Here is a 56560-nt window from a genome sequence, read left to right as displayed (position 1 = left end):
CGACACGGTGTGGCTGTTCCAGACGCTGCTGCTCGTCATGCACCTGGAGCTGGACGGCGCCCTCGGCCTGCTGGCCTTCGCCGCGGCCAAGGCGGCGTCGGTGGCCGGTGGCCTGTGGCTGCGCCGCCGCGCGCAGGCGCGCCCACCGCTGCGCCTGCTGCTGCTGCGCGTGTTCGGCCAGCAGCGGCGCAGCGAACGGCTGTTCGACCGCCTGCAGTCGCGCTGGGCCTGGATCGGCCCGATCCGCATGATTGCGGCGCCCGACCTGGCCAGCAGCACCATCGGGCCGGGCGAGCTGGTCGACTTCGTGAGCGGCCGGCTGCGGCGCCATTTCGTGATCGAGCCGGTCGAGCTGCAGCCGCGCCTGGCCGCGTTGCGCCCCGGGCCCGGCCTGGGCGGCCGCTACGGCGTCGACGAGCTCTTTTGCGGCAACGACACCTGGCAGGGTGCGGTGCAGGCCCTCATGCGCGGCAGTGACCTGGTCGTGATGGACCTGCGCGCCTTCAACGCCGAGCGCCTGGGCTGCCAGTACGAGCTGGGTGCGCTGCTGGATGCCGTGCCCGCGCAGCGCATCGTGCTGATCGTGGACGCCAGCACCGACCGCGCACTGCTGGCGCAGACGCTGCACGCCCGCGCCGCCGCGCTGGACGCCAGCTCGCCCAACCTGCCGGGCCCGGCCACGCTGACGCTGCTGGAGGCCGGCCGCGACGACGACGCGACCGTGCGCAGCCTGGTCGCACTCGCCACCCAGCAGCCCTCCGCCTGACCGCGGCCTCTTGCTCCCTCGCCCCCCTGGGGAGAGGGTTGGGGTGAGGGGCTGCGGCCTGGGCACGGCCGCGTGTCGTCCACAGCCGCGCGCCCTCACCCCAGCCCTCTCCCAGGGGGAGAGGGGGCAAGACAGGCAGAGCGCGTGCAAGGGGCGCGTCACTCCCTCGCCCCTCTGGGGAGAGGGCTGGGGTGAGGGGCCAGCGGCCAGCGCAAGGCAAGCCACCCTTCGCAGTCATTGACCGCAACCCCCCACCTGGGTATGGTCCGCCGGCAGCGACGGCACGCCCACGCGCTGCACCCTGGCATCGCCCAGACAGGCCAACGCGCGATGCGCGGCACCAGCCCCCCGCCTCTCACAGGAAACGGAGACACCCATGTGGTTCGGACACAGCCCCGCCAGCGCTCCCGCGCAGCGGGCTCCATCGCAAGCCCTGCACCGCGCAGCCCACCTCGCCGCCGCCGCACTCGCGCTGACGCTCGCCGCCTGTGCCACACCGCCGGGCAGCGCCCCCGGCGAGCACGCGCAGTACCTGGTCGACCCTTACTGGCCCAAGCCCCTGCCCGACCAATGGCAGGTCGGCGCGGTGGCCGGCGTGGCGGTGGACCGGCGTGACCATGTGTGGATCATCCAGCGCCCGAGCAGCCTCACCGACGACGAGAAGGCGGCATCCTTCAGCCCGCCGCGCGCGGCGTGCTGCGTGCCGGCGCCCTCGGTGATCGAGTTCGATGCCGATGGCAAGGTCTTGCGCTCCTGGGGTGCGCCGGGCGCGGGCTACGAGTTTCCCAAGCGCGAGCACGGCATCCATGTGGACGCGCAGGACAACGTCTGGATCGCCGGCAACCACGAGCAGGACCACCAGATCCTCAAGTTCACAGCCGACGGCAAGTTCCTGCTGCAGATCGGCCAGGCCGGCCAGACCGGCGGCAGCAACGACACCAAGCTGCTCGGCAAGCCCGCGCACATGGAGGTGGACACGGCGGCCAACGAGCTGTTCGTGGCCGACGGCTACGGCAACCGCCGCGTGATCGTGTTCGACGCGACGACGGGTGCCTACAAGCGCCACTGGGGCGCCTACGGCAGCAAGCCCGACGACGCCAAGACCACCTACGACCCGGCGGCGCCACCGTCGAAGCAGTTCGGCAGCCCGGTGCACTGCGTGCGGCTCGCGCGCGACGGCCTGGTCTACGTGTGCGACCGGCAGAACAACCGCATCCAGGTGTTCCGCAAGTCCGGCGAGTTCGTGCGCGAGTTCTTCCTGGAAAAGCAGACGCTGCAGATCGGCTCGGTGTGGGACATGGTGCTGTCCACCGACCCGCAGCAAAGCTACCTGTACGTGGCCGACGGCGGCAACAACGTGGTGCACGTGCTGCGCCGCGATACCGGCGCCAAGGTCTCCGCATTCGGCCGCAACGGGCGCATGGCGGGGCAATTCCACTGGGTGCACAACATCGCGATCGATTCGAAAGGGAACCTGTTCACGGCGGAGGTGGATACGGGCAAGCGCGTGCAGAGGTTCGTACCCGGGAAGTGACGCTGGCCGTCATGGGCGGCATCATGTCCACGGGAATCCCGGCCACCGTGCATGTGCCCCATGCCTGACAGCCTACGCTGGGCCGATCAGAGATCGGGCCCCACCCGCGCCGCATGCCGCCCCGCGATGTACCCGAAGGTCATCGCCGGCCCCAGGTTGATGCCGCCCGACGGGTATTGCCCACCCATCACGCTCGCCATGTCCGTGCCCACCGCGTACAGCCCCTCGATCGCCACGCGGTGCGCATCGAGCACACGCGCATGCGCATCCGTCTTCAACCCGGCGAACGTGCCGAAGCTGCCCGGCAGCACCTTCACCGCATAGAACGGCCCGTGCTCGATCGGCGCGACGCACGGGTTGGGCCCGTCGTGCAGCGGGTCGCCCATCTTGCGGTTGTACGGCGTGCTGCCGCGCCCGAACGCCGGGTCTTCGCCGCGCCGCGCGTGCTCGTTGAAGCGGCGCACGGTCTCGGCCAGCGCGGCGGGGTCGATGCCGCAGGCCGTGGCCAGCGCCTCGATCGTCGCGCCGCGCTTGAGGTAGCCGTTGCGCACGAAGCGCCCCGCCGGCACCGGGAACGGGCGCGCATAGCCCAGGCCGTAGCGGCGCTGGAAGCGGTGGTCGCAGATCAGCCACGAACACACCTCTTCGCCCACGGGCGCCTGCGCCACCATGGCGGCGGTGTAGTCGTGGTAGCCGCCGGCCTCGTTCACGAAGCGCCGGCCGTTGGAGAGCACCGCGATCAGGCCCGGCTTGCCGCGTTCGATGATGTGCGGGAAGTGGCCCACCGTGCCGTCGGCATGCGGCACGCGCGAGACCGGCGCCCAGGCCACGGGCGATGCGAGGTCGGTCGCCAGCACGCCGCCGGCCTGCTCGCCCAGGCGGATGCCGTCGCCCGAGCAGCTCTCGGGCGGCAGCGCAAGGTGCTCGCGGCCGGTGGGGGTGCGCGGGAACATGGCCTGCCGGCGCGCCACATCGTTCGGGAAACCGCCGGCCGCCAGCACCACGCCGCGGCGCGCGCGGATCGCGATCTCGCAGCCGGCCGTGGCCACGATGGCGCCGCGCACCGCGCCCTGCTCCACGATGAGGCGCCGCGCGGGCGCCGACTCCATGAGCTGCACCTTCAGATCGTCGGCCGACTTGGCCAGGCGGCCGATCAGCGCCACGCCGTTGACGAGGTGCATGGCACGGCCGTGAAACGCCAGGTCGCGCAGGTGGCGCACGAAGCGCCTGGCCACGTGCAGGAACGACTTGGGTGAGCGCGTCATGCTCAGGAACGCGCCCAGGTCGGCGCCGGCCATGATGGGCATGCCCAGGAACGAGGTCTCGCGCATGGTGGTGCGCAGGCGCTTGTGGAGCGGGCCCAGCGCGCGCGCGTCGTAGGGCGCGGCGATGACCTGGTGGCCCTGCGTGGCGGCGCCGGGCGTGTCGCCGTGCATGTCGGGGATGGCGTTGCCGTCGGCGAATTGCAGGGCCGTGTGCTGCTCGAAGAACGCGACCATCTCGGGCGCGTTGTCGAGCAAGGCGTCGACGCGCGCGGCGTCGTAGCGCGGGCCGAGCTCGTTCTGGAGGTAGGTGCGCGGCTGCTGCGGGTCTTCGACGATGCAGGCCCGCTTCGCCAGCGGGTTGCCGGGCGCCCACATCCAGCCGCCGGACCAGGCCGTGGCGCCGCCGAAGACCGGTTCCTTCTCAACCACCACCACCTGCAGGCCATGCCACGCGGCCGTGACGGCGGCGGCCAGGCCGGATGCGCCGGAGCCCACGACCAGCAGGTCGCAGTCGATGCCGCGCAAGGGGGTCATGCGGCTGCGTCCAGCTGTGCCAACACGCGCTGCGTGGCGGCCAGCGCGCGGCGTGCGCGCTCGGTGGCGCCCACGGTGCGGGCCAGCTGCTGCGTGGGCACTTCGATGCTGAGCGGCGTGTCGCGCGGCACCGCGCGCAGCAGGCCCACGAGGTCCAGCCCGCCCTCGCCGGGGAACAGGCGCTCTGCGCGGGCCTGGGCCAGGATGGCGTCCATGGTGGGCGGCACGGCGGCCGGCGCGTCGCACAGCTGCAGGTAGCGCAGGCGCGCGGGCGGCACGCGGGCGATGTCGGCGACGCGGCTGTGCGAGCGGCTGAGGTGGAACGCGTCGATCAGCACCCCGGCATTGGCCTGCCCGCAGCGCTCGACGATGCGCGCGGCCTGCGTCAGATCCTTGGCGTCGGTCCAGGGCATGAACTCCAGCATGGCGCCCAGCCGGTAGCGCGCGGCCAGCGCGCAGAACTGCGCGAAGGTGTCGATCTGCCGCGCGTCATCGGGGTCGTTGCCCGCCACCAGCAGCTCACGTGCGCCGAGCCGCGCGGCCGTCGCGACAGCGGCCTCGTATTCGGCCACGCGCGTGTCGGGTCGGATGCGGAAGATCTCGGCGTCCAGCACCTGCACGCCAGTGCCCGCGAGCCGGGCCTGGACCTCGCGCAGCAGCGGCGTGTCGCCCACCAGGTCGTACTGCGGCTCGGTGGGCGTGGCGGGCAGCAGGCGGATGCCGATGTGGCTGTAGCCGGCCTGCGCCGCGCAGCTCACCATGTCGGGCGGCGTGAGTTCCAGCACCGTGAGGGCGGCGAGCGAAATCGGGCGGGTCATGGTTTGTCTCCTCTGTCGGGGTGCACTGCAAGGGCGCGATGCGGTGAATTTAAGGAAGACGGTTCGGCACAACAAGCCGCCGAACGTGGTTCTATGATTCACGGATCGTGAACCTCGACTTCCAGCTCGACGACCTGCGCGTGTTCTGCCTCGCGGCGCGCAAGGCCAGCTTCGCCGCGACGGCCACCGAGCTGGGCACCTCGCCCGCCTATGTCAGCAAGCGCATCGCGATCCTGGAGAAGGCGCTGGGCGTGGCGCTGTTCCACCGCGCCGCGCGGCGCGTGACGGTGACCGACGACGGCGAGCGCGTCTACGCATCGGCGCAGCAGATCTTCCAGGGCGTGGACCACCTGGGCGAGACCGTGGCCGGCGGCCGGCTGGCCCCGCGCGGCACGCTGCGCGTGACGACCAGCTTCCGCCTGGGGCGCAAGCACATCGGGCCGGTGCTGTCGCAGCTGGCCGAGCGCTACCCGGCGCTGGACATCACGCTGGACGCCGTGGACCGGCGCGTCGACCTGGTCGGCGAGAACGTGGACCTGGACGTGCGCGTGGGCGAGGTGGACGAGCCGCACCTGGTCGCGCACCGCATCGCCGCCAGCCAGCGCGTGCTGTGCGCCGCGCCCAGCTACCTGCTGCGCCGCGGCGCGCCCGTGGGCGTGGCCGACCTGGCGCGGCACGACTGCCTGGTGCTGCGCGACCGCAACCAGGCCTTCGGCGTCTGGCGGCTGACGGGGCCGGCCGGTGCCGAGAAGGTCAAGGTCACGGGGCGGCTGTCGTCCAACAACGCCGAGATCGTGCGCGGCTGGGGGCTGGACGGCCACGGCATCGTGCTGCAGGCCGGCTGGGACCTGCACGCCGACCTGGCCGCGGGCCGGCTCGTGCGCGTGCTGCCGGCCTGGACGCAGCCTGCCGACATCTGGGCGGCCAGCACCGTGCGGCTCAGCCACTCGGCCAAGGTGCGCGCCTGCGTGCAGTTTCTGCAGGAACAACTGGGGGGCGACGGGCCGTGGGCACTGCGGGCTTGACCCCCGTGCATCTGCGCGCAATTTGCGCCATCATGTACGCCGCTAGCGTCCGATATGCGATCGGGTAACCGGGCCTGAACGGCCCGCCCCGGCCGTCTGGCGGCGCGCGGCATCGGCCGGCCCCGGCCTTCATGGGATTCCACCAAACGAGGAGACAGACACATGAGCAAGAGCATGTTCCGCACCCTGTGCGCCACCGCGTTGATCGCCGGTGTTGCCGGCGGCGCCCTGGCGCAACAGAAACCCGAAGAAGAGCCCGGCTGGGCCAAGGGCCGGCCCAAGACCGACCAGGCCATGCGCATGGCGCCGGTGCCGGCCTTCCCGATCCCGACCGCCGTCGACCAGCTGCCGACGAAGAAATTCAAGCTGCCGCCGGGCTTCAAGGTGGAGACCTGGGCCTCGGGCCTGCTGGACGCGCGCGGCCTGCGCCAGAGCGACAAAGGCACGGTGTTCGTGAGCACGCTGTTCGTGGGCAACAAGGTCTACGCGCTGCCGGCCGACGGCAAGGGCCAGGCCAAGACCATCATCGACCAGACGCCGTTCGCCACCGGCATCGCGTACCACAAGGGTTCGCTGTACCTGGCGACCAACACCAAGATCGTGCGTTACGACAACATCGACGACAAGCTGGACAACCCCGGCACGCCGACCGTGCTGTACGACAAGCTGCCCGGCGGCACCGACCACAGCTGGAAGTTCCTGCGCATCCGCGACGAGAAGCTGTACTTCGCCATTGGCGCGCCGTGCAACATCTGCGACCCGGGCGACTACGCCAAGATCTACCGCATGAACCTGGACGGCACGGGCATGGAGACCGTGGCGGCCGGCGTGCGCAACACCGTGGGCTTCGACTTCAACCCCAAGAACGGCCAGCTCTGGTTCACCGACAACGGCCGCGACTGGATGAGCGAGGACATCCCCAACGACGAGCTCAACGTCGTCACCGGCCCAGGCCAGCACTTCGGCTACCCGTTCTGCCACCAGGGCAACATCTCCGACCCCGAGTTCGGCTGGGGCAAGGACTGCGCGGGCAAGGAGTTCACCAAGCCGGCCGCGCTGCTGGGCGCGCACGCTGGTGCGCTGGGCATGACCTTCTACACGGGCAAGGCCTTCCCGGCCAAGTACCAGGGGGCCATGTTCATCGCGCGGCACGGCCCCTGGAATCGCACGACCAAGTACGCCGACGTGGCCGTGGCCTGGCCTGACGGCAAGGGCGGCGCCAAGGTCGAGCCGTTCATGACGGGCTTCGTCGAGAACAACGCCTACATCGGACGGCCGGCGGACTTCCTGGTCATGAAGGACGGCTCGCTGCTGGTCAGCGACGACCACGCCGGCGCGATCTACCGCATCAGCTACGGCGGCAAATGAAGTTGCGGGCCAGCCTCAAGCCAGCCTGGACTTCGCTGCTGCTGGCCGCGCTGCTGCCGCTCACGGCAGCGGCGCAGCAGCCGCCGGCCGGCAGCGCCGCCTACGCGCAGCGCTTCGCCGCCCTGTGCGCGGCCTGCCACGGCGCCAACGGCCGCAGCGAGCTGCCGCTGACGCCGGCGCTGGCCGGCCAGCATTCGTTCTACGCGATCACGCAGCTGTTCCTGTTCCGCGAGGGCCGGCGCAGCAACGAGGCCATGACGGCGGTCGCCAAGACGCTGACCGACGCCGACCTGCGCGGCTTCTCCGAGTACGTCGCCACCCTGCCCCCGGTGCCCGCGCCGCCCCCGGCTACGCCGCCGGACGCGGCGCGCATGGCCAAGGGCCAGGCGCTGGCGCAGGAGAACAAATGCTTCGCCTGCCACGGCGCCGACCTCTCGGGCGGCCAGCAGGTGCCGCGCATCGCGCAGCAGCGCGAGGACTACCTGCAGATGACGCTGCAGGAGTTCAAGTCGGGCAAGCGCCCGGGCTACACCATGGCCATGGGCGAGGCCGTAGGGCGCATTTCGGTGGAGGACCTGGACACGCTGGCGTACTTCGTGGCGCGGCATGCGCCAGCGGCTGCCAGGAAATAGCGGCCCGGGTGCAGGCGCCCGTGCGCGCCGCGGGCATCACCCTTTGCCGCGGCCCTGGGCGCGCCGCTGCTCGCGCAGCATGAACAGGTACAAGCCCTCGACCTTCTCGCGCGCCCATGGTGTCTTGCGCAGGAACTTCAGGCTGGACGCGATGCTGGGCTCGCTCGTGAAGCAGCGCACGGGGATGCGCTCGCCCAGGCCCGCCCAGCCGTAGTGGTCCGCCAGATCGGTGACCATGCGTTCGAGCGTGATGCCGTGCAGGGGGTTGCGTGGCTGCGTGGCGGGTGGCTGTGCGGGGGCGTTCATCGCGGCCGATGCTGCCACAGTTCGCCACGTCTATGCGGGCGCGCCGCCTGCCCCCGGCAGCACGCCGACGTAGCGCCCGCGCGGGCGGATGACCTGGGCCACGCCCAGTTGCTCCAGGCTGTGCGCGAGCAGCCCCACGCTGCGCGCGGTGGCGAACAGGCCGAAGGCCGCGTCGGCCGGCAGCCGGTGGTGCGCCACCAGCGCGGCCAGCGCCACGTCGATGTTGGGCGCCAGGCCGGTCAGCTGCGTGGCCTTGTCGATGAAGCGCGCAATGACCTCGGGCGGCTCGCACAGCGCCAGCAGCGCGGCCGCGCGCGGGTCGCCGTCGGGGTACAGGAAGTGGCCGAAACCGGCCAGCGGCTGGCCGGTGGACAGGTGGTGGGCCAGCGCCGCGTCTTCGCCCAGCCGCTCGACTTCGCTGAACAGCGCCTGCACGCGGCCCGAGGCATCGCCATGCAGCGGGCCTGACAGCGTGGTGAGGCCGGCCAGCAGGCAGGCAGGCAGCGAGGCGCCGGTCGAGGCCGCGATGCGCGCGGCGAAGGCTGAACTCGTGAGCTCGTGGTCCAGCAGCAGCACCATGGCCGTGCGCAACAGCTCGGCCACCTCAGCCGGCAGCTTCCAGCCCTGGGCGAAGCGCAGATGCAGCGCCTGCGTGCCGGCCTGGGCGCCGAAAGCCGTGGCGAACTGGCCGACCAGGCCCTGCCCCTCCTGGTGCAGCACACGGGTCAGGCGCCCGCGTGTGGAATGCCCCGTGGCCGCCAGCGCGCCCAGCGCCGAGAACGCCGCCACGCGGCCCGGTTTGCCGCCGCGCAGCGCGGCCCTGCACGAGAAATCGGCCGGCTGCTCGGCGTCCCACAGCAGTTGCGCGGCCTCCTCCAGCGTCGCCGAGCGGGCCAGCTCCACGGCATCGTGCCCGCGGTAGTGCGGCCGCCCACGCACGAAGGTGCACAGCGCGGTGGGAATGCTGGGCTCGGCGCCGAACAGCGTGTTGGTGGCCAGCGTCTCGTGCTTGCGGCCGGCCTGCTTGCGCCTGGCCAGGGCCGCCACGTCCTCCGCGCGGTACAGGCTGCGCCGCGTGTCCGCCGGGTCGGGCATGACTTCGAGCTTGCCGCGGCTCACGTAGGCATACACCGTCTGCGCGCGCACGCCGAGCTGGCGGCAGGCTTCGTCCATCGAGATCCAGGAGGCCATGGTGTCTTGACACAAATCTCTATATATTGATTTTATACATCAATATTGACGATTACATCAATGGCTTCATACCATGCACGCACCTGAACCGGAGACCCCATGAAGCCGCATGTCCTGCAACTGAACCCGATCCTGATTCCCGCGATCAATGCCGCGCTGGCAGAGCGCTACACCGTGCACAAGCTGTTCGAAGTGCAGGACCAGCCGGCCTACCTGCGCGAGCACGGCGCGGCCATCCAGGCTGCCATCACGGGTGGCCACACCGGGATCACGCGCGCCATGCTGGAGATGCTGCCCAACCTCAAGGTGGTGGCCGTCAACGGCGTGGGCACCGACGCCGTGCCCCTGCCCTACTGCCGCGAGCGCGGCCTGCCCGTCACCGCCACGCTGGGCGCGCTGACCGAGGACGTGGCCGACCTGGCCATCGGCCTGCTCATCGCCGCCTGCCGCAACCTGTGCGCGGGCGACCGCTTCGTGCGCGACGGCCAGTGGGAGAAGTTCCCCCAGCCCAGCGCCATCCCGCTGGCGCGCCGTTTCAGCGGCATGCGCGTGGGCATCGTGGGCATGGGCCGCGTGGGCCGGGCTGTCGCCACGCGGGCCGCGGCCTTCGGCTGCCCCATCCTCTACACCGACCTGCGCGCCATGGACGACGTGCCGCATCGCTTCGTGGCCGACCTGGTGGCGCTGGCGGGCCAGGTCGATGCGCTGGTGCTGTGCGCCGCGGCCGACAAGGCCGAGGGCATCGTCAACGCCGCCGTGCTCGACGCGCTGGGCCCGCAGGGCTTCCTGGTCAACGTGGCGCGTGGCCGCCTGGTCAACGAGCCGGACCTCACCGAGGCGCTGCGCGCCGGCCGCATCGCCGGCGCCGGCCTGGACGTGTTCGTGGACGAGCCGCGCGTGCCGCAGGCGCTGCGCGACTCCGACCGCACGACGCTGCAGGCGCACCGCGCCAGCGCTACCTGGGAAACGCGCACGGCCATGGCGCAGATGGTGCTCGACAGCGTGGCCCAGGCGCTGGCCGGCGAGCGCCCCGCCATGAGCCTGACGACCTGAACCTCACCACCCTACGGAGACCTATCGTGTTCACCCGCCGCCTCGCCATCGCCCTGGCCTTCGCCGCCATGGCCCCTGCCGCCTTCGCACAGGCCTTCCCCGCGCGCCCCGTCACCCTGATCGTGCCCTTCCCGCCCGGTGGCGGCACCGACACCGGTGCCCGCGTCATCGCCGAGCAGCTCAGCCGGCGCTGGAGCCAGCCCGTCATCGTGGAGAACAAGGGCGGCGCGGCCGGCCAGATCGGTGCCGACTACGTGGCCAAGTCCAAGCCGGACGGCTACACGCTGCTGCTGGGCAACATCGGCACGCAGGCCATCAACCCGCTGCTCTACCCCAAGATGCCCTACGACCCGGACAAGGCTTTCGCGCCGGTCTCGTTGGTGGCCGAGCTGCCGCTGGCCATGATGGTGAACCCGGCCGTGCCCGCCAGGACGGCCGCCGAATTCATCGCCCTGGCCAAGGCCAAGCCCGACCAGATGAGCTACAGCAGCTCGGGCGCAGGCGGCGCGCCGCACCTGGCCACCGAGATGTTCAAGGACCAGACCGGCGCCTTCATCCTGCACGTGCCTTACCGCGGCGGCGGCCCGGCCATTGCCGACCTGCTGGCCGGCCATGTGCAGCTGTCGTTCATGACGGTGCTGGAAGCCTCGGGCCACATCAAGGCCGGCAAGCTGCGCGCACTGGCCGTCAGCGGCGACAAGCGCGTGAGCGCCTTCCCCGACGTGCCCACGCTGGCCGAGGGCACGGTGCCCGGCTTCAACGCGATCTCGTGGATCGGCCTGCTGGCGCCCGCGGGCACGCCGCAGGAGCTGCAGGACAAGATCTCGGCCGACGTGCGCGCCGTGCTGGCGGACGAGGCTGTGAAGGCGCGCTTCGTGGCCCTGGGTGGAGTGCCGCGTGCGACCTCGCCTGCGGAGTTCGCCAAGCTGATCACGGATGACCGGGCGCGCTATGCGCAGATCATCCGGGCGCGCAAGATCACGATCGAATGACGGACTTCGTCATCGCGCCCGCCGCGCCCGTTGCGCTGCAGGTCGCCGGCACGGCGGCGCGCTTCCCGGTGCACCGCGTGTTCTGCATCGGCCGCAATTACCCGTGGAGCGCCGACGAGCCCAGGCCCACCGCGATGCCGGCCTGGTTCATGAAGCCGGCCAGCGCCGTCGTGCCGGCGCACGGTGTGCTGCCCGTGCCACCGGGCACGGAGGACTTCTGCCATGAGATCGAGCTGGTGGTGGCCATCGGCCGTGGCGGGCGCGACATCGACCCGGCGCAGGCCGAGGCGCACGTCTGGGGCTACGCCGCGGGCCTGGACCTCACGCGCCGCGACCTGCAGCAGCAGGCCAAGCGCGTGGGCGGCCCGTGGGAGCCAGCCAAGGCCTTCGACCACTCCGCACCCTGCACGCCACTGGCCAGGGCCTCGCAATGCGGCCACCCGCGCAGCGGCGCCATCTGGCTGGCCGTCAACGGCGTGGACCGCCAGTGTGCCGACCTGGCCGACCTGCTGTGGCCCGTGTCCGCACTCATCGCCATGCTGTCGCGCTCGGTGGCGCTGCAGCCGGGCGACCTGGTCTTCACCGGCACGCCCGCGGGCGTGGGTGCGCTGCGCAGCGGCGACCGCATCACGGCCGGCGTCGCGGGCATTGCCGAACTCGGCATGACCGTGGCCTGACGCCGCCCCACTTCCATCGACTGACAGGAGACTCCCCTTGACCGCCACCTCTTGCACGAAGATCGCCCTCGTCACGGGCGCCGGCAGCGGCATCGGCCGTGCCGCTGCGCTGGGCCTGCTCGCCGACGGCTTCACCGTGGTGCTGGCCGGCCGCCGCGCCGAGCCGCTGCAGGCGCTCGTGGACCAGGCCGCCTCGCGCGGCCAGCGCGCGCTGGCCGTGCCCACCGACGTGACCGATCCGGCCAGCGTGCAGGCGCTGTTCGACACCATCGAGGCCACCTACGGCCGGCTCGACGTCGTCTTCAACAACGCCGGCGTCAATGCCCCGGCCGTGCCCATGGACGAGCTGCCGCTGGAGAAGTGGTTCAGCGTGATCGACACCAACGTGACCGGCGTGTTCCTGTGCGCCCGCGCGGCCTTCGGCCTCATGCGCAGGCAGTCGCCGCAGGGCGGGCGCATCATCAACAACGGCTCGATCTCGGCGCACACGCCGCGCCCGTTCACGGCTCCCTACACGGCCAGCAAGCACGCGGTGAGCGGCATCACCAAGGCCATCGCGCTGGACGGCCGCGCCTTCAACATCGTGGCCAGCCAGATCGACATCGGCAACGCGCTGACCGAGCTGTCCGAGCGCATGACGCGCGGCGTGCTGCAGGCCAACGGCACCACCGCGTCCGAACCCATGATGGACGCGACCCATGTCGCCAACGCCGTGCGCCACATCGCCGCCCTGCCGCTGCAGGCCAACGTGCTGAACATGACCGTCATGGCCAGCCACATGCCCTTCGTCGGCCGCGGCTGATCCACCCGAACCACCACCTGCAACAGGAGACAGACATGCAACGCAAGACCCTCATCAAGACCCTGGCCGCCACGGCCGTCCTGGCACTGGCCCCCACCTGGGCCGCGGCCCAGGCGGCCTACCCCAGCCGCCCGATCAAGATCATCGTGCCGGCCCCGCCCGGCGGCGCGATCGACATCATCGCGCGCGTGGTCGGCGACAAGCTCGCCACTTCGCTGGGCCAGCCCGTGATCGTGGACAACAAGCCCGGCGCGTCGAACAACCTGGGCACCGACGTGCTGGCCAAGTCGCCAGCCGACGGCTACACCATCGGCATCGTGGGCGGCAGCCACAACATCAACAAGTTCCTGTTCAAGAACCTGGGCTGGGACCCGGAGAAGAGCTTCGAGCCCATCGTCTACACGCACGTGGTGCCGCTGGTGTTCGCGATCTACCCGCAGATCCCGGCCAAGACGCTGCCCGAGTTCATCGCCTGGATGAAGGCGCACCCGGACCAGGCCAAGGTCGCGACCTCGGGCCGCGGTAGCGCGCAGGAAATGGCGGCCGAGATGTTCCGCATGGCCTCCGGCACCGAGATGCTGCTGGTGCCCTACAAGGGTTCGGCCGCGGCGCACCCCGACCTGCTGGGCGGGCGCACCGCGCTGTACATCGACACCATCAGCGCCATCTTGCCGCAGGTGAAGGGCAACAACGTGCGCGCCATCGCCGTGTCCACCGCCAAGCGCACGCCGGCCCTGCCGGACGTGCCCACGGCCGAGGAGCAAGGCTTGAAGGGCTATGACGCGAACACGAACGGCGGCTTCCTGGCGCCGGCAGGCACACCCAAGGCCATCGTCGACAAGCTCAACGCCGAGATCAACGTGGCCCTGAAGATGCCCGACGTGCGCACCAAGCTGGAGGCCGCCGGCATCGAGATCCAGGGCGGCACGCCGCAGGAGTACGCGGCGCTGATCAAGTCGGACCTGGCCAAGTGGGCCAAGGTGGTGAAGGCGGCCGGCATCGTGGCGGACTGACCCGCCGTCCAGCCCCGCGCCGCATGGGGCAACTGCCCAGGGCGCGGCAGGGCGATGCGAGAATAGGGTTCCCCCCAATTCTCAAGTTTCAGTGGATCTGTCCTTTCTACGCACCCTGGCCGGGGGCAAGCTGCCCCGCTCCGTTCCGATCGGCCCCGCGTTCCATCTGGTGCTGGCCTACCAGGCGGCAGGCTATGTGGAGCTCAGCGTGCCTGCGCTGATCCGCACGCGCGCGGGCAACACGATCCAGCCCGATGCGATCGTGCTGAGCCTGACGCCGGCCGGCCGCGCCGCCGCGGACGGTACGCTGGTCCACGGCGGCTGAACGCGGGCCCGCTGCACGCGGGCGGCGCTCAATCCGGCTGCACTGTGGAGGAGCCGTCCAGCTGCACGCGGTTGCGCCCCTGGCGCTTGGCCTGGTAGAGCGCCGCATCGGCCGACTGCAGCATCTCGTAGGGCGTCTCGGCCACCGCCGGCACCCAGGCCGCCACGCCCAGGCTCACGGACACCTGGCCCAGCGCCGAGCCCTCGTGCGGGATCTGCTGGTCGATCACGGCCTGGCGCGCGGCCTCGGCCACACGGGCCGCGCCATCCAGCTCGGTCTCCGGCAGCAGCAGCACCATCTCTTCGCCGCCGTAGCGGGCCACGAAATCCTGCGGCCGCCCGGCGGCCGTGCGCAAGGCGTTCGCCACGCGGCGCAGGCACTCGTCGCCCTGCACATGGCCATACAGGTCGTTGTATTTCTTGAACTCGTCGACGTCCACCATCACGACCGCCATGGGCCGCTGGTGGCGCTGCGCCTGGCGGAAGAACTGCATCAACCGGGTGTCCAGGTAACGCCTGTTGGCCAGGCCGGTCAGCCCGTCGTACTGCGCCATGCGCGACAAGCGCGCATTGGCTACGGCCAGCGCATCGCGTGCCTGGCGCAGGCCGGCCTCGGCCTTGTCCTGGCGCTGTGTCAGCAGCCTGATCCAGGTGCCGGCCAGCCCCAGGATCACGCACAGGAACGAGACCCACACGGTCTGGAAGATGGCCGAGGCGCGCCAGTTCGCCAGCACATCGTCTTTGCTGGAGGCGACCGTCACGCGGATCGGGTAGCTGCGCGTGTGGTCGAAGCTGATGATGCGCCAGACTCCGTCCATGGGTGAGCGGGCCTCGGTGCTGCCCGATACCCGGCCCGTGAACAGCTCGCGCACCATGGCCTGCGGGGTCTCCACGCCGATCATCACCTCCCGGTACGGCCGGCGCACGAGGATGCGGTTGGACAGCGTCAGCGTGATCGCGCCGTCACCGCCCAGGTCGAAACGGTCGAGCACGCCGCGCAGGTGCTTGACGCTCATAGTGGCCAGCACCACGCCTGCGAAGTCGCCCGCGCGGTCGTTGAAGCGGCGTGTCACCGAGAACACCCACGCGCCCGAGGACTGGCTCAAGAGCGGGCCCGTGACCAAGGCCTCGGGACCGGGCTGGCGCGCATGGTGCGCCAGATCCGCACGGTCCACAGCCTCGCCGGCCGGCGTCATGGCCGACTGCGAACTCACCAGGGTGCGCCCGCGCGTGTCGACGACGAACAGGCCATCGAGCTGCGCTGCCGCCTGCGCATGCGTGGCCAGCAGCGGCTGCAGGCGCTCCATCACCTGCGGCGAAGTGCCCGAGCGCTCCAGCTCGAACACCACGCCGTTCAGGATGTGCTCCGTGTCCGCGACGGCGCCCTCCACGCGCTCGGCCACCGCGCGTGCCAGGTTCATGTTTGCCATGGCCGCCTCTTGCAGCGTCTGCGTGCGGTCGTTGAACACCAGCCAGGCGTTCGTGCTGACCAGCGCCAGGCAGACCAGCACCACCATCAGGCGGGCCTGCAAAGCGCTGTCGCGGCGCCAGCGGGCAGGCGCGATGGCCTCGGCGGCCCGCTGGACCAGGCGCTGCTGGGCAGCCTCGCCTGTGCCGCGATGGCGCTCGTCCAAAGGCTGAAACTGGGGCACGCGCTCGGACATGGGTGCGTGCTGGGTGGCTGGATGCGCCTGCGACGAACGGCTGGCCTACCCCCGGGGCGGCCTGTCTAGGTCACTGCGGTGCACGCGTGACACAGGCCATGGCGCCGGACTGGCGCTAGCGGCCCAACCGCAGCAGCGAACGCAGCCACGCCCGGGCATGCCGCGCGCCACGCGCCACGCGGGGTTGCAGGATCTGGATGTGCAGTGGGCGGCCGTCACGGCCATGGCCCGTGAGCACGGCACGCTTGGGGCGCGCAGGCAGTTCTTCTTCCCACAGAGCGCTGATCAGGTCGTTGCGCTGCAGGCCCTGGCGGCGCAAGTCGTGGTAACGGTCCACCATGCCGGCGTCGACCTGTTCGTCGACCAGAGTGCCAAAAGCGGATTCGATGCGCAGCGTGATGTGGGGCATGCGCGAATTGTGCGGACCCCCACCGGCCCATTTGTAGGACCAGGCCTATAGCGCGTATCGGCCCCCGTGCCGCGCGGCTGCGGTTGCCCGGCTGGTGATCCGGCGGGCGCCCTGCGGCGTAGACCTGCGCATGGACGCCCGCCCCGCGGCGTAGCGAAAGAACTGCTTGCCTCAACAACCCTGGATCCGCCGCGCCGTGGCGCTGGCCGCATCGCTGACCGTCGTCATCGCGCTGGGCGGCTGCTCGGCCGTCGGCACGCTCAATGCACTGACCGTGCGCGGCAGCCAGAGCGTGCATGCCGGTGTCGCCTATGGCCCGCTGCCGCGCCAGCGGCTGGACATCTACTTGCCTGCGCAGGCGGCACCCGCGGCCGGCTGGCCCGTGGTGGTGTTCTTCTACGGCGGCTCGTGGAACACGGGCGCACGCAGCGACTACCGATTCGTCGGTGAAGCCCTGGCCGCGCGTGGCGTGCTGACCCTGGTCGCCGACTACCGGCTTTACCCGGAGGTGCGCTTTCCGGACTTCCTGCGCGACAGCGCACAGGCCCTGGCCTATGGACTGGAGCACGCAGCCCGCCTGGGCGGCGACCCGCGGCGCGTGTTCGTGATGGGCCACAGCGCGGGCGGCTACAACGCGGCCATGCTGGCGCTCGATGCCCGCTGGCTGCAGGCCGCGGGCCACGCGCCCAGCGAGCTCGCGGGCTGGATCGGCCTGGCCGGGCCTTACGACTTCTTTCCGACCGACAACCCGGATGCGCGGCCGGCGTTCTTCCACCCCGACTATCCGCCGCGCGCGCAGCCGATCGAGTTCGCGCCACCCGATGCGCCACGCAGCTTCCTGGCCGCACCCGTGCACGACAAGTTGGTCAGCCCGGAACGCAGCACGCGGCAGATGGCCGACAAGCTGCAGGCAGCCGGCGTGCCGGTGACGCTCAAGTTCTACGAGGGCGCGAGCCACACCACGCTGATCGGCGCGTTCGCCTGGCCCTTGCGCTGGGTGGCGCCGGTGCTGGCCGATGTGGCGGCCTTCATCGACCAGGCGCCGCCCCGCTAGCCGGCGGCCCGGCCCCTGGTCGGAGCACCCGCGTCGCGCCGACCACACCACATCCACATCGCGATGCCGGCCAGCACCATGGGCACGCACAGCCACTGGCCCATGCTCATGCCCAGCGACAGGATGCCCAGGAAGGCATCGGGCTCGCGGAAGAACTCGGCCACGAAGCGCAGCACGCCATAGCCGATCAGGAACATGGCCGCCACCTGGCCCTCGGCGCGGCGCTTGCGCGCATACAGCCACAGCAGCACGAACAGCAGTAGGCCTTCCAGCAGGAACTGGTAGACCTGAGAGGGATGGCGCGGCAGCATCGAGCCGCTCTGCGGGAACACCATGCCCCAGGGCAGGTCGGGGCTGGCAAAACGTCCCCACAACTCGCCGTTGATGAAGTTGCCCACGCGGCCCGCGGCAAGGCCCGTCGGCACGCAGGGCGCCACGAAATCGGCCACCTGCATCCAGGGCCGCTGGCGCGAGCGCGCGAACCAGACCATGGACGCGATCACGCCCAGCATGCCGCCGTGGAAGGCCATGCCGCCTTGCCACACGTAGAAGATCTCCAGCGGGTGCGTGAGGTAGTAGCCCGGCTTGTAGAACAGGCAGTAGCCGAGCCGGCCACCCACCACCACGCCCAGCACGCCCAGGAACAGGATGTCTTCCACGTCCTTGCGGCTCCAGGCGCCGGGCCCGGTGATGGACGCGAAAGGTTCGTGCCGCAGCCGGCGCGTGCCCAGGAACATGAACAGCGCGAACGCGACGAGGTAGGTGATGCCGTACCAATGGATGGCGACGGGACCGAGCTGCAGGGCGACCGGGTCGATCTGGGGATACATGAGCATCGGGCGATTTTGCCCGCTCGCCACGCATGGCCCGATGCCCTTGCGCCCGGTTCGACAGCGCGGGCCACGCGGCATACAGTGCGCCTCGCCGATTGCGCCCACCCCACCACCCGCCGCCATGCAAGACGTTTTCCCACCCACCGCCGCTCCCAGCCCCGCGCCCATGCCGCGCCGCCCGGCCGACCTGCCCAGCCCGCGCGGCCTGCCGCTGCTGGGCAATCTGCTGCAGCTGCGGCCGGCGCGCATGCACCGGCAGCTCGAAGCCTGAAGCGCGGCCTACGGCCCGTTCTACCAGCTGCGCCTGAGCGGCCGGCGCATGGTGGTCATCGGCGACCACGCGGCCGTGGTGCAGGTGCTGCGCGACCGGCCCGAGGGCTTTCGCCGCACCTCGCGCCTGGAAGGGCTGGCGGCGGAGATGGGCGGCGAGCCGGGCCTGTTCTCGGCCAACGGCGAGGTCTGGAAGCGCCAGCGCCGCATGGTGATGGCCGGCTTCGACCCGGCCCATGTGCGGCGCTACCACCCCAGCCTGCAGCAGGTGGCGAGGCGGCTGGCCGCGCGCTGGACCGGGGCCGCGCGGCGTGGCGCGGCCATCGACCTGCAGGCCGACCTGATGCGCTACACGGTGGACGCCGTGGCCGGCCTGGCCTTCGGCGCCGAGGTCAACACCCTGCAGTCCGATGGCGACGTGATCCAGCAGCACCTGGACAAGGTGTTTCCGGCCCTGTTCACGCGCTTGTTCGCGCCCTTCCCCACCTGGCGCTATGTGCGGCTGCCGGCCGACCGCGCGCTGGAGCGCAGCGTGGCCGCGGTACGCGTGGCGGTGGGCGATTTCATCGCCCAGGCCCGCGCAGCCTGGCGGCCGACCCGGCCCGGCGCCAGCACTCGGCCAACCTGCTGGAGGCCATGGTCGTGGCGGCCGACGAAGACGGCAGCGGCATCGACGACCGGCAGATCGCCGGCAACGTGCTCACTATGCTGCTGGCCGGCGAGGACACCACGGCCAACACGCTGGCCTGGATGGTCGACCTGCTGTGGGGCCACCCGGCCGCGCTGGCCGCGCCACGGAAGAAGTGCGCCGCCTCGTGCCCGATGGCGCGGCGCCCACGGTGGAACAGCTGGCGCGGCTCGACTACGTGGAGGCCTGCGCGCACGAGACCATGCGGCTCAAGCCCGTGGCGCCCTTTATCGGCCTGCAGGCCGAGCGCGACACCGTGCTCGGCGATGTGCTGATCCCGGCCCACACCGTGGTGCTGGCCGTGATGCGGCGCGACAGCGTGAGCGAGGCGCAGCTGCCGCGCGCGACCGCGTTCGAGCCCGGGCGCTGGCTGGCCGACGGCGGCCCCGCCGCACAGGCCAGCGCGGCACGGTTTTCGCCTCCTCCGCCAGAGACAAAATTTAGCGAGCCCTGCCGCCCGTCCAAAAAGCGCCATCTGGGAATGCCAAAGGATGTCGGGCCAGGGATACCACAGATCTGCGAGATGCAGCAAGCACGACGCGAATCCCTAAGGTCGCACCATGTCCACGTGCGCGATGCCGTCTTCCAGGTAGTCCTCGGATACCGGCACGAAGCCCAGGCCACCGTAGAAGGATTTCAGATGAGCCTGCGCGCCGATCTGGATCGGCTGGGCGCCGTACAGCTGCGCGCACATGTCGACGCTGCGCGCCATCAGCAGGCGCCCGAGGCCGGTGCCGCGCCAGCGCGGCGCGGTGACCACCCGGCCGATGCTGACCTGGGGGAATGAGACCCCCGGCGGCAGCAGGCGTGCGCAGGCCGCCAGCTGCGCGCCGTCCCAGGCCGTCAGGTGGTGCGCGAGCAGGTCCTTGCCGTCGACGTCCTGGTAGGCGCATTGCTGCTCGACGACGAAGACGCTGGCGCGCAGCTGCAAGATGGCATAGAGCTCGGCCGTGCTCAGCTGGTCGAACGGCTGGGTGCGCCAGTCCAGCGATGAGGTGGAGGGCGGGGAAGTCGTCATGGGCAGGAAAGTTCTCGGGACATGCCGTGGCGGGACCACGCGGCACATGGCCTGGCCAGGGGCACGTGGTCAAGCCCGCTGATGCCATCGCGAAGCATGGCTTGACACACCTCACACAGGCTGAACCGAATCCGCATACGGTCAGCCGGGCAGTTCGTCACCCGGTTGCGGCAGTTCATCCGGACTGGCACGCAGCCAGTCATCGAAACCGACCGCCTCGCCGCGCGCCATGCGTTCGCGGAAATAGCTTTCCGTCTTGAGCGCGGACACCTTCTCCGCGATCGCGGTGACGAAGAACTGATTCATCGACACCTTTTCCTCCTCGGCGACCTGGCGGGCATATTCGAACAAGGACTCCGGAACACGCAGGGCATAGTTGGCCATCGTCTTTACTCCTTGGCAGTAGGTGGTGCGAGGTGACGCATGTAGAAGGCGCCCGGCGTCAGCAGCGGCAGACCCAAGTGCCGCGCTGGCGCTGCAAAGTCTGCGGTGTTCAATGTGATCAGCGCATCGGCGCGGCCGTTGAGGGCGGTCTCCAGCACCATCTCATCCGCGGCGTCCCGCGTTTGTGGACGCCACAGGTAATGCAGATGGACGGGTTCGACAAGGCTGCACATCGCATCCAGAAAGACATCGGTCATGGTCAAGGTGCGCTGGCCCGGCGATAGATGCTCCGGGCGCTTGAGCACGGATTCGTACTCAAGCATCAGGGGCACCGATGCCAACGCGACGAAGCTCCGCTGTCGCAGCGAATGCAGCACGGCAAACGATGCGCCGCGGCTGCTGCGTGCCGCAGAAACCAGTATGTTGGTGTGAAACACCACTCTCATCATATTGAATATGATATGAATCAAGAGGCCAACCGTCAATCGTCAGAGGCAGGCGCGGCGCCGCCAGGTCTCAGCCCGCGAACCCGCCCGCGTGCAAGAACTCTTCCTCCGCCGCCGTCGTCTCGCGCCCCAGCATGGGATTGCGGTGCGGAAAGCGGCCGAAGCGCGCGACGATGTCCAGATGGTTCTGCGCATGCTCGGTGTACGGCTCGCCCAGCGCGCGGTTCAGCGCCAGGGCACGTTTCTGGTCGGCCATGGACTCGGAATGCGACAGTGGCAGGTAGAAGAACAGCCGCAGCTCTTTGTCGACCTGCTGGTCCAGCCCCGCGTCCAGCGCCTGCCGGGCGAACATGCGGGCCAGCGGGTCGGTGGCGTACATGTGGGCGGTGCCGCGAAAGCTGTTGCGCGGGTACTGGTCCAGCAACAGCATCAGCGCCAACGCGCTCTCGGGCTCGTCGATCCAGGCATCGCACTGCCGCGCGGCGGCGGCGAAGTGCAGGTCGTGGAAGCGCTCGCGCAAGCGCTGGTCGAAGGCCGCGTCTTTCCTGAACCAGGCGGCCGGGCCGGCCTCGCGCCAGAAGGCCACGACCTGCGCGGCAGCGGCGCGCTCAGGATGCGGTAGCTGGCTGGGCATCGGGGCTCTCGTTCTTGCGCAAATGGTTCAGCACCAGGGAGCGGCCTGCGAAGTCGTCGCCAGCCACTTCGAGATCGAAGCGTTCGGCGTCCAGCCGGCGCAGGTCGGCCATCACGGCGTCGGCCTCCTGCGGCGTGGCGCCCGTGGCCAGCACGGCTTCGCGGCCCAGCAGCATGGCGGACTCGAAGGTCTCGCGCACCAGATAGTCCACGTTGCCGGACTTGACCAGCTCCAGCGCATGTTCGCGGTCGAAGGCCCGCACCAGCACGCGCGCATGCGGGCAGGCGTGCTTAGCGTTCTCGGCGATGCGCGTGGCGGCAAGCTTGTCGTCCACGCAGACCAGGATGGCGCTGGCGGTGTGCGCGCCGGCCGCATGCAGCACGTCGGCGCGCGCGCCGTCGCCGTAGTAGACCTTGAAGCCCAGGTAGGACTGTGCGTCGCGGATCACCTGGGTGTCGTTGTCGATCACGGTCAGCGACGCGCCGCGCGCCACCACGCCCTGGCTGGCGATCTGGCCAACGCGGCCGAAGCCGATGACCAGCACGTTGGCCTGGCGGTCCTGCGCCGCTTCCACCCCTTCCATCGATGCCGCGAGGCGCGGGCCGAAGCGCTGGTGCGCCAGCACCACCAGGGGCGTGAGCGCCATCGACAGCACCACGATGGCCGTCATGTTGGCGTTGACGGTGGCGTCGATCACATTGGCGCCCAGCGCCGCCGCGAACAGCACGAAGGCGAACTCGCCGCCCTGGGCCATCAGCACCGCGCGGTCCAGCGCGTCGGCATGCGAGCTCTTGGCAAGGCGCGCCACGGCGTAGATGCACAAGGCCTTGGTCGCCATCAACGCGAGGACGCCGGCCACGATGAGCTGCCAGTTGCGGCCCACCACGGCCAGGTCCAGCGACATGCCCACGCCCAGGAAGAACAGGCCCAGCAAGAGGCCGCGGAAGGGCTCGATGTCGGCTTCCAACTGGTGGCGGAAGGTGGACTCGGACAGCAGCACGCCGGCCAGGAAGGCCCCCATGGCCATCGACAGCCCGCCGAGCTGCATGAGCAACGCCGCGCCCAGCACCACCAGCAGCGCGGCGGCCGTCATGACCTCGCGCGCCTTGGCATTGGCCAGGATGCGGAAGAACGGGTTGAGCAGCCACACGCCCGCGGCCACCAGCGCGGCCAGCGCGCCCAGGGCCAGGCCGATCACGCCCCAGCGCGAGGGCGCCACGGCGGCGGAGTCCAGCGCCGGCGGCGCGAGAAAGGCCACGGCGGCCAGCAGCGGCACGATCAGCAGGTCCTCGAACAGCAGGATGGAGACGATGCGCTGGCCGCGCGGCGCGGCGATGTCGCCCCGCTCGCCCAGCAGTTGCATGACGATGGCCGTGGACGTGAGCACGAAGCCCATCGCACTGACGAAGGACACGGGCCACGAGAAGCCGAACGCGATGCCCACCAGCGTGAGCAGGAAGCCGCACACCAGGCATTGCAGGCTGCCCAGGCCGAAGATCTGCTTGCGCAGGCTCCACAGGTGCGAGGGCTGCATCTCCAGCCCGATCACGAACAGGAACATCACCACGCCCAGCTCGGCCGTGTGCAGGATGGCCTGCGGATCGGTGAACAGGCCCAGGCCGAAGGGCCCGATGGCCAGCCCGGCGGCCAGGTAGCCCAGCACCGAGCCCAGGCCGATCTTCTTGAACAAGGGCACGGCGACCACCGCCGCGCCCAACAGGCTCACGACCTGGACCAGGTCGCTGCCACTTCCCTCTGCTGACATCGCATTCCCCTCGAAAACGGGCGCGACCTTACCAGACGGCCGTGCGAAGGTATACGAAGCCAGGGCGGGCGCCCATTGAATGCCGCAAGGGCGCGCGCTTTACGACGCGGCGTCACGCCAGCACCACCATGTACGCCCCCAGCAGCAGCAGCCCCACCATGAAGCACTGGCGAAAGGCCGCTGGCGACAGCCGCTTGCGCAGGGCCGCGCCCAGCGCCATGCCGGTCAGCGCTGGCAGCAGCATCCACAGCGACAGCGCCCAGGCCGCGCCCGACGTGGCCCCGCCCATCTGCAGCCCGGCGGCCAGTGCCAGCGTGGAGACCGTGAACGAGATGCCCATGGCCTGGATCAGCCCGTCGCTGGTGCAGCGCAGCGCCTGCAGATAGGGCACGGCCGGCACCACGAAGACGCCGGTGGCGGAGGTGACCAGGCCGGTCGCCGTGCCGACCAGCGGCCCCAGGGCACGCTCGGCGGTAGGGGCGACCGTCAGGCGCTTGCCCGTGAGGCTCCAGCCAGCGTAGGCGATCAGCGCCAGCCCCAGCGCCACGGGCGCCCAAGCACCGGCCGGCGCGCCGAACCACCAGGCGCCCGCCAGCGTGCCGGCCACCACGCCCAGCTGCATGGGCCACAGACGGCGCAGCATCGCGCCCAGCCGGCCCCAGGGCTGCATTTGCCAGACGTTGGTCACGAGCGAGGGCACGATGAGCAGTGCCGCAGCCTCGGCCGGCGTCATCCACAGCGCAAGCAGGCCCACGGCCACGGTCGGCAGGCCCATGCCGACGACGCCTTTGACCAGGCCGGCCAGCAGGAACACGACCGTGACCAGTGCAGGCAGCAGCAGCGGGGCTTGGGCGAGGCTGTCGGACAGGGCCATGTCGGTGGAATGGTGGTGTAGCGGTGCGGCCGATTCTGCAAACGCACCGGCTGCACGACCAGCCGGGATTGGCTGACGCGGCCTCAGCCGCTGCCTGAGCCTGTGGCAGCATCGCGCCCATGCGCTTGGACCTCACCGACCTGCGGCTGTTCGTGCACGTGCACGCGGCCGGCACCATCACCGGCGGTGCCGCGCAAAGCCACATGACGCTGGCTTCGGCCAGCGAGCGCATCCGCGCCATGGAAGATTCGCTGGGCACGCCGCTGCTGCTGCGCGCGGCGCGCGGCGTACAGCCCACGCCCGCGGGGCGCAGCCTGCTGCACCATGCACGCCAGGTGCTGCTGCAGATCGACCATCTGCAGGCCGACCTGGGGGCCTACGGTGCCGGCCTGCAGGGCCAGGTGCGCGTGCTGTGCAACACCTCGGCGCTGTCGGAACACCTGCCGCAGGTGCTGGCCCGCTTCCTGGCAGCGCAGCCCGGCATCTCGGTCGACCTGGAGGAGCGCCCCAGCGAGGACATCGCCCATGCGCTGCGCGAGGACCTGTGCGACATCGGCTTGCTGTCGAACGCGGCGGACCTGGCCGGCCTGGTGGTCCACCCCTTGCGCGACGACCCGCTGGTGCTGGTGGTGCCGCGCGGCCATGCCTGGGCCGGCCGCGATGGCATCGGCCTGGCCGAAGTGGCTGGCGCGCCGCTGGTCGGCATGGCCGAGCACAGCGCCATCCACGCCCACCTGGCGCAGCACGCGCGGCGCCTGGGCAAGCGCCTGGCCTACCGCGTGCGGCTGCGCAGCTTCGAGGCCGTGTGCCGCCTGGTCGGCCAAGGCATCGGCGTGGGCATCGTGCCGCGCGCCGTGGCGCAGCGTTGTGCCCGCGCGGCGGGGGTGCAGCGCGTGGCGCTGACCGATGCGTTCGCGGCGCGCGCGCTGGTGCTGGCGCTGCGCGACGAGACGGCGCTGGCGCCGGCGGCGCGGCTGTTCGTGCAACATCTGCTGGCCACGGCCGAAACGGCGAATGCAAACCACTGAAGCGAGACTTCCCACCATGACGCAACACCTCACCATCCTCACCGGCGCCTCGCGCGGCATGGGCCTGGGCCTGGCCCGGCAACTGCTGCGCGAAGGCCAGCAGCTGCTGTGCATCTCGCGCCAGGCCAATGCCGAGCTGGCCGTGGCCGGCTGCACGCAATGGCAGGCCGACCTGGCCGACGGCGGCCGCGTGGCTGCGCGTCTCGCCGACTGGCTGGCGCAGCAGGACGCAGCGCAGTGGGCCAGCGCCACGCTGATCAACAACGCGGGCGTGATCCCGGCGCTGGTGCCGCTGTCCGCCGCCGACCCGGCCGACCTGGCCCATGCGCTGCGCGTGGGGCTGGAGGCGCCGATGCAGCTCACGGCCGCGTTCCTGGGCGCCACCACGCGTTGGCCGGGCCAGCGGCGCGTGCTGAACATCTCGTCGGGCCTGGGCCGGCGCGCGATGGCGGCGCAGGCCGGCTACTGCGCGGCCAAGGCCGGCATGGACCACTTCACGCGCTGCCTGGCGCTGGACGAGGCGGCCCGGCCGAACGGCGCCAAGGTCTGTTCGCTCGCGCCTGGCGTGATCGACACCGAGATGCAGCAGCAACTGCGCAGCGCCGACCGCGGCAGCTTCCCGGACCAGGGCAACTTCGCGCAGCTGCACAGCAGCGGGCAACTGACCTCGCCCGACGAGGCCGCAACCCGCGTGCTGGCCTACCTGGCCCGGCCGAACTTCGGCGCCAACCCGGTGGCCGACGTGCGCGACCCGGCCTGAGCGGCGAGGCTGCCCAAAAGGTGGTTGGCTAGCGGCTGCCGCGCACCATCGCCCGCACGATGAGCTCGAAATCCAGCAGCTTGCTGGTGTTCAGCGCATAGCCCAGCTGCACCTGGTTCTGCCGCGCGAGCGCGGCGTGGTCGGCGTGCGGGCTGGTGGCGATGTTTTCGCGGATCGGCATGCCGTCCACGGCCCAGTGCTGGCCCGCGCACAGGATGCCGAGCAAGGCCATGCGCCGCGAATGCGTGGGCACGGGGCCGAGCAGGCCCAGGCTGGACGTGGCGGCGGGCTCTTCGACCGGCTGCCCGCGGCGCACGAAGATTGGCGCGCCGCCCAGGCCGGCGGCGCAGGGCGCGTCGATCAGGAATTCTGGAGCGCCGTTGTACGGCAGTGCCGGGTGCGTGGCGGTGATGCCGCGGCGCAGCACGGGCTGGCTGTGCCGCCGGTCCCACAAGCCGATGGGGTAGCCGGCTAGCACGATGTTTTCGAGGATGGACAGGCTGGCGATCTCGTCCTCTTCCATCAGGCTGCTGCGCGACAGGTAGGTGATGTGGAACTTGTGGCCCTGGTTCTTCATGGTCTGCAGGATCGCGCCCACGAAGAACACCACCAGGTCGACCGAAGGGTCGGGGTGCGGGTGGCAGCGCTCCTCGAAATGCGGCACCTTGAATTCCAGGTCCTGGTTGCGCAGGATGCGGCCCTCCTCGTCCTTCAACGCCAGGTAGAAGCGGCCGTGCGTGGCGCCCTCCACCACATGGCGGCTCGTGACCAGGCAGGGGCTGCGCTTGCCGTCCTCGAGCAGGAACGCGAAGAAGAAGCCGGTGCCGCAGCGCACGCCCTGCGGCGTCTCGCATTCGATGCGGACGACGCTGAACACGAGTTCGTCGATCAGGTTCAGCTGGGGCGGCGGCGACATGGAAGCGGGATGAGGGCAACAACAAACGCAAAAGGCAGTACCCCTGCGATCGTCTTGATGAAACAGTTATTGTTGTAGGACGCGCGCATCTTAAGCGCGCGGAGCGGCCAGAATTTGGCCGTCCTTTAGTGGAAATCCCGACTGCGGCTGCGCAACTGCCCCAGCCGGCCCAGCAGCGGCGTGAGGTCCTTGAGCCGCTCGGCGACCAGGTGCTGGACCTGGCCGCCGCTGTCCACGTCGCGCTGCCACAGGCCTTCGACGGCCAGCAGCCGGGCGTTCATGAGCGGCGCGCGCTGGAGCTCGCGCACCCGCGGCCAGACGATCACGTTGACGGGCCCGGTCTCGTCCTCCAGCGTTACGAAGATCGTGCCGTTGGCCGTGCCGGGCTGCTGGCGCACGGTGACCAGGCCGGCCGCGCGCACGCGCCGGCCGTGTGGCAGATCGCGCAGCTGGTCGGCGTTCAGGATGCGCGAGCGCGCCAGCCGTTCGCGCAGCAGCGCCAGCGGGTGGCGGCGCAGCGTGAGGCCGGTCGCGTCGTAGTCGAACAGGATCTCTTCGCCCTCCCGGGCGGCAGGCAGCGCCAGGGAGGGCTCGTGCACCGGGGCGCCACGCAGCAGCACCGGCGCGCGGTGGCGCGAGGCCGCCTCCCAGGCCTGCTGGCGGCGGTGGCCGGCCAGGCTGGCCAGCGCGTCGGCGGCGGCCAGCGCGTCGAGCTCGCGGCGGTCGAGCACGGCGCGCAGGGACAGGTCTTCGACACTGGCGAACGGGCCGGCCTGGCGGGCGGCCACGATGCGCCGGGCCGCGGCCTCGTTGAAGCCCTTGACCAGGCGCATGCCCAGGCGCACGGCGGGCTGGCCCTGTGCGGCGGGCTGGGCGCGCACGCCGGGCGCGTCTTCCAGCGCGGCGTCCCAGTCGCTGTGCGAGACGTCGACGGCGCGCACCGCGATGCCGCTGCGCCGCGCGTCCTGCACCAGTTGCGAGGGGGCGTAGAAGCCCATGGGCTGGGAGTTCAGCAGCGCGGCCAGGAAGGCGGCCGGCTCGTGGCACTTGAGCCAGCTGCTGGCGTAGGCCAGCAAGGCGAAGCTGTAGGCGTGGCTTTCGGGGAAGCCGTATTCGCCGAAGCCACAGACCTGCTTGTAGATGCGTTCGGCGAATTCGAGGGTGTAGCCACGGCTTGTCATGCCGTTCACCAATTCGTCATGCCAGGGGGTGATGTCGCCCTCCTTCTTCCAGGCGGCCATGGCGCGGCGCAGCTTGTCGGCCTTGCCTGCGGTGAAACCGGCGGCGTCCACGGCCAGTTGCATCACCTGTTCCTGGAAGATGGGCACGCCCAGCGTGCGCTCCAGCGCCGGCCTGAGCGCCTCCTTCTCGTAGTGGATCGGAAGCCCCTTGTCGCGCCGCTCGCGCGCCTTGAGGTAAGGGTGGACCATGCCGCCCTCGATCGGCCCGGGCCGCACGATGGCGACCTCGACCACCAGGTCGTAGAACACGCGAGGCTTCAGGCGCGGCAGCATGGACATCTGGGCCCGGCTCTCGATCTGGAACGTGCCCACGGTGTCGGCGCGGCAGATCATGTCGAAGGTGGCCTCGTCCTTAATCGGGATGCCGGCCAGGTCCCACTGCGTGCCGCGCAAGCGGTTCACGAAGTCCAGGCAGCGGCGCAACGCGGTGAGCATGCCCAGGGCCAGCACGTCGACCTTCATGAGGCCCATGCGCTCCAGGTCGTCCTTGTCCCACTGGATGACCGAGCGGTCTTTCATGGACGCCTTCTCGATCGGCACCAGGCTGGTGAGCCGGCCCTCGGTCAGCACGAAGCCGCCCACGTGCTGGCTCAGGTGGCGCGGGAAGCCGCGCAGCTGGTCGGTCAGCACCAGCCACTGCGCCACGCGGCGCGGATCGATGCCGATCTGCAGCTCGTCGACCAGCTGCTCCAGCCGCTCGCCGATCAGCGCGGCGTCGAACCAGTGGTGCTCCTTGGCGAAGGCATCGACCAGCGCGGCCGGGATGCCCAGGGCCGTGCCCACGTCGCGGATGGCGCTGCGGCGGCGGTAGCAGATGACCACGGCCGCGATGGCCGCGCGGTCGGCGCCGTACTTGCGGTAGATGTACTGGATGACTTCTTCGCGCCGCTCGTGCTCGAAATCCACGTCGATGTCGGGTGGCTCGTTCTGGCGCTCCTTGCTGATGAAGCGCTCCATGAGCGGGTGCGAGTCCTCGGGGTTGGCGGCCGTGATGCCCAGGCAGTAGCAGACGACCGAATTGGCGGCCGAGCCGCGGCCCTGGCACAGGATGCCCTCGGCCCGAGCGAAGCGCACGATGTCGTGCACGGTGAGAAAGAACATCTCGTACTGGCAGTAGGCGATGAGGCTCAGTTCCTTCTCGACCAGCGCACGGATGCCCGGCGGCATGCCGTCGGGGTAGCGCAGCCGGGCGGCCTCGGCGTAGGTGAGCTGGCGCAGGGCCTCGGTGGGCGTCAGGCCGCTCGGCAATGTTTCGCGCGGGTAGCGGTAGGCGATCTCGTCCAGATCGAACTGGCAGCGCTCGCGCACCGTCTCGGTGGCGGCCAGCAGCTCGGGCGGATAGAACTGCTGCAAGGCCACGCGCGGGCGCAGGCGGCGCTCGGCGTTGGGCTCCAGCGCGAAGCCGCACTCGGCCACGGGCTTGCCCAGGCGCACGGCTGTCAGCACGTCCTGCAGGCGCTTGCGCACGCGTGCGTGCATGAGTACGCCGCCGGCGGCCAGCAGCGGCACATCGGTCAGCGTGGACAGGCGGCGCAGCCGGTCCAGCCACTGGGCATCGTCGGCCGCGCCCACCAGCTCGACCGCCAGCCACAGGTGCCGGCCGAACAGCGCGCGCAGGCGGCGCAACTCCGTGCGCAGCAGCAGTTCGTCCGGTGCCGGGTGGCGCGCCGGCACATGCAGGATCTCGCAATGCGTGAGCGTGCCCCAGCCGTCGCTCCAGTCCACGTGGTAGTCGCCCTTGGCGACGTGCTGGTGGCGGCGCGCGTGCGAGATCAGTTCGCACAGCTGGCCCCAGCCGACCAGGTCGTGCGGCAGCACCACCAGCCGGCAGCCGGGCAAGGCGAATTCGCTGCCGGGCAGGAACTGGAAATCGCGCTGGTAGGTGATGCCGGGCTGGGCCTGCTCGGCCTCCTGGAGCATGGCCCGATAGTCCTTGAGCGCCATGTAGGCGCGCACCACGCCGGCGACCGAGCACTCGTCGGTGAGGGCCAGGCCGCGGTAGCCCAGCAGGTAGGCCTGGATGACGAGTTCGTCCGGGTGCGAAGCGCCACGCTGGAAGCTGAAATTGCTCAGGCAATGCAGCTCGGTGTACAGGCCCAGCGGATCGGGCGCACCGGTGACCGGCTGCGGCAGCGGCCACTTGCGGGCTGCGCGCTCCTCCTGTTTCTCCTGCGCGTTGTGCGAGGGATCAGGCATAGGCACCCTGCAGGAACCAGCGCGGCTCGCCCTGCCCGTTGCGGGGCAGCTCCTGGTAGAGCCAGAGCAGGCCCCAGCCTTCGCTGAAGGCCAGCCGGTAGTCGCGCGAGGCGGGCTTGGGCGCGGCCAGGTCCCACCAGCCGGCGCCGTCCAGGCGCTGCGGGCGGGCCAGCAGCTGCAGGCGGCCGTGGAACACGGGCTGGCCGGCCTGCATGGCCAGCGGCAGCGGCTCGCGCAGCAGCCAGGCCGGCTGCAGTGCGGCGTCCGCGGGCAGCGTGGGCGCGGCAGCCGCACCGGCCGCATGCGCCGGCACCCAGCGCTGCATGCATTCGGGCCGGTGGTCGGCCACGAGGCGCGGCACCAGCACGCGGTCGGCGCCCAGCCGCGCGCCCAGGCGCTCGACAAGTTCGTGCAGGCGCTCGCCCTTGGCCTGGTCTTCGGGCAGCAGGCTGGCGTTGCGGCCGGCCAGCACCTCGGTCTGCAGGGTGCGCAACCGCAGGTGGTTGGCCGGGGCGGCCAGCGGAGTGCGCTCCAGTTGCTCGGCGAGCAGGCGGCGGATGTGCGCCATGTCCTGCGTGGCCTGGCTGGTGCGCACGGGCAGGCTGGCGGTGGGCGGCAGCAGCACGCCGTCCATGCGGCGCAGGTCGTAGGTCCACTGCAGTTCCAGTGCCACCACGCCGCGCTGGCCGGCGCGCAGCCAGGCCTGCAGCGCACCCAGCAGGCGCTGGGCGGTCCACATGAGTTCGGGGGCGTTGTCGGCCAGGGCCGGCAGCTCCAGGTTCTGGTCGAACACGGGGGGCAGCTGGCACCAGGTGAAGGCCTCGGGGCGATCGCCGTAGGCCATGTCCAGCGCGTCCAGCAGCGCCGCCCCGAAGCGCCGCGCCACGCCGGCCCGCGGCAGCGCGCGCAGGCTGCCCCAGTCGCGGCAGCCGACGCGCTCGAGCACGGCCAGCGCGCCCTGGGCAGCGGCCAGGGTGTCCAGCGGCAGGCCGTCGGGCACGCGCGCCGGCCGTGGCCGCTCGCCCAGCTTGAGCCGCAGCAGCGCCAGCGCCACGCGTGCCGTGGGCGCCTGGGCCCAGGCCTGGCAGTCCGGCAGCAGCGCGGGGCGCAGCAATTGCGCCAGCAGCGCGCGCAGCCCGCCCCACAGGCGCAGCGAGACCGACACATCGAGCAGCACGCAGCCCTGCTCCAGCGCCACGCGCGGCGTGAACTGCAGGGCCTGCCAGCACCAGGCGGCCTGCTGGTCCTCAGGCGGTGACAGCGCGATCCAGCACATGCGGGGCGTCCTGCGCTGCAGCCGGCAGGCGCTGCGCGCGGCGCTGGGCCAGCGCGGCCAGCGGCTGCGCATGGGCAGCCAGCGCGAGCGGTGCGGCCATGGGCGGGCCGCGGCGTTTGAAGACCTGCACCTGCAGCGCATCGCTGCCGTCCAGCAGCAGCCGCAGCGGCGCGGGCGAGCCTTCCTGCTGCACGGCCGCCGGGCGGAACGCGAACAGCGGCCGGCCGTGGTCGATGGCGATCAGGTGCAGCCGGCGCAGCAACTCGGGCCGCGCCTGCGGCAGCCAGGCCAGCACGGCCGGCACGTCGGCGCAGCGCAGCGCCTGCTCGGCGGCCCACAGCCGCGCCTTGGCGTCGAGCGCCTGCACCCACAGCAGCTGCGACGGCGCCAGGCCCTGGGCCGCCAGCGCGGGCGCGAAGGGCTGCAGGCCGTCGGGCCCGCCGACCAGCACCACCGGGCCACCGGCCTGCCCGGCCAGGCGCGCAAGGGCCGGCATCAGCACGCGCCAGTCGTGGCAGGCCGCGCGCGTTTGCAGCAGCTCGGTGAGGCCCGCCGCGGGCCAGCCGCCACCAGGCAGCTCGGCGTCCAGCGTCGCATGGCCGCTGGGCAGCACAGCCGCCCCGGCCCGGCCCAGCGCGTCGCCGCGCCAGACGTCGGGCCGCTCGGGCAAGACGCTGGTGTCGGTGAGATGGTGGCGGGCTGGCATAAAACACTGGATATTTGAACAGCATTATGCAGGGGTGCCCGAACGAATCAAGGCTTTTCCGGCCGGGCCTCTCGCGGCCACCTGTCTCATGGACGTCACAGATCACTGCGCCGAGCGCCGTTCTCTCCCATGGACTGGTTACAATCTTAATGCGAACTATTGCTAATAACTTTTCGACCGGCCTGTGATCTAACACGCAGCCGTTGCGCAGGCGTGCCGGCGCGCACGCGCGGCGCCCGTACCGCCAACCTTTTTGACACCACCACCTGGAGCCACCATGCCTTCGCGCCTTGCCACACCATCCGCACAACCGAACGGTGCCGACCGACCCGAAACCCCTGCACCTGCCAGCGCCATGCTGCCCCTGGGCGCCATTGCTGCGGGCTTCGGGCTCGTCATGGCCTCCTGTGCGGCAAGCGCACAGACCGCCCCCACACCGCCCGCGCCACCGACCGCTGCTGCCACGCTGCCCGAGGTGAAGGTTCGTGCGCAAGCCGAAGAGAACGCCAAGGAAACGCTGCAGACCAACAAGTCCACCATCGGCAAAGGGCAGCAGGACATCCGCGACATCCCGCAATCGCTGACCGTGATGACCGAAAGGCTGATCGACGATGCCAAACTGGACACCTTGCGCCAGGCCTTGCACTACACCGCCGGCATCACCTTCGCCGCCACCGAAAACGGCACCGACCAGGACATCCGCATGCGCGGCTTTCCCGTGGCCACCACGGGCGATCTGTTGATCGACGGCATGAAGGACCCGTCGCAATACGACCGCGACAGTTTCAACTACGACCGCATCGAGGTGTTGCGCGGTTCGGCGTCCATGCTGTTTGGCCGCGGGTCCACCGGCGGCGTCATCAACCAGGTGACCAAACAGCCCAAGCTCATCACCGAGCAGGAGGTCGTCACCACCGTGGGCACTGGCGGCAACGTGCGGGTGACCGGCGACTTCAATGCCATCGTCGGCGAGAACGCGGCCCTGCGTGTGAACGTCATGAAGCAAAAGGCCAGCAACTTCGGGGCCGAGATCGACAAGGAAGGCATCGCGCCCACGTACCGATGGGGCATCGGCACGGCCGATGAGTTCTCCGTCGGCCTGTTCTATCTGAACGTGGACAACGTGCCCATGTCTTCGCTGCGCTACCTGTCCGGCGGTGTTGCCGAAGGAATTTCGGCGCGCAATTTCTACGGCACCGACAGCGACTACCTGCGCGGTGAGGCCACCTACGGTGCGGCCTCGTGGACCCACCGCTTCGGCAACGGCGGCGGCCAGCTGCGCACGCAACTGCGCAGCGGCGTCTTCAACCGCGCCAGCTGGAACACGACGGCCGGCTACTGCGGCGTCGCGCTGACGGCCACCGGAACCTGCCCCGCGGGCACGCCCGCGGTCACTGCCGCCACACTGACCGACCAGACCGCCATGACGCGCAGCGGCCTGGCGCCGCGCAAGGACAAGATCCGCGGCACCTACCTGCAGAGCGACTACAGCAACACGTTCAACTGGCTCGGCCTCAAGAACGAGCTGTTGACCGGCTTCGACATGGCGCGCGAATCGGCCGACCGCTTCGTCGCGGTCACCGGCAACGGCCTGCCTGGCACCAATTTCAACAAGGGCGGCACGGCGGTCAACACCCCGGACAACGGCACACAGCTCGCCGTCAGCCCCGTCTACCGCCAAGGCAGCGACTACGCCGGCCGCGCGTATGGCGCCTATGTCCAGGACGTGATGAGCCTCACGCCCCAGTGGAAGCTGCTCGGCGGTCTGCGCTACGACAGCTTCAAGGCCGACATGAACAGCATCAGCGCGGCCGCGGTGACGACCTCCAGCAGCCTGTCGTACTCGTCCCTGTGGAGTTCGCGCTTCGGGGTGCTGTTCCAGCCTTCTGCCACGCAGTCCTACCACGTCTCCTACGGCACCTCGTTCAACACCTCGGCAGACACCTACCAGTACACGACGCAGCAGATCGCCGACGTCCCGGCCGAGAAGAGCCGCAATATCGAGATCGGCGCCAAGCTCGACTGGCTGGACGGCCAGCTGTCGACACGGGGCGCACTGTTCCGCACCACGAAGTACAACGAGCGCACCACCGACTCCGACTTCGCCGGCACATTCCCCGTGCTGTCCGGCCAGCGCCACTCGCAAGGCGTGGAACTGGACGTGGTGGGCAAGATCACGCCCGCGCTCGAGGTCTACATGTCGTATGCCTACACCCATGAAGCCAAGATCGACAAGGTCGGCACGGCGGTGGCAGCCGGCATCGTGGGATCGCCCGTCGGCCTGACACCCAAACACAGCGGCGCGACCTGGATCAGCTACCAGTTGACCCCGAAGTTCCGCGTGGCCGGCGGCGCCCGTGGCGCAGCCAAGAACCGGCCCCTGCAGGGCACCACCGGTGCGGCGTCCACCACGGCAGCCGCGCCGGGATACGTGGCTTACGATGCCATGGTCGAGTATTTGTTCAACGACAACGTGTACGCACAGATCAACGTCAGCAACCTGACCAACAAGGTCTACGGCGACCAGCTCTACCCTGGCTTCTACACGCCAGGCGAAGCGCGCACTGCCAAGCTGACCGTCGGCGTCAAGTTCTGATCCGAAAGGAGCCTGCCCCATGCTCGTGCACGTCCACCAGGTCCTGACGCCCGACGAACTGCGCCAGGCCTGGCAGATCCTGCAGGCCGCCCCCTGGGGCGACGGCAGGGCCACGGCGGGCGAGCAGTCGGCGCAGGCCAAGAACAACCGGCAACTGCCCGAGTCCTGCGAGGCCACGCAGCAGCTGCAGACGATCGTCCTCGCAGGCCTCGGCCGGCATGCGCTGTTCTTTTCCGCGGCGCTTCCCAAGCAGATCTCCCCGCCGCTGTTCAACCGGTACGAAGGCAACGCCAACAGCTTCGGCAACCATGTGGACAGTGCCGTGCGCTACCTGCCCGGCGGCGAGGGCCGGGTCCGCACCGACGTGTCCTGCACGCTGTTCCTGTGCGACCCCGACAGCTACGAGGGCGGCGAGCTGGTCATCGAGGACACCTACGGCCAGCACAGGATCAAGTTGCCCGCCGGCGACCTGATCCTCTACCCCGGCCACAGCGTGCACCGTGTCGAGCCCGTCACCGCCGGCGCGCGCATCGCCAGCTACTTCTGGGTCCACAGCATGGTGCGCAGCGATGCGCATCGGCGCCTGCTGTACGACATGGACCAGCACCTGATGCGCCTGCGCAGCAACGTGGGCGAGACCGACCCTGCCGTCATCGGGCTCACCGCGACCTACCACAACCTGCTGCGCATGTGGCTGGAGTTCTAGGAGCGTGAGCGGCATGGACGAGGCCAACCGATCAACCCGCACGATGCACGACGCCAGCGTGCTGGCCCCGCTCGCGCAGATTCCGCCCGACATCCGCTGCGCAGCGGACTACGAGACGCTCGCGCCCCGCTTCCTCCCCGCGCCGCGCATGGCCTACATCGCCGGGGGCAGCGGTGCGGGCCACACCGTGGCAGCCAACCGCGTCGCGTTCGACGCCTGGGCCATCTGGCCGCGCGTGCTGCGCGACGTGACGCACGGCCATCTGGCCTGCACGCTGGGAGGCGAGGACTTCGCCCACCCGCTGCTGCTGGCGCCGGTCGCCTACCAACGGCTGGCGCACCCGGCCGCAGAAAGAGCCTCGGCGCAGGCCGCGCAGGCGCTGGACGCAGGCCTGGTCAGCAGCACGCTGGCCACCTGCACGCTGGAGGACATCGCCGCCGCGGCCGGCCCGCGCCGCTGGTTCCAGCTCTACTTCCAGCCGCGGCGCGACGCCACGCTGGGCCTGCTGCGGCGCGCCGAGGCTGCCGGCTACGGTGCCGTCGTCGTCACACTGGACGCCAGCATCCAGGCCGCCAGCCACACCGCGCTGGCGGCAGGCTTTCGCATGCCGGACGACTGCGTGCCCGCCAACCTGCTGGGGCATCCCGCTGCGCCACAGCGCACGCTGGCGCCGGGCCACAGCCGCGTGTTCCAGGGGCTGATGGCCGAGGCACCCACCTTGCAGGACCTCGATTGGCTGCTGGAGCAGGCGCGCGTGCCGGTCTGGGTCAAGGGTGTGCTGCACCCTGATGACGCGGCCCTCTTGCGTGCGCGCGGCGTGCGCGGTCTGGTCGTCTCCAACCATGGCGGCCGCGGGCTGGACGGTGCACCGGCCAGCCTGACCGCGCTGCCTGCCGTGCGCGCAGCCGTGGACGTCGACTACCCACTGCTGTTCGACGGCGGCATCCGCAGCGGCGCCGACGTGTTCAAGGCCCTGGCCCTGGGCGCGGACGCCGTGCTGCTGGGCCGGTTGCAGGTCTACGCGCTGGCCGTGGCCGGCGCGCTGGGCGTGGCCCACATGCTCAAGCTGCTGCGCGAAGAGCTCGAGGCGACCATGGCCCTGGCCGGCTGTGCCACGCTGGCCGACATCACGCCTGCCACGCTGGCGCGTCTGTGACGGGCGGGATGGCGCAGGCCAGCCCATAAAATCCGCCCTCCCCACGCTACCGGCCGCCGCCATGCGAAGGCGAGCGGTTCCACCATGTCCCTGCTTTCCCACCAGCTCGAACTGCTCGCGCCCGCACGCGACGCCGACATCGGCATCGCGGCCATTCACCACGGCGCCGACGCGGTCTACATCGGCGGCCCCGGTTTCGGCGCGCGCGCCTCGGCCGGCAATGCCATTGGCGACATCGAGCGCCTGTGCCGCGAGGCGCACCGCTTCAACAGCAAGATCTTCATCACGCTGAACACCATCCTGCGCGACGACGAGCTCGAGCCCGCGCGCCAGATGGCCTGGGACGTCTACCACGCCGGTGCCGACGTGCTGATCGTGCAGGACATGGGCCTGCTGGCGCTGGACGGCATGCCACCCATCCAGCTGCACGCCAGCACGCAGACCGACATCCGCACGCCCGAGAAAGCACGCTTCATGCAGGACGCCGGCTTCTCGCAGATCGTGCTGGCGCGCGAGCTCACGCTGCAGCAGATCCGCGCCATCCACCAGGTGCTGGACCCGCAGCGCAGCCAGCTCGAGTTCTTCGTGCACGGCGCGCTGTGCGTGGCCTACAGCGGCCAGTGCTACATCAGCCATGCCCATACCGGCCGCAGCGCGAACCGCGGCGACTGCTCGCAGGCCTGCCGCCTGCCCTACCAGGTGGTGGACAGCAAGGGCGGCTTCGTCGCGCACGACAAGCACGTGCTGTCGATGAAGGACAACAACCAGTCCGCCAACATCGCCGCACTGGTCGATGCCGGCGTGCGCAGCTTCAAGATCGAGGGCCGCTACAAGGACATGGCCTACGTCAAGAACATCACGGCGCATTACCGCAAGCTGATCGACGAACTGATCGAGGCGCGCGAGATGGACCCGGCGCACACACCGCTGGCCCGCGCGTCGAGCGGGCGCACCACCTTCAGCTTCACGCCCGACCCGAACCAGAACTTCAACCGCGAGTTCACCGACTATTTCGTCAACGGCCGGCAGGACGACATCGGCGCCTTCGACACGCCCAAGAACCCGGGCCAGGCCATCGGCTGGGTCACGCAGATCGGGCCGAACTGGGTCGAGCTGGAAACGACGGACGCCGCGACCATCCTGCACAACGGCGACGGCCTGTGCTACTACGACCTGCACAAGGAACTGGTCGGCATGGCCATCGACCGCGCCGAGCCGGCGTCGGCCACCAAGCTGAACCGCTGGCGCGTGTTCCCCAAGGACGATGTGGCCGGCCTGCGCGATTTGCATAACTTGCGAATAGGCACCGAGATCAACCGCAACCGCGACATGGACTGGGTGCGCATGCTGGACAGGAAGTCCAGCGAGCGGCGCATTGGCGTGTGGGTGCAGTTCAGCGACACGGCCGACGGCTTTCGCCTGCAGCTGACCGACGAGGACGGCCACAGCGCCGAGGCCCGCGCGCGCCACGCGCATGAGCCCGCGCGCGATGCGGCCAAGGGGCTGGCCAGCCTGCGCGAGCACCTGGGCCGCTTCGGCGCCACCGACTTTGCGCCGCTGGACATCGCCATCGCCCTGTCACAGCCCTGGTTCGTGCCGGCTTCGCTGCTGAACCAGCTGCGCCGCGATGCCTGCGAGGCGCTCGAGGCCGCGCGCTTGGCCGCTTACGAACGCCCATTGCGCGCCGCACCCGTGGAGCCGCCCGCGCCCTACCCCGAGGACACGCTCACGTATCTCGCCAACGTCTTCAACGACAAGGCGCGCCAGTTCTACGCGCGCCACGGCGTGCAGGTGATCGCTGCGGCCTACGAGAGCCACGAGGAGGAAGGCGAGGTGTCCCTCATGATCACCAAGCACTGCGTGCGCTTCTCGCTCTCGCTGTGTCCCAAGCAGGCCAAGGGCGTGACGGGTGTGCAGGGCACGGTGCGCGCCGAGCCGCTGGCGCTGATCAACGGCAAGGAGAAGCTCACGCTGCGCTTCGACTGCAAGCCCTGCGAGATGCACGTGGTCGGAAAGATCAAACGCGCCGTGCTGAACGAGGCCAAGGCGCAGCCGATGACCTTCTACAAGGCGCGGCCGGGGGCGCAGGCCGCGCATTGAGCCTGCGCACAGGCGCCCCCAGGCAGTCGGCTGCGCTGGAATCTGGCTCGGGCACCTCGTTGGGCGCGGCGGCAAACTCCAACGTGCGGCTCGCGCTGAAGTCGACGTAGTCGATGTAGTCGGAGGGGCTGCCGGTGACGCCCATGTCCAATGCATCCAGCGTACGCACGTGGTAGCCGTTGGTCGCGGAGCTGACGGTGAGCGTCGTGCCCGAGCCGCCCTTGCCAGTCTCCAGGAACCGGAACAGATTGTTGCCCAGGTACTGCACCTGGCCCTTGGCGGCCGAAGTGGCAGGGTCGATGCCGAACATGACCTGGTCCCGCGCGCTCGCAAGCATCAGGTTGGTCCCGTTCCACAAGCCCACCTGGAAATCGACCGCATGGCAGCATCGTTGGAGTTGCCGAAGTCGATGACGCGGATGCTGCTGCCGGCAACGCTGTAATCCTCGACGTTGGAATCGAGCAGCCGGCTCCCGAGGTCGATACGCCAGCTCGTCTGGGCGAGAGCCTTCTCCGTCAGGGTAGTGCGGGCGAGTCGCTCGCCAGTCGCGTTCGGGCGAAATTGCGCCACGCCATTGACGGCCAGTGCGGCGCCGCCGCCCGCTGCAGACACCGCGGCGCCAGACGCGCGGTCGTACCACATGATTTGGGCGTCGTTCGCACTCGCGGATCATGCATGCGCGGCGTGCGCAAATCACCGGCCAAATCGATTGCGCCGACCGCGCGAAACTGCACATTTGGGCTGGGCTTGCGCGTGGACCGTCACAATCTCGTGACTTGTCCAGCTCAGGTCATTGGGCCGCAGTCGCCCATCCACCCCACCCCATGCCCCGATTCCTGCACACCGCCGACTGGCAGATCGGCCGCCAGTTCGCCACGCTGTCGCCCGAGAACGCGCCCATCCTGGCCGATGCCCGCATCGATGTCGTCCAACGCCTGGCCCAGCTCGCCACCCTGCAAGGCGTGGACGCCGTGCTGGTCGCCGGCGACGTGTTCGATGCGCAGACCGTGTCCGAGCGCACGATCCGGCGCCTCTTCAACGCGCTGGCCGGCTTCCCCGGCCCCTGGCTGCTGCTGCCCGGCAACCACGACGCGGCGTTGGCCGAAAGCGTGTGGACGCGCGCGCAACGCCTGGGCGCCGTGCCACCCAATGCCCACCTGCTGCTGGCGCCCGATGTGCAGGTGTTCGAGGCCCAGGGCTTCGCCGTGCTGCCCGCGCCGCTCACGCAGCGCCACACCCACAACGACCTGACCGACTGGTTCGACAGCGCCGCCACGCCCGCCGGCCTGCTGCGCATCGCGCTGGCACACGGCAGCGTGCAGGGCATCCTGGCCGACAGCATCGACGCAACGAACCCGATCGCACCCGACCGCGCCACGCGCGCGCGGCTGGACTACCTGGCCCTGGGCGACTGGCACGGCATGAAACGCATCGACGTGCGCACCTGGTACGCCGGCACACCCGAACCCGACCGCTTTCGCGACAACGCGCCCGGCCAGGCCCTGGTCGTGGACATCGCCGCGCCCGGCGCCGAGCCCCAGGTGCAGCCGGTCACGGTCGGCCAGTTCCGCTGGCGCCAGATCGATGCCGCGCTGCAGGTGCCGAGTGATCTGGACGCGGTGCTGCAGCAACTGGCCGGCGTGGCCGCGCAGGACGTGGTCGACCTGCGCCTGCACGGCGCGCTGGACCTCGCCGCGCACGCGCAGCTGGCCGCTGCCATTGGTGAAGCCGAAGGGCGAGCCCGCCATCTGCAGGCCGACCTGGCCGGCCTGCAACTGGTGCCCACCGATGCCGACATCGCCGGCCTGCAGGCCGACGGCTATCTGGGCGACGTCATCGCCGAGCTGCGCCTGGAAAGCGCCGGCAGCACCGACGACGCCCGCACGGCACAGGACGCTTTGGCGCTGCTGACCGCCACCCTGGCGCAACGAGGAGCGAACATGGCCCCCACGCGCATCGCTTCGCGAATCGCGGCCCCCCAAGCGGGTGCCGCCATGCCTTCGGGCGGCCGGGCGGCATTGCCATGAAACTCACCCGCTTGCGCGTCGAGCAACTGCGCCGCTTCCGCCAACCGCTGGAGCTACAAGGCTTCGACGCTGGCCTGAACATCCTGGCCGGCCCCAACGAGGCCGGCAAGAGCACGCTGGTGCGCGCCATCCGCGCCGCGTTCTTCGAGCGCCACAAGTCCAGCATGGTCGAGGACCTGCGGCCGTGGGGCGAAGGCAGCAGCGCCGCGCCGCGCGTGGAGATCGACTTCGAGCTGGACGGCCAGCCGCACCAGCTGGTCAAGAGCTTCCTGGGCAAGAAGCGCTGCACCCTGCGCGTCGGCACGCGCCAGCTCGACGGGACCGAGGCAGAAGACCATCTGGCTCAGCTGTTCGGCTTCGGCTTCGCACCCAAAGGCGCGAGCAAGCCCGAGCACTGGGGCATCCCCGGCCTGCTGTGGGTCGAACAAGGCACGGGCCAGGAGCTGGACGTGCGCCATGCGCGCGACCACCTGCACGACGCATTGCAAGACGGCGTCGGCGACCAGGCCGGCGCACTCGCCGCCACGGGCGGCGACGCGCTGCTGGACGATCTGCGTGCGCAGCGCAGCCTGCTGCTGACCGGCACCGGCAAGCCCCGCGCCGACTACGAGGCCGCCGCCAAAGCCATCGACCAGCACCAGGCCGAACTGCAAACGCTAGACACCCAGATCGCGCATTACCGCCAGCAGGTCGACCAGCTCGCCACCTGGCGCGCCCAGCACGCGCAGGAGGCCGCCGACCGCCCCTGGGACGCACTGGACCTGCAACTGCAAGTCGCACTCGCGCAGCAGCAAACGCTCAAGGCCGACCAGCAGCAACTGGCGACCGACCGCGCACGGCTGGCCGAGCTGGAGCAGACGCGCCAGCTGCTGGCCCAGCAACTCGCTGCCCTCGACCGGCAGCAGGCCGACGCCGCCGCCCGCACGCAGGCCCTGGCCGCCGCCGACGCGCAGCGCGCCACGGCCAGCGCAGCCGTGGCCGCCGCGCAGCAGCAGGCCGATGCCGCCCAAGCCCGCGCGCAGGTCGCCCGCACGCAATGCCGCGAAGCCCGGCAGCAAGCCGCGCGCGCCGGCCTCATCGAGCAGGTGGAAGCGGCTCGCGCCGATGCCGAGCGCCAGGCCCAGGCCCTCGCGCGCGCCGACGACGCACAGGCCCGTTGTTCGGCGCTGCGCGCCCGCATCGCCGCGCAACCCGCCATCACCGAGCCGCAACTGCTGCAACTGCGCAAGCTCGAACGCACGCTCGGCGACGCCGCGCTGCGCCGCCAGGCCGTTGCCACGCGGCTGGCCTACCAGTTGCCGGGCGGCCAGCGCATCGGGCTGACCAGCCGGGGTGCCGAGCACGCACTGCAAGGCCAGGGCGAGCAACTATTGGACGCGCCCGCCACGCTGCACCTGGAAGGCGGCGGGCAGCTGCACATCACCCCGGGCGGGCAGGACCTGGCCAAGCTTGCCGCCGCGCACCAGCAGGCACAGGACGCACTGCAGCACGCGCTGGCCGCGCTCGTCCTGGCCGACCTGGCCGAAGCGGAAACGCGGCTGGCCGCCTGCAACGCGTTGAAGGCCGACCTGCAGCTGGCCGAGCAGGCCCTGGCCATCGTCGCGCCGCACGGCATCGACCACCTGCGCGCCGCCGTGGACACCGCCCGCAGCCGCGCGCAGGCCGCGCAGGACGCCGTCTCGCGCCTGCCGCTAGCCGCCGACGCCCGACCCCTGCCGCTGCCCGAGGCTGAAGCCGCGCAGCAAGCCGCCGACCAGGCCGAGCAGGCGGCGCTGGCCGCGCTGGCCACGGCGCGCCAGCACGACGCCGCCGCGCAGAGCCGCCACGACGCCGCGCAGCGCGAGCAGCAGGCCGCGCACGCCGCGCTGGCCGACCCGGCCCACGCCCAGCGCCGCACGCAGGCGCAGCAGCAACTGCTGGCCACCGGCGCCGAGCACCAGGCCGTGGACGCACGCGCCGCGCAGGCCAGCGCCGCCCTGCAGTCGGCCCGGCCCGACATCGTGGCGCAGGACATCGCGCGGCTGCAGCGCAGCGTGGACGCACTGCAGCGCGCGCACCGCCAGCGCCACGAAGACATCCTCGTGCTGCAGACCAGCCTGCAGCAGGCCGGCGCCCAGGGCCTGGAAGAAGAGCGCGCGGCCGTCGCCGGCCAGCACGCACGCGCCCAGCGCCGCTGCGAAGAACTGCGCCGCCGCGCCGCCGCGCTCGACCTGCTGTGCCGCAAGCTGGAGGCCCGCCGCCAGGCCACGCTGGCTCGGCTGCAGGCGCCTTTGCAGCAGCGCCTGCAGCACTACCTGCCCCTGCTGTTGCCTGGCGCCACCGTGCAGATGGACGCGCAACTCGCGCCCGGCCTGTTGACGCGCCCTGCCACCAGCGGCGCCACCGAGTCCGGCCAGGTCGCCGACCTTTCCTTCGGCGCGCGCGAGCAGCTCGGCCTGATCAGCCGCTTCGCCTACGCCGACCTGCTGCAGCAGGCCGGCCGGCCCACGCTGCTGATCCTGGACGACGCCCTCGTGCACAGCGACAGCGCGCGCCTGGCGCAGATGAAGCGCGTGCTGTTCGACGCGGCGCAGCGGCACCAGGTGCTGCTGTTCACGTGCCATCCGGAATCGTGGCGGGACATGGGGGTGGCGGTGCGGGCGCTGCAAGAAGGCAACTGAAGGCAACCTACTGGAAGATCCGGATGTAGCTCTTGGTCAGGCTCGGATCGCGTGTCTTCATCCAGACGCCATCGCCCGATGCGCTGTCGCGCTCGCCTTTGCCGTTGGTGTTGCCTTCGATGGTCCGCACCGGATCGCCGGGCGAGCGCTGGTCTTCGATGACCAGGCCGATGTGTGAGAAGTCGAACACCACGAAGTCACCGGCGCGCGCCAGCTCGCGCTCGCCCAGCAGCGGCAGGCCATGGCTGCGTGCCCATTTCTCCCAGCCGAAGGCACTCGCATCGCGGCAGCGCAGCTTTTCGGCCTGCGCCAGCGTGATGGGCGGGCGCTTCAGATAGCCGCTCAGGAACTCGCGCGCGCCCTCCTCCTCCAGCAGCTCACGCATCAGCCAGCACGTGAAGGCGGCGCACCATGGCCAGGCGCCGGGCTGCAGCCAGGTCGCGCCCTGGTATTCGACGATGCGCGCCCCCGTGTTGTTGACACTGTCTTCGCGCGTACCGACCTCGCGCGTGGCCAGGTCGATCAGCCGTTCGATCATGGGATTCATGGTGCCCCTTTCAGGTTGGACAAGCTGGGCATCACAGCACGCCGGCCGCTGTGGCACATCCCCACAACTGCGGACGCGTCCACGCCGGCGGCATATGCGCCGCGCGGCTAAGCATCCGCGCAAAGCTTCGTTGGGCGGCGGGCATGCGCTGCGCACAATGGCCGCATCACTTCAGGAGCACCCCCCTTGGCCACCCTCCGACTCGGCGACACCGCCCCCGACTTCACCCAGCCATCCAGCCTCGGACCCATCGCCTTCCACGCGTGGGCCGGCGACAGCTGGGTCGTGCTGTTCTCGCACCCTGCCGACTTCACGCCCGTGTGCACGACCGAACTCGGCAAGACCGCCGCGCTGTCGGGCGAGTTCGCCAGGCGCGGCGTCAAGCCGATTGCCATCAGCGTCGACCCGGTGGACAAGCACCAGCAGTGGATCGCCGACATCGACGAGACGCAGAACACGCAGGTGCAGTTCCCCATCCTGGCCGACGCGGACCGCAAGGTGTCCGAGCTGTACGACCTGATCCACCCGAACGCGTCGGCCACGGCCACCGTGCGCAGCGTGTTCATCATCGACCCCAGCAAGGTGGTGCGCGCCACCATCACCTACCCGGCCAGCACGGGCCGCAACTTCGACGAGATCCTGCGCGTCATCGACTCGCTGCAGCTGACCGACAGCCACAAGGTCGCCACGCCTGCGAACTGGAAGGACGGCGACGACGTCGTGATCATCCCCAGCCTGCAGGACCCGGCCGAGCTCGCGCAGCGCTTTCCCAAGGGCTACACCGCGGTGCGCCCTTACCTGCGCATCACGCCCCAACCGAACCGCTGACGGCGCGCCGAGCATGCGCACGCTGATCATCCCCGGCTGGCGCAACTCCGGCCCCGGCCACTGGCAGACGCTGTGGGAGCAGCAACTGCCCGACGCCAGCCGCGTGCAGCAGGACGACTGGGCCACGCCCACGCGCCGCGCGTGGGTCGGCGCCGTGTCGCAGGCGGTGCTGGCGCGGCCCGACCCGGTATTGCTGGTGGCGCACAGCCTGGGCTGCATCGTGGTGTCGCACCTGCCCGCGGCCGTGCAGGCGCGGGTGCAGGGCGCGCTGCTGGTGGCCCCGGCCGACCCGGAGCGGCGGGCCGTGCTGCAGGACTTCGCGCCCGTGCCCTACCAGCGGCTGCCGTTCGCGAGCATCGTGGTCGCCAGCACCAACGACCCCTATTGCCCGGCCCGGCTGGCGGGTGCGTATGCGCGCTCATGGGGCAGCGCGCTGGTCAAGCTGCCCGATGCGGGGCACATCAACGTCGCGTCGGGGTTCGGCCATTGGCCCGAGGGGCTGGAGTTGTTGCGGTCGCTGGCGACGGCGCCGCGCGCTGCCATCGCGGCCGGCCAGGCCCAGGCCGCCTGAGGCCCACGCGCGGCGCGCCGCGGCTCAGGGCCAGGCCGTGCAGACCTCGTCGATGGCCGCCAGCGTCTCGGTGATGGCAGCCTGGCCGCCCAGGCGCATGAGTGGACTGTCGCCCAGGCGGTTCGCACCCAGGGCCGCATGGTGGGCCAGCGCCACATGCGCCAGGCCCTGGCACAGCGCGAGCATCATCAGTGCTTCGGGCCGTGTCTGCTGCGCAGCCAGCGCCAGCACCTGCCGCATCCAGGGCCACAGCTGTGGCGTGGGCACGCAGGGCGCCACCGCGGCGCGCAGGCCGGCCTGCAAGCCCTGGTCCTCGAGCGCGCCGATGGTGGCCAGGCCCTGGTCGCGCTGCGTGGCCGGCATGGGGCCGCCGAACACGAGGAGCAGCACGCAGGCAACCGCTTGCAACGCGTCCCCGGCCATGTCGCTGTTGGCGTCCAGGCATGCGTGGGTGGCAGAGAGCAGCTCGTCGGCCGGCGCGCCCCGCACGAACGCCTGCATGCAGTCCAGTGCTGCCAGCAGGCCGGCGCGAACGCCGGCGTCGGCCATGCCGTCGGCATCCGCGCGCAGGCGCGCGGCCGCGGCCTCGAACGTGTCCGGTGGCCGGAACGGCAACAGCAGCAGCTGCGCCAGGACGGCGGCGTCCGCGCCGGAGGACGACTGGGCCAGCAGCAGTGCGTCTTCGATCAAGGCGGACCAGCGCGGCTGCGGCAGGCGCGGCGCGACCAGGCCTAGCAGCAACGCGCGCGCAGGGAGTTCGGACGCGCCCGCCGTGGCGCTGGCCGCCGCCTCCAGCACGGCCGTGCGCCGCGGCTCCGGCACGCTCTGCGCGCGCAGCATCAGCACCAGCGTTTGCGCCGCGACCAGGCCATCGCGGGCTGCGCCGCCGGTGGGCACGTGCAGCAACTCGGCAGCCGGCGGCAAGGCGGCGCCATGGCGGATCACCGCTTGGGCCACGGCCCGCGCGGCCTCGTCGCCCACATTGAGCGTCAGCTCCAGGGCCTGGGCCAGGCTGTCCTTGCGGCCGGCGGCGTGCAGCCGGGGCAGGAGCTGGGCCAGCACCTCGGCGCGCGCACGTGGGCCATCGATGCATGCGGCCCAGGCCACAGCCTCGCCCAACGCCGCTTCTGGGAGCAGCGCCACGCATGCCGGCAGGATGGCGGCCATGCGCTCGGGCGCTGCGCCGCGCAAGGCGGCGACCAGGCGATCGGGCGGCAACTGCGGCGCCAGCGCGACGAAGGCACTTCTCGCCTCGGCGTCGTCGCGCTGCAGCACGGTGTCCAGTGCCCGCTCCAGCAGGGCCGGCGGCAGCGTGCCGAGGCCGCGCAAGGCAGCGTCCTGGTAGGCGCGCCGCTCCATGGTGAGCACGGCATGCAGCATGTCGGCGATGTCGAGCTCGCCGCGCGCCACGAGTGCGCGCAAGGGCTTGTCCACACCCCCACCGGCGGTCGCGAGCATGGCCTGCAGCAGCGCGTCGAGCAGCCCGCGGTCCAGCAATGGCGCCAGCCATTGCGCCAAGTGGGCGGCGCTGCTGGTGCCGGCGTCGCAGGCCCGCAGCGCTTTCAGGGCGCTGCGCTGCAACGCCGCCGGCAGCTTGCCACCGTAACGTGCGGCCACCGCGGCCAGCACGTGGTCGAGCCCCAGGCCCGCGTGGGCGATGCTGGCGCGCAGGACGCGGCCCAGCAGGCGGGTGGGCACACGCGCGGCGAGGACCTGGAGCATGCGGTTGGCGAACAGCGACGGCCGGGCCACGACCTCGTCGAGCAGCACGCGCAGCGCGGCAGCATCCAGGTATGGCACGACGCCCTGGATGTTGCGGCTCGTGCCCCAGTCGTCCCAATTCAGCGCCAGCAAGGGCGTGACGAAGGCTGGGGGCAAGCGCCCGCCGCGCCGCTGCACGAGTGCCGCAGCCACCCGGTCGGCGTGGTAGCGCCTGGCCGCCACGCCAGCCTGCAGCACCTCGACCAACAGGTCCTGGTGCCCGCGCAGCGCCAGCGTCTCCAGCATGGCGTCGCCCCAGAGCGACTCGTGCCGTGCGATCTGCGCCATGGCAAAGCGCTGTACGTCGACGTTCAGCCGCGGCGCCAGCAACGCGATGAGCCAGTGCGCGCCCAGGCTGCCCCAGTCAGCGTGCGTGAGCAGCGCCCGCATGTCCTGCGGCGTCAGGTCCGCCTGATCCGCGTAGCGCTCCAGCCGGATCGATTCATGGAAGTCCAGCGCCGGCACGGGCGCAGCTGCCGCCTGCGCCGCGGGCGCGGCTGGGGGGCCGTGGCCTGCCAGCGCGACGCGGTCCCATTGCGCGGCCGGCACATGCGGCTGCAAGGCATGCAGCGCCGAGGCGCGCGCCGGGCCTTGCAGCACGCTCGCGTCCGCCAGGGCATCTTGGTAAGCACCCGCCTGCAGGCCCGGCGGCAAGCGGGCGGCGACAGCCATGCGGTAGTCGTGGCGCGCCCCGGGGTCGGCGATCCCGTCGGCCAGGGCCAGGGCCTGCTGCTGCAAAGACTGTGGCAGCAGATGGATGAACGCACCGATCGCCCTGGCGCGTTCCTTCTCGGGCTTGAGCTGCGCCAGGTGCAAGGCACGCGCCGGCGCGATCTGCCCGCCCTGCAGGAAGGCGGCCAGCACCTCGCCGGTCGCGTCCAGGCCCGTGCTGCGGATGGAGCTGAGCAGCAGCGCGCAGCGCACCTGCCCGCCCAGCCCGTGCCTGGCGTGGCGCAGCACGGCCGGGTTGTCGTCGGCAGCCGCACGCAGGGCCTGCGCCACGGATTCCAGGTCGCGCGCATAGCCGCGGTAGTCGCCCTCGTGGCGCTCCCAGGCCGCGCGCCAGCCCGGGTCCAGCAACGCAGCCCAGTCGTCCAGCGGCGTAGTGGCGCCACCTTCCGCCAGATGCTGCACGCAGAAGAGCAGCACATAGGACGGCGCCTCGTGTGGCGCCAGCCGTCCGTCATTGAGGCTGTGCACCGTCTCTCGGATCCAGCCCGCAAACGCCGCCCGGGCCGCGCGCACGAGGCCACCGCCGGCCAGCACCTCCTGCTGCAGCACCGTCGCCAGCTTGGGATGGGCCAGCACATAGCCCGCCCCCTGGGCGTCGCCCAGGATGAACCGCTGCAGCGGCTCGACCGTGGCGGGCTTGAAGAACAAGGGCTGGCGGCCCGGCAAGGTGCGCTGCACGATGCCTTCCAGATCCGCCAGCTGCAGCGGGCCGTGTGCGCAGGACAGAACGGCCAGGATGGCATCGAGCAGGCCTTCGTCCAGGGGCCGCCCCTGCGCTGCCCACTCCCTGCTCTGGTCGTCCATCCATTGCGCGATGTAGGCGGAAAAACCTGGTTGCAGTTGGCGCAACTGATCCGGCCGCAGCCGGGCCGCGTCGGCACCCCGGGCCTGCAGATCCTGCGCGTAGAACTGCAGCACCAGGGGATCTCCGCCGTCGGACAGGCGGTACAGCTCCTGCACGACGTCCCCATCCCTGGACAAAGGGCCGATCTGCAACTGCATGCTCTCCAGCAGGTCGGCAACGCCGTCGCGCGTGAGCGGGCCGACCCGCAGCGTGCAGGCCTGCGCATGCGGCGGCGCCCAGCCCAGCCGGCCCAGCCATTTGCCGGCGCCCCGGTCACCCGCCAGCTCGCGAGCGGCCACCATGATGCGCAGCACAGGGCTGTCGGCCTGCGCCAGCACCGAGGGATGGATCTGCCAGCCGCGCGCCTCGTCCAACCCATCGACCACGACCAGGCAGGGGCGCGTGCCCGCGCCGATGCGGGCCAGGCACCGCGCGACCTGGCTGCGGTAGTGCAGCACGGGGCTGCCACTGGCCGGCGGCAGCAGTTCACCCAGGTGCGCGGCCAGCTCCGCGGCCAACGCCTCGTAGAACGTCAGTTCCTCGTTGGTCCCGGCCCGGATGCTGACGGGCACGAAGATACAGGCCCAGTCGCGCCCGAGTTGCGCCATCCACCGGATCAGCAGGGCCGTCTTGCCGCGCCCCGCGGGCGCATGCACGAGCAGGTGGGACGACATGGCACGGCCCGCCAGCAGCGGCGGCGCACCGGCCTCGGGGCGGCCTTCGAGCCAGGCGTTCAAGGCCTCCATCTCACGCGCACGCCCACCGAAAGGCACGGGCGCGTCCGGCGCGCCGAGGTACTGCGCCCTGAGCCAGCCGACCGGGCCGCGAAAGCCCTGCAACCTGGCCTGCAGGGCCTGGTGTTCGGCCAGGTCGGACGGCCGGTCCAGCAGCTCCTGGAGATAGACCGCCTGCACCTGCGACACCAGATCGTGGTCGCTGACGAACTGGATCTCGGCATGGCGGCCGGATGCCTCCAGGCGCGCCAGGTGCTCCTGCTGGGCCTGCACCTGCGCCGCGTCGAGCCGGTAGCCCGCGCTGCGCGGCACGCCAGCGAGAGGCACGGCGATGAACAGCTTGCGCTTGCGGTACAGCGCCAGCCAGGCCTCCCACTGCGTGTACGACAGACGCGGTGCGCCTGGCGCGAGGAATGGGGCGACTGCGGGCACGGCACGGGCGAAGTCCTCCAGGTCGGCCATGGAGGCCACGGCAGCCCACGGTGCCAATGCGCCCGTCATGTCACCGACCAGATGGACGACCGCATCGCTGGCGCGTACGTAGACGTCGAGCTTGTCCAAGGTCCCATGGCCGCCGGCGATGAAGTGCTCCTGGATCTTCCCGGTCACGTTGGGGCCGTCGAGCTGGCGGTGCAACGCCTTGCGGTAGCTCTCGAACTCGTCGCTGACGCAGGAAATGATGAACTGCAGTTTCGTCACGGCGCGGCCCCGAACGGTGGAATGGCAGGGAGGACGGGCCGGCTCGCCACAGGTGCCGGCCGGAACGGGGACCGATCTTAGTTGGGCACCCGCAGGCCGGGGCGGTGCCCCACCCTGGCTGTCAGGCCGGGCTGCCCAGCCCCATGGCACGCGCCAGATAGGGCGCCGAAGGCCCCGGGCCCCGCGCCACCTCGCACGGCACTCCGCTGGCCACCACGCGCCCGCCCGCATCCCCCGCCCCGGGCCCCATGTCGATGACCCAGTCGCCCTGCGCGGCCACGCGCATGTCGTGCTCCACCAGCACCACGGTCTGCCCTGCATCGACCAGGCCCTGCAGCTGGGTGACCAGCAGCTCGGCATCGTCCGGGTGCAGTCCGGTCGTCGGCTCGTCCAGCACGTACAACGTGTGGCCACGCTGCGCGCGCTGCAGTTCGGTCGCCAGCTTGATGCGCTGGGCCTCGCCGCCCGACAGCTCGGTGGCCGGCTGGCCCAGTCGCAGGTAGCCCAGGCCGATGTCGATCAGCAACTGCAGGCTGCGGCGCACGCCAACCTGGTCGGCAAAGAACTCGGCGGCTTCTGCCACGCTGAGCTGCAGCACTTCGGCGATGTTCTTGCCGCGGTACTGCACGGCCAGCGTGGCAGCGTTGTAGCGCTGGCCCTGGCAGTCCGGGCAGGGCGCATAGACGCTGGGCATGAACAGCAGCTCCACGCTGACGAAACCCTCACCCTCGCAGGTCGGGCAGCGTCCCTTGGCGATGTTGAACGAGAAACGCCCGGCGTCATACCGGCGCTTGCGCGCGGCCGGCGTGTCGGCAAACAGCTTGCGCACGGGATCGAACAAGCCGGTGTAGGTGGCGAGGTTGGAGCGTGGCGTGCGGCCGATGGGCTTTTGGTCCACCTGCACCAGCCGCGTGACCGGGCCCAGCCCGCCTGCGATGCGCCCGGCGACCAGGCCGGCGGCCTGCTCCTCGAGCTCGCCCGCGCCATCTGCCGCGGGCGGCAACCCGTGCCCCAGCGCCATGCGCACGAGATCGGCCAGCGCCGTGCCGACCAGGCTGGACTTGCCGGCCCCCGACAGGCCCGTGACGGTGGTCAGCACCCCGAGCGGGAACGCGACATCCACGCCTTGCAGGTTGTTGCATTGCACGCCCAGCAGCGTGAGCCAGGCCACGGGCTGGCGCGGCGCACGCGGGGGAACCGGCGCGACATCGAACAGATGGCGCGCTGTGCGCGAGGCCGCGACTTGGCGCAGGCCCTCGGGCGGGCCGCTGTACAGCACCTGGCCGCCCTGCTCGCCCGCGCCCGGCCCCACGTCCACGATCCAGTCGGCGCGGGCCACCATGTCCATGTCGTGCTCCACCACCAGCAGCGAGTTGCCGGCGGCCTTGAGCCGGGCCAGCGCCTGCAGCAGCGCCTGTGCGTCGGCCGGGTGCAGGCCGGCCGAAGGTTCGTCCAGCACGTAGACCACGCCGAACAGGTTGGACTGGATCTGCGTGGCCAGCCGCAAGCGCTGCAGTTCGCCGGGCGACAGGCTGGCCGTGCCGCGGTCCAGCGGCAGATAGCCCAGGCCCAGCGCACCCAGGGCCTGCACGCGCTGCAGCACCTCGTGCGCGATGCGTTGGGCGGCGATGCGCTTTTCTTCCGACAGGTTGGCGGTGCGGCGCACGTCGGGCGCCGCGCTGTGGGCTGCGCCGCCGGCTGCCACGCGGCGTGCCGTGTCGCGCTGCGCGGCCTTGCGGGGCAGCACTTGCCCTGCATCCTGCGCCGCCTGCGTGCCCTGCGCCGCCGGTGTCAGCACCTCGGCCAGACGTTGCATGGGCAGCGCCATCAGCGCGGCGATGTTCAGCCCGGCGAAGCGCACCGACAGCGACGCACGCTTGAGCCGCTGGCCCTGGCACTCAGGGCACGGCGTGGCCTGCATGAAGCGCGCGACACGCTTTTTCGTGAGCGCGCTCTGCGTCGTGGCGAAGGTCTGCAGCACATAGCGCCGCGCGCCCGTAAACGTGCCCTGGTAGCTGGGCTCCATGCGGCTGCGCCGGGCCGCGCGCGTCTCGGCCGGCGTGAAGCCGGCATAGACCGGCACGGTGGGGTGCTCCTCGGTGAAGAGGATCCAGTCACGCTCCTTCTTGGGCAGCTCGCGCCAGGGCCTGTCGACGTCGATGCCCATGCTCACGAGGATGTCGCGCAGGTTCTGCCCGCCCCAGGCCGTGGGCCAGGCCGCGACCGCACGCTCGCGGATGGTGAGCGTGTCGTCGGGGACCATGGACTGCTCGGTCACATCGAACACCTGGCCCAGGCCGTGGCAATGCGGGCAGGCACCCTCGGGTGTATTGGGCGAGAAATCCTCGGCGTACAGCATGGGCTGGCCGCGTGGATATTCGCCAGCGCGTGAGTACAGCATGCGCAGCAGCGACGACAGACTCGTCAGGCTGCCCACCGACGAGCGCGCGCCCGGCGTGCCGCGCTGCTGCTGCAGGCCGACTGCCGGGGGCAGGCCCTCGATGCTGTCCACGGCTGGCACGCCCGCCTGCTGGATCAGCCGCCGCGCATAGGGCGCGACAGACTCCAGGTAGCGCCGCTGCGCCTCCGCGTAGATGGTGCCGAAGGCCAGGGAAGACTTGCCCGAGCCCGAGATGCCCGTGAACACCACGAGCGCGTCGCGCGGGATGTCGACGTCGATATTCCTGAGGTTGTGCTCGCGCGCACCGCGCACGCGCACGAAGCCGGCACGCTCAGCCACTCAGGGGCGTGCGGCAGGTTTGCCGGGCGCAACCCCGCGGATCTCGCGTTCGGTGGCGGTCTCGGCCCCTGGCGCGTCGTCACGCCGCATGCCGTAGGCACCATGCTCGGCGTCGGGCTGGCCCATCACGGCGCCACTCGAGCTGATCTGCACGCCGCCCTGGGCCTGCTCCTCGTGCGCCATGCGCTTGCGGTCTTCGGGGAGCGTGGTGGTGGGTTCGCCCGGGGTGGGCGCCGGCGTGCCGGTCTTGGTGTCTTGCATGGGTTTCTCCTGTCCGTTGCACACACCGCCATGGTGCTCGCGCGCGAGACGACGTGGGTAGGACAGGCGCTCCCGTCCTCCAAGGACGAAGGCGGAACGCGCAGCGCGCTCAGCGTTGGCCTGGGCCGCCCAGGGCCTCCACCGCCTTCAGCGTGTTCTGCACATGCGCCTGCGGGTCCGGGCCGTGGTGCGTGAACGCGATTCTGCCGTCCTTGCCGATCACGTAGGAGATGCGGTCGGACATGTCGGCGCTCCAGCTGGACTGGGCGTCGTAGGCCTTGATGACCTTGGCCGACGCATCGGCCGCCACGGCGAACTTGTCGCGGCAGGCCTCGACCGAGAAGCGCTTGAGCGTGTCGATGTTGTCGGCCGAGATGCCGACCACGGTGGCGCCCAGCGCCGCGAAGCGCTCGCTGGCCTCGGCGAACAGGTTGGCCTCGACGGTGCAGCCCTGCGTGAAGGCCTTGGGAAAGAAGTACAGCACCACCGGCCCGCGCTTGAGCGCATCGCCCAGCTGGAAGCTGAAGGTCTTGCCGCCCCGTGCGGCCTCGGTGCTGAACGTGGGTGCGGCGTCGCCGGGCTTGAGCGCGGCGTGTGCGCAGGCCAGCGAGAACACGAGGGTGGCCAGCACGGCGGCGTGGCGAACGAAGGGCTGCAGGGTCACGAGGCATCTCCGGTTGGAATGGGTGCCAGTGTGCCAGCAGGAGCGGCACGCCGCTGTCGGCCCGCAGGCCGCGCTCAGCGCTGCTGCCCCCAGCGCCGCACCGTCAGCCGCTCCAGCGTCGCGAAGCCCAGCGTCTCCACCGCCAGCCCGATCAAGACCACCATCACGAGACCTGCGAACACGCGGTCGGTGTACAGCTCGTTGCGGTTCTGGAAGATGTACCAGCCCAGCCCGCCCTGTCCCGACGAGGCGCCGAACACCAGCTCGGCCGCGATCAGCGTGCGCCAGGCGAAGGCCCAGCCGATCTTCAGGCCCGACAGGATCGCCGGCAGCGCGGCCGGCACCAGGATCGGCAGCACGTAGCGCAGGCCGGTGAGGCCATAGTTGCGCCCGGCCATGCGCAGCGTTTCGGGCACGCCCTGGAAGCCGGCGAAGGTGTTCAGCGCCAGCGGCCACAGCACGGAATGGATCAGCACGAAGACCAGGCTGCCCTTGCCCAGGCCGAACCACAGCAGCGCCAGCGGCAGCAGCGCGATGGCCGGCAGCGGGTTGAACATGGACGTGAGCGTGGACAACAGGTCGCGGCCCAGTTGCGTGGACACGGCCAGCGTGGTCAGCGCGAAGGCCAGCAGCACGCCGGCCACATAGCCCTGCAACAGCACCGCCAGCGAGATGCCGACCTTGTCGATCAGCTCGCCGCTGAGCAGGCCATCCACCAGCGCGCGCGCCGTGGCGGTGAAGGTGGGGAGCAGCAGGTCGTTGTCCTGCCAGCGCGCGAGCCCTTCCCACAGCAGCACGAGCACGGCGAGGATCAGGCCCTTGCGCAGCCAGCCCTGCGACCACAGCCGCGTGGACCAGGGCAAGGCGCGCTCGACGGCGCCCTGCGTGAAGGGTTCGAGCGGCAGCTCGTATTCGGGGCGGATCGTGGGATGCGACGCGCTCATGAAGCGACAGCTCCTTCGTGTTCGAACAGCAGGCCATGGATGCGCTGCGCGGTGGCCTGGAACGCGGCACCACCCGTGCTGTGCAGGCCGAACTCGTGGCTGTTGATCTCGGCGCGCATGCGGCCCGGGTGCGGCGACAGCAGCGCGATGCGGCTGCCCACCACCAGCGCCTCTTCGATCGAGTGCGTGACGAACAGCAGCGTGAAGCGCACCTCGTCCCACAGGGCCAGCAGCTCTTCCTGCATCTTGCGGCGCGTGAGGGCATCCAGCGCGGCGAAGGGCTCGTCCATCAGCAGCACCCGCGGCTGCATGGCCAGCGCGCGGGCGATGGCCACGCGCTGCTTCATGCCGCCCGAGAGCTGGTGCGGATGCACGTCGGCGAACCTGGCCAGGCCCACCTTGTCCAGGTAGTGCAGCGCGCGCTCGGCGGCCTCACGCTTGCCCAGCGTGCGCGAGGCCAGCAGCGGGAACATGACGTTCTGGTGCACCGTCTTCCACGGCGGCAGCTGGTCGAATTCCTGGAAGACGACGATGCGGTCCGGCCCCGGCGCGGTGACGCGGTGGCCGTCCAGCCGGATCTCGCCCTCCACCGGGGCGATGAAGCCGGCCACGGCCTTGAGCAGCGTGGACTTGCCGCAGCCCGAGGGGCCGAGCAGCACGAAGCGCTCGGCCGCGTGCACGTCGAAGCCCACACGGTGCGTGGCGCGCACCACGCGCTCGGGCGTGCGGTACTCCAGGCTCACGCCGTCGACCTGCAGCAGCGGCGAGGGTTCTGCGGCGCGTGCCGGCTGGGCCACGGCGCCCGGTGCGCGCAGGGCCGTGGCCGGCAAACCGTTGCGCATGGCCAGCTCGGCCACGCTCAGTTGCCTTGCGCGGAATGCGCGTCGTCGAAGAAGTAGTCGCGCGCCGAAGCGGGCTTGTTCTTGATCGCGCCCACGCGGTGCATGAACTCGGCCATGGCGTAGGTGTTCTGCGGCGCGGTCTTGAACTGCACCTCGGGGTTCTTGATGATCTTGAGCAGCAGGTCGCGGTCGATCTTCGCGTTGGCCACCTTGATGTAGATGTCGGCCGCCTGCTCGGGGTTGGCGGTGACGAACTGCGCGGCCTCGCTCAACGCGTCGATGAAGGCCTTGTAGGTCTTGGGGCTCTCGCTGCGGAACTTCTCTGTGGCGTACAGCACGGTCGCCGAGGTGGGGCCGCCCATCACGTCGTAGGACTTGAGCACGATGCGCGCCTGCGGATTGCCAGCCAGCACCTGGTCCTGGAACGGCGGGTTGCCGAAGTGGCCGGTGATCTCGGTGCCGCCCTTGACCATGGCGGCGGTGGCGTCCGGGTGCGGCACGGCCACGCTGATCTTGTCCAGGCGGTTGAATTCCTTGTCGCCCCACAGCTTGGCGGACGCCATCTGCAGGTAGCGCGACTGCACCGACACGCCCACGGCCGGCACGGCGATGCGGTCCTTCTCGGTGAAGTCGGCAATCGTCTTCACGTTCGGGTTGTTGGTCGTGAGGTAGTACGGGAAGTTGCC

General features: G+C 70.9%; 50 protein-coding genes and 2 pseudogenes (2 of these 52 cut by a window edge). 25 read left to right on the top strand and 27 right to left on the bottom strand.

Features of this window, described 5'->3' with window-relative positions; genetic code table 11:
• Both ASF43_RS02465 and ASF43_RS02460 read left to right on the top strand, forming a co-directional pair.
• Positions 1 to 766, top strand: partial view of a hypothetical protein gene (locus ASF43_RS02465; RefSeq protein WP_056176139.1) — the end only. The gene continues 1952 nt to the left of window position 1, outside the view; 766 of the gene's 2718 nt are visible here — the last part of the coding sequence; its start codon lies off the left edge, out of view; the stop codon is at positions 764 to 766.
• A gap of 376 nt (positions 767 to 1142) precedes the next feature.
• On the top strand, positions 1143 to 2300 hold the full coding sequence (locus tag ASF43_RS02460) for a hypothetical protein (RefSeq protein ID WP_156373100.1): 1158 nt from the start codon (positions 1143 to 1145) through the stop codon (positions 2298 to 2300).
• A gap of 86 nt (positions 2301 to 2386) precedes the next feature.
• Here the strand turns inward: ASF43_RS02460 and ASF43_RS02455 are convergent, their stop codons facing one another.
• Together ASF43_RS02455 and ASF43_RS02450 are read right to left on the bottom strand one after the other, a co-directional pair.
• A complete protein-coding gene (locus ASF43_RS02455) occupies positions 2387 to 4099 on the bottom strand; it encodes an FAD-dependent oxidoreductase (RefSeq protein ID WP_056176136.1) in 1713 nt (570 codons plus the stop codon).
• Positions 4096 to 4917: a sugar phosphate isomerase/epimerase gene (locus tag ASF43_RS02450; RefSeq protein WP_056176133.1), complete on the bottom strand. Its 822-nt coding sequence runs from the start codon at positions 4915 to 4917 to the stop codon at positions 4096 to 4098. Before ASF43_RS02450 ends, ASF43_RS02455 begins: the two co-directional genes overlap by 4 nt.
• A 107-nt stretch (positions 4918 to 5024) precedes the next feature.
• On the opposite strand from ASF43_RS02450, the gene ASF43_RS02445 reads away from it, so the two are divergent.
• The 3 genes from ASF43_RS02445 to ASF43_RS02435 all read left to right on the top strand — a co-directional run bounded on the left by ASF43_RS02445 (position 5025) and on the right by ASF43_RS02435 (position 7942).
• Positions 5025 to 5942, top strand: a complete 918-nt coding sequence (locus tag ASF43_RS02445) for a LysR family transcriptional regulator (RefSeq protein WP_235578102.1) — start codon at positions 5025 to 5027, stop codon at positions 5940 to 5942.
• A gap of 162 nt (positions 5943 to 6104) precedes the next feature.
• Complete coding sequence (locus tag ASF43_RS02440; RefSeq protein ID WP_235578101.1) at positions 6105 to 7310, top strand: sorbosone dehydrogenase family protein; 1206 nt, start codon at positions 6105 to 6107, stop codon at positions 7308 to 7310.
• Positions 7307 to 7942, top strand: a complete 636-nt coding sequence (locus ASF43_RS02435; RefSeq protein ID WP_082497549.1) for a c-type cytochrome — start codon at positions 7307 to 7309, stop codon at positions 7940 to 7942. The genes ASF43_RS02440 and ASF43_RS02435 overlap by 4 nt, the downstream gene beginning before the upstream one ends.
• 36 nt (positions 7943 to 7978) lie before the next feature.
• Here ASF43_RS02435 and ASF43_RS02430 read toward each other — a convergent pair whose 3' ends face one another.
• Positions 7979 to 8248, bottom strand: coding sequence for a VF530 family DNA-binding protein (locus tag ASF43_RS02430; RefSeq protein WP_056176121.1), 270 nt, complete (start codon positions 8246 to 8248; stop codon positions 7979 to 7981).
• Positions 8249 to 8278: 30 nt separating this feature from the next.
• Positions 8279 to 9439 (bottom strand): citrate synthase family protein, encoded by a 1161-nt coding sequence (locus ASF43_RS02425; RefSeq protein WP_056176119.1) that lies wholly within the window; start codon positions 9437 to 9439, stop codon positions 8279 to 8281.
• 99 nt (positions 9440 to 9538) lie between these two features.
• On the opposite strand from ASF43_RS02425, the gene ASF43_RS02420 reads away from it, so the two are divergent.
• The 6 genes from ASF43_RS02420 to ASF43_RS02395 all read left to right on the top strand — a co-directional run bounded on the left by ASF43_RS02420 (position 9539) and on the right by ASF43_RS02395 (position 14301).
• Positions 9539 to 10492 carry a 2-hydroxyacid dehydrogenase gene (locus ASF43_RS02420; RefSeq protein WP_056176115.1) on the top strand — a complete coding sequence of 318 codons (954 nt, stop codon included), beginning with the start codon at positions 9539 to 9541 and terminating at the stop codon, positions 10490 to 10492.
• Between the two features lie 68 nt (positions 10493 to 10560).
• Positions 10561 to 11484 (top strand): tripartite tricarboxylate transporter substrate binding protein, encoded by a 924-nt coding sequence (locus ASF43_RS02415; protein WP_056178034.1) that lies wholly within the window; start codon positions 10561 to 10563, stop codon positions 11482 to 11484.
• The gene (locus ASF43_RS02410) at positions 11481 to 12161 is read left to right on the top strand and encodes a fumarylacetoacetate hydrolase family protein (protein WP_056176112.1); all 681 of its coding nucleotides are present in this window, start codon (positions 11481 to 11483) and stop codon (positions 12159 to 12161) included. Before ASF43_RS02415 ends, ASF43_RS02410 begins: the two co-directional genes overlap by 4 nt.
• 37 nt (positions 12162 to 12198) lie before the next feature.
• The gene (locus tag ASF43_RS02405) at positions 12199 to 12963 is read left to right on the top strand and encodes an SDR family oxidoreductase (protein WP_056176108.1); all 765 of its coding nucleotides are present in this window, start codon (positions 12199 to 12201) and stop codon (positions 12961 to 12963) included.
• Between the two features lie 35 nt (positions 12964 to 12998).
• On the top strand, positions 12999 to 13976 hold the full coding sequence (locus tag ASF43_RS02400) for a tripartite tricarboxylate transporter substrate binding protein (protein WP_056176105.1): 978 nt from the start codon (positions 12999 to 13001) through the stop codon (positions 13974 to 13976).
• Positions 13977 to 14067: 91 nt separating this feature from the next.
• The gene (locus ASF43_RS02395) at positions 14068 to 14301 is read left to right on the top strand and encodes a hypothetical protein (protein WP_056176102.1); all 234 of its coding nucleotides are present in this window, start codon (positions 14068 to 14070) and stop codon (positions 14299 to 14301) included.
• A 28-nt stretch (positions 14302 to 14329) separates the two neighbouring features.
• Here the strand turns inward: ASF43_RS02395 and ASF43_RS02390 are convergent, their stop codons facing one another.
• Both ASF43_RS02390 and ASF43_RS02385 read right to left on the bottom strand, forming a co-directional pair.
• Positions 14330 to 15964 carry a sensor domain-containing diguanylate cyclase gene (locus ASF43_RS02390; RefSeq protein ID WP_235578099.1) on the bottom strand — a complete coding sequence of 545 codons (1635 nt, stop codon included), beginning with the start codon at positions 15962 to 15964 and terminating at the stop codon, positions 14330 to 14332.
• Positions 15965 to 16079: 115 nt separating this feature from the next.
• Positions 16080 to 16373, bottom strand: coding sequence for a hypothetical protein (locus ASF43_RS02385; protein ID WP_056176099.1), 294 nt, complete (start codon positions 16371 to 16373; stop codon positions 16080 to 16082).
• Between the two features lie 166 nt (positions 16374 to 16539).
• On the opposite strand from ASF43_RS02385, the gene ASF43_RS02380 reads away from it, so the two are divergent.
• Positions 16540 to 17427 carry an alpha/beta hydrolase gene (locus ASF43_RS02380; RefSeq protein ID WP_082497548.1) on the top strand — a complete coding sequence of 296 codons (888 nt, stop codon included), beginning with the start codon at positions 16540 to 16542 and terminating at the stop codon, positions 17425 to 17427.
• On the opposite strand, the gene lgt is transcribed toward ASF43_RS02380, so the two are convergent.
• Entirely contained in the window at positions 17424 to 18263 is an 840-nt protein-coding gene (gene lgt / locus ASF43_RS02375) for a prolipoprotein diacylglyceryl transferase (protein ID WP_056176096.1), read from the bottom strand. The two genes, ASF43_RS02380 and lgt, sit on opposite strands and share 4 nt — an antisense overlap.
• A gap of 118 nt (positions 18264 to 18381) precedes the next feature.
• Between lgt and ASF43_RS30330 the strand changes: the two genes are divergently transcribed.
• The 3 genes and pseudogenes from ASF43_RS30330 to ASF43_RS32140 all read left to right on the top strand — a co-directional run.
• A complete protein-coding gene (locus tag ASF43_RS30330) occupies positions 18382 to 18531 on the top strand; it encodes a hypothetical protein (protein WP_156373099.1) in 150 nt (49 codons plus the stop codon).
• Between the two features lie 18 nt (positions 18532 to 18549).
• Positions 18550 to 19116, top strand: a pseudogene (locus ASF43_RS32145) (cytochrome P450); the annotation flags it as partial.
• 50 nt (positions 19117 to 19166) lie between these two features.
• A pseudogene (locus ASF43_RS32140) lies at positions 19167 to 19543 on the top strand (cytochrome P450); the annotation flags it as partial.
• Positions 19544 to 19765: 222 nt separating this feature from the next.
• Here ASF43_RS32140 and ASF43_RS02360 read toward each other — a convergent pair.
• The 6 genes from ASF43_RS02360 to ASF43_RS02335 all read right to left on the bottom strand — a co-directional run bounded on the left by ASF43_RS02360 (position 19766) and on the right by ASF43_RS02335 (position 24339).
• Positions 19766 to 20236 (bottom strand): GNAT family N-acetyltransferase, encoded by a 471-nt coding sequence (locus tag ASF43_RS02360; protein ID WP_056176088.1) that lies wholly within the window; start codon positions 20234 to 20236, stop codon positions 19766 to 19768.
• A gap of 141 nt (positions 20237 to 20377) precedes the next feature.
• A complete protein-coding gene (locus ASF43_RS02355; protein WP_056176084.1) occupies positions 20378 to 20620 on the bottom strand; it encodes a hypothetical protein in 243 nt (80 codons plus the stop codon).
• Positions 20621 to 20625: 5 nt separating this feature from the next.
• On the bottom strand, positions 20626 to 21066 hold the full coding sequence (locus tag ASF43_RS02350; protein ID WP_235578161.1) for a putative toxin-antitoxin system toxin component, PIN family: 441 nt from the start codon (positions 21064 to 21066) through the stop codon (positions 20626 to 20628).
• A 70-nt stretch (positions 21067 to 21136) separates the two neighbouring features.
• A complete protein-coding gene (locus ASF43_RS02345; protein WP_056176083.1) occupies positions 21137 to 21700 on the bottom strand; it encodes a DUF924 family protein in 564 nt (187 codons plus the stop codon).
• Positions 21675 to 23465 (bottom strand): monovalent cation:proton antiporter-2 (CPA2) family protein, encoded by a 1791-nt coding sequence (locus ASF43_RS02340; protein ID WP_056176080.1) that lies wholly within the window; start codon positions 23463 to 23465, stop codon positions 21675 to 21677. The genes ASF43_RS02345 and ASF43_RS02340 overlap by 26 nt, the downstream gene beginning before the upstream one ends.
• Before the next feature lie 112 nt (positions 23466 to 23577).
• The gene (locus ASF43_RS02335) at positions 23578 to 24339 is read right to left on the bottom strand and encodes a sulfite exporter TauE/SafE family protein (RefSeq protein ID WP_056176077.1); all 762 of its coding nucleotides are present in this window, start codon (positions 24337 to 24339) and stop codon (positions 23578 to 23580) included.
• A 119-nt stretch (positions 24340 to 24458) separates the two neighbouring features.
• Here ASF43_RS02335 and ASF43_RS02330 point away from each other — a divergent pair, with 119 nt between their 5' ends.
• Together ASF43_RS02330 and ASF43_RS02325 are read left to right on the top strand one after the other, a co-directional pair.
• Positions 24459 to 25367 (top strand): LysR family transcriptional regulator, encoded by a 909-nt coding sequence (locus tag ASF43_RS02330; RefSeq protein WP_056176074.1) that lies wholly within the window; start codon positions 24459 to 24461, stop codon positions 25365 to 25367.
• Positions 25368 to 25383: 16 nt separating this feature from the next.
• The gene (locus ASF43_RS02325) at positions 25384 to 26127 is read left to right on the top strand and encodes an SDR family NAD(P)-dependent oxidoreductase (RefSeq protein WP_056176071.1); all 744 of its coding nucleotides are present in this window, start codon (positions 25384 to 25386) and stop codon (positions 26125 to 26127) included.
• Between the two features lie 28 nt (positions 26128 to 26155).
• On the opposite strand, the gene ASF43_RS02320 is transcribed toward ASF43_RS02325, so the two are convergent.
• The 4 genes from ASF43_RS02320 to imuA all read right to left on the bottom strand — a co-directional run bounded on the left by ASF43_RS02320 (position 26156) and on the right by imuA (position 32462).
• Positions 26156 to 27043 (bottom strand): trypsin-like peptidase domain-containing protein, encoded by an 888-nt coding sequence (locus ASF43_RS02320; protein ID WP_056176068.1) that lies wholly within the window; start codon positions 27041 to 27043, stop codon positions 26156 to 26158.
• A gap of 125 nt (positions 27044 to 27168) precedes the next feature.
• Entirely contained in the window at positions 27169 to 30480 is a 3312-nt protein-coding gene (locus tag ASF43_RS02315; RefSeq protein ID WP_056176065.1) for an error-prone DNA polymerase, read from the bottom strand.
• The gene (locus tag ASF43_RS02310) at positions 30473 to 31756 is read right to left on the bottom strand and encodes a DNA polymerase Y family protein (RefSeq protein ID WP_056178026.1); all 1284 of its coding nucleotides are present in this window, start codon (positions 31754 to 31756) and stop codon (positions 30473 to 30475) included. Before ASF43_RS02310 ends, ASF43_RS02315 begins: the two co-directional genes overlap by 8 nt.
• Positions 31728 to 32462, bottom strand: a complete 735-nt coding sequence (gene imuA, locus ASF43_RS02305; protein ID WP_056176062.1) for a translesion DNA synthesis-associated protein ImuA — start codon at positions 32460 to 32462, stop codon at positions 31728 to 31730. The genes ASF43_RS02310 and imuA overlap by 29 nt, the downstream gene beginning before the upstream one ends.
• A 277-nt stretch (positions 32463 to 32739) precedes the next feature.
• On the opposite strand from imuA, the gene ASF43_RS02300 reads away from it, so the two are divergent.
• From ASF43_RS02300 to ASF43_RS02285, 4 genes are all read left to right on the top strand, one after another.
• Positions 32740 to 35058: a TonB-dependent siderophore receptor gene (locus ASF43_RS02300; RefSeq protein WP_235578098.1), complete on the top strand. Its 2319-nt coding sequence runs from the start codon at positions 32740 to 32742 to the stop codon at positions 35056 to 35058.
• A 19-nt stretch (positions 35059 to 35077) separates the two neighbouring features.
• Entirely contained in the window at positions 35078 to 35764 is a 687-nt protein-coding gene (locus ASF43_RS02295) for a Fe2+-dependent dioxygenase (protein ID WP_056176057.1), read from the top strand.
• 13 nt (positions 35765 to 35777) lie between these two features.
• Complete coding sequence (locus ASF43_RS02290) at positions 35778 to 36920, top strand: alpha-hydroxy acid oxidase (RefSeq protein ID WP_235578097.1); 1143 nt, start codon at positions 35778 to 35780, stop codon at positions 36918 to 36920.
• Between the two features lie 84 nt (positions 36921 to 37004).
• Entirely contained in the window at positions 37005 to 39020 is a 2016-nt protein-coding gene (locus tag ASF43_RS02285) for a U32 family peptidase (RefSeq protein WP_056176053.1), read from the top strand.
• On the opposite strand, the gene ASF43_RS02280 is transcribed toward ASF43_RS02285, so the two are convergent.
• A complete protein-coding gene (locus ASF43_RS02280; protein ID WP_156373098.1) occupies positions 38938 to 39357 on the bottom strand; it encodes a hypothetical protein in 420 nt (139 codons plus the stop codon). The two genes, ASF43_RS02285 and ASF43_RS02280, sit on opposite strands and share 83 nt — an antisense overlap.
• On the bottom strand, positions 39357 to 39662 hold the full coding sequence (locus ASF43_RS02275) for a hypothetical protein (protein ID WP_056176046.1): 306 nt from the start codon (positions 39660 to 39662) through the stop codon (positions 39357 to 39359). Before ASF43_RS02275 ends, ASF43_RS02280 begins: the two co-directional genes overlap by 1 nt.
• Positions 39663 to 39844: 182 nt before the next feature.
• Between ASF43_RS02275 and ASF43_RS02270 the strand changes: the two genes are divergently transcribed.
• On the top strand, positions 39845 to 41047 hold the full coding sequence (locus ASF43_RS02270) for a DNA repair exonuclease (protein ID WP_056176044.1): 1203 nt from the start codon (positions 39845 to 39847) through the stop codon (positions 41045 to 41047).
• Positions 41044 to 43707, top strand: a complete 2664-nt coding sequence (locus ASF43_RS02265) for an ATP-binding protein (RefSeq protein ID WP_056176041.1) — start codon at positions 41044 to 41046, stop codon at positions 43705 to 43707. The genes ASF43_RS02270 and ASF43_RS02265 overlap by 4 nt, the downstream gene beginning before the upstream one ends.
• A gap of 7 nt (positions 43708 to 43714) precedes the next feature.
• On the opposite strand, the gene ASF43_RS02260 is transcribed toward ASF43_RS02265, so the two are convergent.
• Complete coding sequence (locus tag ASF43_RS02260; RefSeq protein ID WP_156373097.1) at positions 43715 to 44254, bottom strand: hypothetical protein; 540 nt, start codon at positions 44252 to 44254, stop codon at positions 43715 to 43717.
• Between the two features lie 186 nt (positions 44255 to 44440).
• Here ASF43_RS02260 and ASF43_RS02255 point away from each other — a divergent pair, with 186 nt between their 5' ends.
• Positions 44441 to 45082 carry a peroxiredoxin gene (locus tag ASF43_RS02255; protein ID WP_056176036.1) on the top strand — a complete coding sequence of 214 codons (642 nt, stop codon included), beginning with the start codon at positions 44441 to 44443 and terminating at the stop codon, positions 45080 to 45082.
• 13 nt (positions 45083 to 45095) lie between these two features.
• On the top strand, positions 45096 to 45653 hold the full coding sequence (locus ASF43_RS02250) for an alpha/beta hydrolase (protein ID WP_056176033.1): 558 nt from the start codon (positions 45096 to 45098) through the stop codon (positions 45651 to 45653).
• 24 nt (positions 45654 to 45677) lie between these two features.
• On the opposite strand, the gene ASF43_RS02245 is transcribed toward ASF43_RS02250, so the two are convergent.
• The 7 genes from ASF43_RS02245 to ASF43_RS02215 form a co-directional block, all read right to left on the bottom strand.
• On the bottom strand, positions 45678 to 50423 hold the full coding sequence (locus tag ASF43_RS02245; protein WP_056176031.1) for a hypothetical protein: 4746 nt from the start codon (positions 50421 to 50423) through the stop codon (positions 45678 to 45680).
• A 121-nt stretch (positions 50424 to 50544) separates the two neighbouring features.
• On the bottom strand, positions 50545 to 53163 hold the full coding sequence (locus tag ASF43_RS02240) for an excinuclease ABC subunit UvrA (RefSeq protein ID WP_056176028.1): 2619 nt from the start codon (positions 53161 to 53163) through the stop codon (positions 50545 to 50547).
• Positions 53164 to 53424, bottom strand: a complete 261-nt coding sequence (locus ASF43_RS02235) for a hypothetical protein (RefSeq protein WP_056176025.1) — start codon at positions 53422 to 53424, stop codon at positions 53164 to 53166.
• Positions 53425 to 53533: 109 nt separating this feature from the next.
• Complete coding sequence (locus ASF43_RS02230) at positions 53534 to 54082, bottom strand: peroxiredoxin (RefSeq protein ID WP_200932447.1); 549 nt, start codon at positions 54080 to 54082, stop codon at positions 53534 to 53536.
• A gap of 80 nt (positions 54083 to 54162) precedes the next feature.
• Positions 54163 to 55032 (bottom strand): ABC transporter permease, encoded by an 870-nt coding sequence (locus ASF43_RS02225; RefSeq protein WP_056176022.1) that lies wholly within the window; start codon positions 55030 to 55032, stop codon positions 54163 to 54165.
• Complete coding sequence (locus tag ASF43_RS02220; protein WP_056178021.1) at positions 55029 to 55874, bottom strand: ABC transporter ATP-binding protein; 846 nt, start codon at positions 55872 to 55874, stop codon at positions 55029 to 55031. The genes ASF43_RS02225 and ASF43_RS02220 overlap by 4 nt, the downstream gene beginning before the upstream one ends.
• Positions 55875 to 55891: 17 nt before the next feature.
• Positions 55892 to 56560 carry the 3' portion of an ABC transporter substrate-binding protein gene (locus tag ASF43_RS02215; protein WP_056176020.1) on the bottom strand. The gene runs 345 nt beyond the window's last position, so the window shows 669 of its 1014 coding nt (coding positions 346-1014); its start codon lies beyond the right edge, outside the window; it ends in the stop codon at positions 55892 to 55894.

Source organism: Pseudorhodoferax sp. Leaf267, assembly GCF_001422405.1.
In the GTDB taxonomy this organism is placed as follows: domain Bacteria; phylum Pseudomonadota; class Gammaproteobacteria; order Burkholderiales; family Burkholderiaceae_C; genus Pseudorhodoferax.
The sequence above is the reverse complement of the archived record's forward strand: the minus strand, read 5'-3'. Positions and strand labels throughout refer to the sequence as shown.

Bases quoted from the DNA above. Each gene is read 5' to 3' on its own strand.
- ASF43_RS02460 (WP_156373100.1), top strand. From the start codon at position 1,143: ATGTGGTTCGGACACAGCCCCGCCAGCGCTCCCGCGCAGCGGGCTCCA.
- ASF43_RS02455 (WP_056176136.1), bottom strand. From the start codon at position 4,099: ATGACCCCCTTGCGCGGCATCGACTGCGACCTGCTGGTCGTGGGCTCC.
- ASF43_RS02450 (WP_056176133.1), bottom strand. From the start codon at position 4,917: ATGACCCGCCCGATTTCGCTCGCCGCCCTCACGGTGCTGGAACTCACG.
- ASF43_RS02440 (WP_235578101.1), top strand. From the start codon at position 6,105: ATGAGCAAGAGCATGTTCCGCACCCTGTGCGCCACCGCGTTGATCGCC.
- ASF43_RS02435 (WP_082497549.1), top strand. From the start codon at position 7,307: ATGAAGTTGCGGGCCAGCCTCAAGCCAGCCTGGACTTCGCTGCTGCTG.
- ASF43_RS02430 (WP_056176121.1), bottom strand. From the start codon at position 8,248: ATGAACGCCCCCGCACAGCCACCCGCCACGCAGCCACGCAACCCCCTG.
- ASF43_RS02425 (WP_056176119.1), bottom strand. From the start codon at position 9,439: ATGGCCTCCTGGATCTCGATGGACGAAGCCTGCCGCCAGCTCGGCGTG.
- ASF43_RS02420 (WP_056176115.1), top strand. From the start codon at position 9,539: ATGAAGCCGCATGTCCTGCAACTGAACCCGATCCTGATTCCCGCGATC.
- ASF43_RS02415 (WP_056178034.1), top strand. From the start codon at position 10,561: ATGGCCCCTGCCGCCTTCGCACAGGCCTTCCCCGCGCGCCCCGTCACC.
- ASF43_RS02410 (WP_056176112.1), top strand. From the start codon at position 11,481: ATGACGGACTTCGTCATCGCGCCCGCCGCGCCCGTTGCGCTGCAGGTC.
- ASF43_RS02400 (WP_056176105.1), top strand. From the start codon at position 12,999: ATGCAACGCAAGACCCTCATCAAGACCCTGGCCGCCACGGCCGTCCTG.
- ASF43_RS02390 (WP_235578099.1), bottom strand. From the start codon at position 15,964: ATGTCCGAGCGCGTGCCCCAGTTTCAGCCTTTGGACGAGCGCCATCGC.
- ASF43_RS02385 (WP_056176099.1), bottom strand. From the start codon at position 16,373: ATGCCCCACATCACGCTGCGCATCGAATCCGCTTTTGGCACTCTGGTC.
- lgt (WP_056176096.1), bottom strand. From the start codon at position 18,263: ATGCTCATGTATCCCCAGATCGACCCGGTCGCCCTGCAGCTCGGTCCC.
- ASF43_RS30330 (WP_156373099.1), top strand. From the start codon at position 18,382: ATGCAAGACGTTTTCCCACCCACCGCCGCTCCCAGCCCCGCGCCCATG.
- ASF43_RS02360 (WP_056176088.1), bottom strand. From the start codon at position 20,236: ATGACGACTTCCCCGCCCTCCACCTCATCGCTGGACTGGCGCACCCAG.
- ASF43_RS02355 (WP_056176084.1), bottom strand. From the start codon at position 20,620: ATGGCCAACTATGCCCTGCGTGTTCCGGAGTCCTTGTTCGAATATGCC.
- ASF43_RS02350 (WP_235578161.1), bottom strand. From the start codon at position 21,066: ATGAGAGTGGTGTTTCACACCAACATACTGGTTTCTGCGGCACGCAGC.
- ASF43_RS02345 (WP_056176083.1), bottom strand. From the start codon at position 21,700: ATGCCCAGCCAGCTACCGCATCCTGAGCGCGCCGCTGCCGCGCAGGTC.
- ASF43_RS02340 (WP_056176080.1), bottom strand. From the start codon at position 23,465: ATGTCAGCAGAGGGAAGTGGCAGCGACCTGGTCCAGGTCGTGAGCCTG.
- ASF43_RS02335 (WP_056176077.1), bottom strand. From the start codon at position 24,339: ATGGCCCTGTCCGACAGCCTCGCCCAAGCCCCGCTGCTGCTGCCTGCA.
- ASF43_RS02330 (WP_056176074.1), top strand. From the start codon at position 24,459: ATGCGCTTGGACCTCACCGACCTGCGGCTGTTCGTGCACGTGCACGCG.
- ASF43_RS02325 (WP_056176071.1), top strand. From the start codon at position 25,384: ATGACGCAACACCTCACCATCCTCACCGGCGCCTCGCGCGGCATGGGC.
- ASF43_RS02320 (WP_056176068.1), bottom strand. From the start codon at position 27,043: ATGTCGCCGCCGCCCCAGCTGAACCTGATCGACGAACTCGTGTTCAGC.
- ASF43_RS02315 (WP_056176065.1), bottom strand. From the start codon at position 30,480: ATGCCTGATCCCTCGCACAACGCGCAGGAGAAACAGGAGGAGCGCGCA.
- ASF43_RS02310 (WP_056178026.1), bottom strand. From the start codon at position 31,756: ATGTGCTGGATCGCGCTGTCACCGCCTGAGGACCAGCAGGCCGCCTGG.
- imuA (WP_056176062.1), bottom strand. From the start codon at position 32,462: ATGCCAGCCCGCCACCATCTCACCGACACCAGCGTCTTGCCCGAGCGG.
- ASF43_RS02300 (WP_235578098.1), top strand. From the start codon at position 32,740: ATGCCTTCGCGCCTTGCCACACCATCCGCACAACCGAACGGTGCCGAC.
- ASF43_RS02295 (WP_056176057.1), top strand. From the start codon at position 35,078: ATGCTCGTGCACGTCCACCAGGTCCTGACGCCCGACGAACTGCGCCAG.
- ASF43_RS02290 (WP_235578097.1), top strand. From the start codon at position 35,778: ATGGACGAGGCCAACCGATCAACCCGCACGATGCACGACGCCAGCGTG.
- ASF43_RS02285 (WP_056176053.1), top strand. From the start codon at position 37,005: ATGTCCCTGCTTTCCCACCAGCTCGAACTGCTCGCGCCCGCACGCGAC.
- ASF43_RS02280 (WP_156373098.1), bottom strand. From the start codon at position 39,357: ATGCTTGCGAGCGCGCGGGACCAGGTCATGTTCGGCATCGACCCTGCC.
- ASF43_RS02275 (WP_056176046.1), bottom strand. From the start codon at position 39,662: ATGTGGTACGACCGCGCGTCTGGCGCCGCGGTGTCTGCAGCGGGCGGC.
- ASF43_RS02270 (WP_056176044.1), top strand. From the start codon at position 39,845: ATGCCCCGATTCCTGCACACCGCCGACTGGCAGATCGGCCGCCAGTTC.
- ASF43_RS02265 (WP_056176041.1), top strand. From the start codon at position 41,044: ATGAAACTCACCCGCTTGCGCGTCGAGCAACTGCGCCGCTTCCGCCAA.
- ASF43_RS02260 (WP_156373097.1), bottom strand. From the start codon at position 44,254: ATGAATCCCATGATCGAACGGCTGATCGACCTGGCCACGCGCGAGGTC.
- ASF43_RS02250 (WP_056176033.1), top strand. From the start codon at position 45,096: ATGCGCACGCTGATCATCCCCGGCTGGCGCAACTCCGGCCCCGGCCAC.
- ASF43_RS02235 (WP_056176025.1), bottom strand. From the start codon at position 53,424: ATGCAAGACACCAAGACCGGCACGCCGGCGCCCACCCCGGGCGAACCC.
- ASF43_RS02225 (WP_056176022.1), bottom strand. From the start codon at position 55,032: ATGAGCGCGTCGCATCCCACGATCCGCCCCGAATACGAGCTGCCGCTC.
- ASF43_RS02220 (WP_056178021.1), bottom strand. From the start codon at position 55,874: ATGCGCAACGGTTTGCCGGCCACGGCCCTGCGCGCACCGGGCGCCGTG.